The organism is Citrobacter sp. Cpo103, from assembly GCF_030332605.1.
Lineage (GTDB): Bacteria > Pseudomonadota > Gammaproteobacteria > Enterobacterales > Enterobacteriaceae > Citrobacter > Citrobacter portucalensis.
In genome coordinates this window covers 975,829-1,033,499 of record NZ_JAOWHO010000035.1, presented here as the reverse complement: position 1 = coordinate 1,033,499, position 57,671 = coordinate 975,829, and the positions used below count along the sequence as shown (strand labels likewise).

Genomic DNA, 57,671 nt, shown 5'->3' with positions numbered 1-57,671 from the left:
GTACTGGCGTATAGCCGCGCTCCGCCATCACCGCGCGAATTTCACCCAGTAGATGCTCGGTGGCCGGGCAGCCGGAGTACGTCGGCGTAAAGCCGATTACCCAGCCGTCGCCGCAGCGCTCAACGCTGCGTACCATGCCGAGATCGGTGATGGTCAGCACCGGCACTTCCGGATCGGAAATCGCACTTAACAGCCCCCAAACGGTGTGCACCTCTGGCGGTGCGATCGCGGTAAGACGTTGCATAGCCCCCCCCTGCTACCACTGCTGCCCAGGATACGCACGCTGCAAGTACTGCATCTCGGCCAACATCGGCCCGAGATGTTCGCTGTGTAGCCCCTGCTTACCGCCGTTGCGAAACGCCGCCTCTTGCGGAACGTGTAAACCAGAATCAATCAGCGCAGTGTGTACCGTCGTTTGCCATTCGGTTTGCAGTTCCCGCGGATCGACGGCAATGCCCTGCCTGGCCAGAGCGATCTCCAGTTCGTCGGCAAGGAACAATTCGCCGGTATAACGCCACAGATTGTCCACCGCCTTCTGCATCAGTTGCGCGGAGTAGTCAGTACCATTCCCCAGTCGCTCCAGCCAGCCGCGGCTGAAGCGCAGGTGATAACGCACTTCTTTCAGTCCTTTGGCAGCGATAGCCGCAATCTGCTTATCGCGGCTGTTAACCAAACGAGTGAACAGCGCCACGTGCCAGACGTCGATAAAGAACTGGCGAGCGATCGTGTCGGCAAAGTTGCCGTTAAGCTGTTCCACCAGCAACAGGTTGCGGAACTGACGCTCATCACGACCAAAAGCCAGCGTGTCTTCGTCGCCGCTACCCGCCAGTTCGGCTGCGTAGCTGAGGAAGTTGCGCGCCTGCCCCAGCAGGTCGAGGCCGATATTAGCCAGCGCCAGATCAATCTCCAGCTCCGGCGCATGGCCGCACCAGGCACCCAGACGCTGAGCCAGCACCAGGCCGTTATCGCCCAGACGCAGGGCATAGGTTGCAACGGGATTCAGGTTATTCATCGTTGCCTCACATATGTTCCATGCCGTCCGGCACGGTGTAGAACGTGGGATGGCGATAGACTTTGCTCTCCGCCGGGTCGAAAAATTCACCGCGTTCCTCCGGCTGTGACGCAACAATTTCGCTGGCTTTCACCACCCAGAGGGAGCAGCCTTCGCTGCGGCGAGTATAGGCATCGCGGGCATTTTCCAGCGCCATCTGGTCATCGGCGGCATGCAGACTGCCAACGTGACGGTGCGATAACCCCTGTTTGCTGCGGACAAAAACTTCGTATAACGGCCAGTATGTTTTGCTCATGACTCTCTCCTTACGCCGCGTCGCGGGCCTGTTGCTTTTCGGCGTGCGCCAGTGCGGCCTCGCGCACCCATGCCCCTTCTTCCCAGGCCTTACGCTTTGCGCCCAGACGTTCGTGGTTGCAGACACCACGACCGTTGATGACCTCATTAAATTCCTGCCAGTCGATCTCGCCGAATCGATATTTCCCCGTCGCTTCATCAAGCTGTAGGTCGGCGTCCGGCACGGTCATACCGAGGATTTCTACCTGCGGGACCGTGTTATCAACAAAGCGCTGACGCAGTTCGTCGTTGGAGTGCAGTTTGATTTTCCACGTCATGCTGCGGGCGCTGTTCGGTGAGTTGTCGTCGTTCGGGCCAAACATCATCAGCGCAGGCCACCAGAAACGGTTGATGGCGTCCTGCAGCATCTGACGCTGTTCCTCGCTACCGGTAGCCAGCGCCATACACGCTTCGAAGCCCTGACGCTGATGGAAGCTCTCTTCTTTGCAGATTTTGACCATCGCCCTGGCATACGGGCCGTAGGAGGTACGACACAGCGCCACCTGGTTAACAATCGCCGCGCCATCGACAAGCCAGCCGATCACACCGATATCCGCCCAGCTCAGAGTTGGGTAGTTGAAAATGGAGGAGTATTTCATCTGGCCGTCGAGCATCTTCTGGTACAGATCTTCACGCGCGCAGCCCAGTGTTTCCGCCGCGCTGTAGAGGTACAGTCCGTGTCCGGCCTCGTCCTGTACTTTTGCCAGCAGAATGGCCTTACGCCGCAGCGTGGGTGCGCGGGTTATCCAGTTGCCTTCCGGCAACATGCCGACAATTTCCGAGTGCGCATGCTGGCCAATCTGGCGGATCAGCGTCTTACGGTATGCGTCCGGCATCCAGTCCTGCGGCTCGATGGCCGTTTCCTGCGCGATGCGCTGGTCAAAGCGTTGTTCTTCTGTCACGTCATCACCTTATGATTCCGATAATTTCAACAAATCAATATTTTTGAATCACTTTGTTTTATAAAAGTTACATCTTGGTTAAATAAAACCACAAATTTTGTTTGCTGGTTTTGCGATACTTGTCGCAAATGGTTTTTATTTATCCATTAATAACAGATAGATAACCAATGAAGGTAAAGTGTTCGCGATCTCATTGTTAATAAATTATTAAAATCTCGCTTGCATTTTGTGATTCATAAAAGAACTATTTAAAGAGATATTACGGAACACATCTGGAGATTAACGATGCAGCAGTTAGCCAGTTATTTATCCGGTGCCTGGCAGACAGGCCGGGGCCGCACCCGCACCATCCACCACGCCCTTACCGGTGAAGCGCTTTGGGAAGTGACAAGCGTTGGACTGGATATGGCGCAGGCGCGCCGCTTTGCTATTGAGCACGGCGGCAAAGCGTTACAGGCAATGAGTTTTATTGAGCGCAGCGCGATGCTAAAAGCGGTGGCGAAGCATTTAATGGAACTGAAAGCCGATTTCTATGCCATATCCGCGCAAACCGGGGCAACGCGCGGTGACAGCTGGGTCGATATCGAAGGCGGCATTGGCACGCTTTTCACTTATGCCAGTCTCGGTGGCCGCGAGCTGCCGGACGATACGCTGTGGCCGGAAGACGAACTGATCCCGCTGTCCAAACAGGGCGGTTTTGCCGCACGCCACGTGCTGACCTCCAAATCCGGTGTTGCGGTGCATATCAACGCCTTTAACTTCCCCTGCTGGGGTATGCTGGAGAAGCTGGCGCCAACCTGGCTTGCCGGGATGCCAGCCATTATCAAACCTGCAACCGCCACCGCGCAGCTCACTCAGGCAATGGTGAAAGCGATTATCGACAGTGGCCTGGTACCGAACGGCGCAATTAGCCTTATCTGTGGCGGCGCGGGTGACCTGCTCGATCACCTCGACAGCCAGGATGTGGTGACTTTTACCGGTTCTGCTCATACCGGGCAGCAGTTGCGCGTGCACCCCAACCTGGTGGCTAAATCGGTTCCATTCACCATGGAAGCGGATTCACTCAACTGCTGTGTGCTTGGTGATGACGTCACCCCAGAACAGCCTGAGTTTGCATTGTTTGTACGTGAAGTCGTGCGCGAGATGACGACCAAAGCCGGGCAGAAATGTACCGCTATCCGCCGCATTATCGTGCCACAGGCGCAGGTGAAAGCAGTCAGCGAGGCGCTGATTACCCGTCTGCAAAAAGTGGTAGTGGGCGATCCGGCGCAGGAAGGCGTGAAGATGGGGTCGCTGGTGAATAACGATCAGCGTCAGGACGTGCAGGATAATGTGAATCGTCTGGTTGAAGCCGGGTGTGAGGTGCTGCTGGGCGGAAAAGCAGATCTGAGCACGGCTGGGGCTTTCTTCCCGCCAACGCTGCTGTTTTGTCCGCAGCCGGATGAAATTGCCGCGGTACATGCAATTGAAGCCTTTGGTCCGGTCGCCACGCTGATGCCGTATCAAAATACCGGGCATGCCATGACGCTGGCGCGCGCCGGTGAAGGCAGTCTGGCAGGAACGCTGGTGACGGCGAGCGGCGAACTGGCGCGAGAGTTTATCCTCGGTGCGGCCCGCGCCCACGGGCGTATTCAGGTGCTGAACGAAGAGTCCTCGGCGGAATCGACCGGTCACGGCTCTCCGCTGCCACAGCTGGTCCACGGCGGGCCTGGACGTGCAGGCGGCGGTGAAGAGCTGGGCGGTCTGCGTGCGGTGAAACACTACATGCAACGCACCGCCATTCAGGGCAGCCCAACCATGCTCGCGGCGGTAAGCCAACAGTGGGTGCGTGGCGCTCGGGTAGAGGAAGATCGTATTCACCCGTTTCGTAAATACTTCGAAGAGATCCAGCCGGGCGACAGCCTGCTGACGCCACGTCGTACACTGACCGAAGCGGATATCGTTAACTTTGCCTGCCTCAGCGGTGACCACTTCTACGCCCATATGGACAAGATTGCAGCAGCCGATTCCATTTTCGGCGAGCGCGTGGTGCACGGTTACTTCCTGATTTCCGCCGCCGCCGGTCTGTTTGTTGACGCGGGCGTCGGTCCGGTGATTGCCAACTATGGCATGGAAAACCTGCGCTTTATCGAACCGGTTAAGCCGGGCGACACTATCCAGGTGCGTTTAACCTGCAAACGCAAAACAGTGAAACGTCAGCGCAATGCCGAAGAAAAAGCGACCGGCGTGGTGGAGTGGTCGGTGGAGATCTTTAATCAGCACCAGCAGGCGGTGGCGCTGTATTCCATTCTGACGTTGGTTGCGCGTCAGCATGGGGATTTCCCGGCGTAAGATTCCGGTGTAGGTTCGCTCGATCAGGCTTGAAACAAAAAGCAAAAAGCCTGCTTAGTTTCCTGAGCAGGCTTCTTAAATATGGCTCCTCTGACTGGACTCGAACCAGTGACATACGGATTAACAGTCCGCCGTTCTACCGACTGAACTACAGAGGAATCGTTGTGGAGGCTTATCTTAGCGGCGAAAAAAATTTTGTCAAACCCCATTTCCTCGAATGCGAATCAATTGATGCTTCTCTCGACAGTTTGTTGCATTTACAGACATTTTAAATAGAAAAAACTTTGCAGCTTTTTTGATTCTCCCTCATCATTTGAAATGAGGTTTCAACTTTCTTCGTTAAGGTCCACTTTGAACGTCTCCGCTGCCTTACGCCAGGTCGCTTCCCGCACGCCCTGGTATGCCAAACGCAAGAGTTATAAGGTTCTCTTTTGGCGCGAAATCACTCCGCTGGCTGTCCCCATTTTTCTGGAAAACACCTGTGTGCTATTGATGGGTGTTCTCAGTACCTTCCTGGTCAGCTGGTTGGGAAAAGAAGCGATGGCCGGTGTCGGACTCGCCGACAGCTTTAATATGGTCATCATGGCATTTTTCGCCGCCATCGATCTGGGCACCACCGTGGTTGTAGCATTTAGCCTCGGGAAACGAGATCGTCGACGGGCCAGAGCCGCGGCCAGACAATCACTGGTGATCATGACAATTTTTGCTACCGTTCTGGCAGCTGTCATTCACTATTTTGGTCAACAGATTATTGACGTTGTCGCAGGTGAAGCAACGCCAGACGTTAAAGCTTTGGCACTCACCTATCTGGAGCTGACGGTGCTCAGCTACCCGGCGGCAGCCATTGCGCTGATCGGCAGTGGCGCACTACGTGGAGCCGGAAATACAAAAATACCGTTGTTGATTAACGGCGGCATGAACATCCTGAATATCATCATCAGTAGCATCCTGATTTACGGGATCTTTTCCTGGCAAGGTCTGGGATTTGTGGGAGCAGGCCTGGGACTGACCATTTCGCGCTACATCGGGGCGATTGCCATCATCTGGGTACTGATGATTGGTTTTAACCCCGCGCTGCGAATTCCCTTCAAAAGCTATTTTAAGCCACTCAATCTCGCCATTATCTGGGAGGTGATGGGGATCGGCATTCCGGCAAGTATCGAGTCAGTGCTGTTCAATGGCGGTAAACTTTTGACGCAGATGTTTGTTTCAGGCATGGGAACCAGCGTTATCGCCGGGAATTTTATTGCATTTTCTATCGCCGCGCTTATCAACTTACCGGGGAATGCTTTAGGTTCCGCGTCGACAATCATTACCGGCAGGCGTCTGGGAAATGGTCAGATTGCCCAGGCTGAAATCCAGCTGCGGCATGTATTCTGGCTGTCGACGATCGGCCTGACGGCAATTGCCTGGCTAACCGCTCCTTTCGCCGGAGTGATGGCCTCATTTTATACCCACGATCAGGATGTAAAAGAGGTCATAGTCATCCTGATTTGGCTCAACGCAGCATTTATGCCGATATGGGCTGCATCCTGGGTGTTACCAGCAGGCTTTAAAGGTGCGCGAGATGCACGTTTTGCTATGTGGGTATCGATGCTGGGCATGTGGGGCTGCCGCGTAGTCGCGGGTTACACCCTGGGTATCGTATTAGGATGGGGCGTTGTCGGCGTTTGGTTAGGTATGTTCTTCGACTGGGCCGTACGCGCCGCGTTATTTTACTGGCGTATGGTCACCGGACGCTGGCTGTGGAAATACCCGCGCCCCGAACGCGAAAAGTGCATAAAACAACCGGTTGCGTCTGAATAAGCGGCGAAATGGGGAATATTTCAGCAAACGATCGCATTTATCTATTCAGGCTTTGACAACGCTGAGCGGCATCGCTAATATTCGCCTCGTTCAAACGATTCCTCTGTAGTTCAGTCGGTAGAACGGCGGACTGTTAATCCGTATGTCACTGGTTCGAGTCCAGTCAGAGGAGCCAAATCCCTGTTTTCAGGCGTGCTTATAAGTCCCTATTCAATTAGGTTTCAATAAGTTAGCGTGAAAATCTTTCCCGATGCGTATCTGGTTTTCCCTGCGCATCCGGCGAAATTGGTGGTCTGATTTGGGGTCATTTCAGTTCGATAATGGAGTGACCACCATATGTCCCTGTCCGACGCGAAAATCCGCAGTATCAAGCCTTCTGATAAACCCTTTAAACTGACCGATTCTCAGGGTCTGTATCTGCTTGTCAATCCGGGCGGTTCACGCCTCTGGTATCTCAAATATCGCTTCAACCGAAAAGAATCCCGCATCGCACTGGGTGCCTATCCGCAGGTCTCGCTTTCCGACGCCCGCCAGCAGCGCGACGGTATCCGTAAGCTACTGGCGCAGAATATCAATCCCGCACAACAACGCATGACTGAAAAAGCCGCCGCGTCACCGGAAAAATGCTTTGAGGCCGTTGCGGTGGCATGGCACAAAACCAATAAAAAATGGTCGGCTGACTATGCAGAGCGCATCCTCGCCAGTATGAAAAATCATATCTTTCCGGCAATCGGTCATCTGCCCGTCACTCTGCTGAAAACGCAGCATTTCACGGCGTTACTGAAAGTTATCGAGGATAAAGGCTTTCTGGAAGTCGCATCCCGTACCCGGCAGCAACTCTGCAACATCATGCGTTACGCCGTTCAGCAGGGACTGACCGAAAACAACCCGGCGCTGCATCTGGAAGGCGTCACCGCGCCGCCGGTTAAAAATCACTATCCCGCCCTGCCGCTGGAGCGGTTGCCCGAATTGTTTGAACGCATTGGCGACTATCAGCAGGGACGGCAGCTTACGAGGCTGGCGGTGGTGCTGATACTCCATCTGTTTATTCGCTCCAGTGAACTGCGCTTCGCACGCTGGAGCGAGTTTGATTTCAGACACAAAATCTGGACCATCCCCGCCACACGCGAGGCAATCGACAAAGTTCGTTTTTCAGGTCGTGGCGCTAAGATGCGTACTCCGCATATTGTCCCGCTATCTCAACAGGCTATCGCTATTCTGAAGCAAATAAAAGAAATCTCCGGCCATCTGGAATTGGTCTTTCCCGGCGACCATAACCCGTATAAACCAATGAGTGAAAATACCATCAACCGGGCGCTTCGTCTGATGGGGTACGATACTAAAATCGACGTCTGTGGACATGGCTTCCGCGCGATGGCCTGTAGTGCGCTGGTTGAATCTGAACTCTGGTCGCGGGATGCCGTAGAGCGGCAAATGAGTCATCAGGAACGCAACAGCGTCCGGGCAGCGTATATCCACCGTGCTGAACATCTCGATGCACGCAAGGACATGATGCAGTGGTGGTCAGACTATCTGGACGTGAGCCGCGAAGGATACATTGCCCCGTATATTTATGCGCGGCGGCATAAGGCAGCCTGAGCCAGTAGCAGTATAATTTGTTAAAAATGAAAAAGCAGATCCTGATTGAATTCGGATCTGCTTTTTGCATTGAAAGGATTTATCTTCAATTTTTGGGTTATTAATCGGAAAGCGTACAAAATTATTCGACGTAGAATAATTTTGTACGAAAACCTATCAATATATTACGAATCAATAGGCAAATAACGAAAATTATTCACAGTGAATAATTTCAGGCGATAACAGCCAGACAATCTGCACCAGAACCTGATTTGCCAATACGCCACAACTGCACCAGTTCAATGCCATCGTTTACCTGCACCAGTCCGCCGTCACCTGCCTGTGTCAGAACTGCGCCAGATACTGCGGGATAAGCATCGAACTGCTCCAGTTAAGGCCCTTTCAGCCTTTTGGCCTTTTCCGGTCTGGCGCTGTTACCCTTAACCACCCTTTACCTTTATCTGACCTTTTTCCTTTTGCTGGCGCAATCATCAGCAAAAATACCGTAATGCTGCACCAGAATCCTGTTAATAGGTTATACCGTTCGTAAGTACCGCTATTAAGAGGAAACCGTACAAAAAATTTCTACGTAGAAATTTTTTTGGTGGATAACGATGAATAAAGGGTATTTTATAATGTGATGGCTATCAAAAATCGACCATCCAAACTTAATCAATTGATTTATAATTAATAATCATGAAGTTAATAGTCGATAATTATTGTTCCTGTCAGTATTGATAGGAAAGCGTACAAAAAATTTTGCCCCCAAAATTTTTTGTACGAAAACCGATGAATAACTCGATCTTTTCAAGGCAACAACTATCAGTCAGTATCCCTTCGCCCGTAAACCTGCGCCACATACCGTCCGCGCCCGTCGCCGTGACCCAAATCCATCGCCGTCATTGCCAGCGCTTCCTTCTCACAAAATCCCTGCGCCAGATAATAACTAATGGCATCCTGCGCCCACGCATAGCGCTGCGAATGCGGGGAATATGCGCCCGTTAAGCCGAGACGTGCCGCCTGGCTGTGCCAGTATTTCATCGCACTTTTCAGATCCGGCTTATCTATCAGCCTGCCGTGACGATCTTCTGCTACGGTCAGCGCATTATCCAGTGCTTTTCTGACTGCGACAGCATCAAGAATAATCGTCTCACGGGGCCGCCCGCCTTTGGTGCCAAACACCACGGTTAAGCGGGTGTTTCCACGATCCAACGCCTGCCGCCACGTTTTCAGCGACTGTACGCTCTGCACCGCCTCCTGCGAACGTAATCCCATCAGCCTTGAGAGTTCCAGCGCTGCCGCCATCCCCGGATCTTTTGCGCGGGCTGTCTCCAGTACGTCACGATAGTGCTCCGGCGTGATCGCCAGCTTCGTACCGTTACGGGATGCGCCGGACAATCCCAGAGAACGGTTGTTCAGCCGCTCACTCTGCGCCAGCCTGTCGCGCCCGGCCTGTTTCAGAATGCAGCGCACTGCCGCCATCTCGTTTTGCAGGGAACGCTTCGTGATGCCCTGCGCCAGTCGCTCGCGGACATAGCCTTCAATATGCCGTGCCTTAAGCTGCTCCACCCGGCGGATCTGCGCATTTTGCGCCAGCACCAGACGCTCACAAAACCGCTGCGCCAGCTTAATGCGGTCGTGAACGGTTTTATGGCTGCCGCCAGCCTGCTGTGCAAGACGCTTCATTTCCTGCTCCAGAATCCCCATATTTTCCCCTTTTCATGATTGCCGCAAACTCATCTCCAAAAAACCAACACTGGTACAGCTCTCCCCGGCGCACAGGCCGATAGCCCCTGTTTTTTTGTCGGGGCTGCGAACGATACCTGAGCGCCGGGGCGGCAGCCGTTGAGGTGTGGTGGGGCTTCGGTTGTGCTCTCTGAGCAGCCGCCCGCTTGCGCGGGTTATCCCCCGGATCGTCCAGATCCGCCTCGGTATCGGTTCATGTTCTCCTTATGGGTAAAATGGCCTGAAAAGGCGGTGTCAGAATCCAGCCATGAGCTGGCGCAGTTGAGTTATCTGGTGCAGGTCGAAAGGGCTGCGTGCGTCACTTTCCCGCTCTGCGCGGTTAAAGTGACGCACTGGCACTGGTGCAGTGTTTTAAACATCGCAGTCTGGTGCAGTTTTACGGCCACGCGGCAGCAAATGCCTGCCGGCAATGCAGGCCGCAGCCCGTAAGGTAAATGACGCTGAGGGTGTCAGCAGTACAGGTTAGCCGGGAGAATTCCGGCGCGGTACAGATTCAGACCAGCAGGCTGGCGCAGTAAAGGACATATCGTGTGAAAACTCAGGCCTCCGTCGCGATGTTCTGCGACCCGGTGTTTGCAAAGGCCTGCACCGGTAAACGGATCAACCGTCCTGATAACAGGCGCTTCTTTCAGGTTGTGAAGCGTGGCGCTGTCAACGACAGCATAGGGCAAGGGGGAGACTACGCCAGTGCCGCTGACGCGGAAAGGAGAAACTGTTTTTACCTGCAAAAGGATTTTTAATCACATGTCGTTAAAAAAATGAGGGCGCTGTATATGACAGCGCCCTCGTTCAGGTTACATAAAAAACATCAGCTCAGAATGGCTTCCAGTCGGGCCAGCACTTCATTCACGACAGCGTCGGGTATGCGCTCCAGTCGCTTACCATTTCGGGCTCCCATATCAATGGTTCTGGGCTGGTCGCAGCGGATCACGCCCGTTGTTTTTGTTCCCGCCCCGTCCAGTGAAACGGTAAAACCGGCTTCGCGAGCAAAGTTTCCGCCGCTGGTCACAGGGACAACAACGGGCAACCGGGTGAACGTGTTAAATGATGCCTTCGATACGATAAGCACCGGACGTTTTCCGCTTTGCTCGTGGCCGGCAATCGGATCCAGTGAAACAAGCCAAATTTCCCCTCTGTCCATCTACAGGATCTCCTTGCCCACCGCAGGCGCATCAATCCATTCCCGACCCTCTTCGCTTATTTCAGCGTGCGGATCGCACTGCGCCAGCAGTTCTTCGAGCGAATAACGGGGACGTTTTTGAGGTTCAATAATCAGGCAGCCATTATCAATGGTCATGCCCACTTCGCTGTCCGTCGACAGCTCCAGCGTTTTCAGCACGGCGGGAGGAACCGCCAGCATGATGGATCCGCCAACCTTTTTCAGACGAGTGATATACATAGAGCACCTCCGGATATTATATTTTAATATAACATCTGCGGCGGGAGATGCACAATTATTCATCAGGTTCATTGTGATTTCCTTTGCGTAATAAAGCGTGGAGAAAGCCTTAATCCATCGGAAGACAGATCCGGCAGTTTTCAAAGGCGACATTGCCGGTAAAACGGCAACCGTCCTGATACATCAGGCGCTTCTTTCAGGTCATGAAGCATTTCGTACAGGCGGGAGCTTAGTGCGTAACAAAGAAGGCCGATAATAGAAAACTGTTTTTGCAGTTTAAAGGATTATGACGGATCGAATAAACGAAATGCGGCGCAGCTTCCGTATCCGGGCTGCGCCGGAGGGATATCAGCGGTAGCGCGAAGGCCAGATTTGCTCAGGCGCGATGCCTAACGCTTCCGCTATCAATCTTTCGCCTTTGGGCCAGCGGCGGTTAAGGGCATTGGTCAGTGTGGAGGACGCCAACCCGGCGTTACGGGAAACCGCCGCCAGCGACGTTCCCCGCTTCTTCAGCGTCGCAATAATGTCGGCGGGATGCCAGTCCTGTTGCGTCATGCCATCACCTCGTCAATAAATTTCACACCTTCAGATGTGCGGAGCCAGCGCGGGGCTTTCATTTCCGCAGCGAAATAGTTGATCAGGTCATACAGCAGGCAGCTAAGGTGCTTCTCCATTTCAGAGTAAAAGCCTTGCCCTGCCAACATCTGCGTCAGGGCGAGGCAGTAGCGGCAAAGCTCCGTACATTCAGGCTCGAAACGGGAAGTGATCGCAGGGAGAGTGTCAACGGTCAGGCTTTCAACCAGATGGGGTGGAACAGGCTCTAACAGGGTGGGTTGCAGCAGCGTCAGACAAGTGTTGATTCTGCCGCAGAGCGCCATTTTCAGTGTGGGATCGTTGCTTTCAATCAGGGTTTCGGCGAAGTTTTCGCAGTGATTGGCCAGTACGGTAAAATCCGTAGCGGCGCTGAAAGGGACGGAAAGTAACTCACCGGGTGACTTAATGAAAGATGGAGTGAAATCTGGCATAAATGCCTCCGTGAAATTTTTTTGAGATGACCACATAAAGTGGTGCCGGGAGGCTCAAAACGGCTTCACGAAACCGCGGACTTATTCCCCCAAAGGGTGTTGTATTAGTCGCCCTCCCGACTTTGATCGGGCAGCATACCCCCTCCGTCCTTACGGACGGAGGGTATAAAAAAGCCAACACTGACGGGGTTGGTTTTGGCCGCGTGAAAGAGGTTTTGAGTCCTCGTTTGCTAGGATATCAACGATTAGGGACTCACGGCAAGAGGGCTTGAGGAATATTACTGACATTCATACAATAAAAATATCATTAAATTGTCATTTATATGAATTCTGACTCTTCCTGAAGCCAATATTACAAAAGGTATCACTCAGGAAAACTGTCCCCATAAACTGGATCGACTACAATTATTCGTTGCTAAGTTTAAAAGTAGAGAGAAAAGGTTGTATATATTGGGATTTGTTCGCATTACTTATTGCCCACAAGCTCTCTAATTATAGAGAACTGTCAAAAAAATTATATATCCATTACTAACCCTTCGTAAATAATGAGTAATATAAACATTCTAAATGCAATATCTTTGGCATAATTTACAAAATTAAAAAGGCACATTATATTAAAATAACATGCCTTACAATTTATTATTCAGATAATGTCCGAACACACTTCTTGCCATCAGGATCTATATCTATTAGAGTGTATTTATATTTACCGCCTAAGTTGCCTAGTACTTTGCTCAAGTTAGCAGTATCAGTTTTATGCCGTGTATCTTTTGATATACACATAATAATCTGTTTCTTCGTTAAAGACGCATATTTCAGTAAGGCAGACATACTCTCAACATTCATAGCATGTTGTCCAGGTTCATCCATGACCAAGAACCCAGGATGATTTTTAGATGATTCTAGTAATGTCAGATAAAAAGCCCATTGAGCACGGATAAAATCGCTTGCAGACGAACTAAGTCTAATAGGTTGAACATTCCCTCGAATAATAACAACTGGAAGCAGTCTTGATGGGGGTTTATTCTGTATAGTTATATGATTTATATCGTTGCTTGTATAAAAGAAATATTCCTTGCTTAATAACCGTTTAAATCCACCAATATAATTAGATATCTTTACATTATCTCGCTCGTCAGAAATTTTTAAGGAGCTTTTTTCATCTTTAATTTCTGACAATTCCACTAATATATCTTTAAGTTCCTTTTTTATTCTACTGAAATCATCTAAAAGTCTGTTGCACTCGTTTATTTTTTGGCCTGTAGTTATTTCATTAAATATAAGGGTCCTGATATTTTTATCTTGAGATGATGAGATATCTTTTCTTAGATTTTTAATCTCTTCTTTCTTAAGAAAAATTTCTTTTGACAAAAAAGAACTCACGTCATTAAAATTAGAGTCCAATTCCTTATATTTTCTTATATAAATATCATATAAGTTTCGTTGACTTTTAAGAAAGCTTATCGAATCTTTTAAACTAACCTTGGAGCTATCAATTTTCAGTCTTGATTCAACATCTAACTCATGATCACATACAGGGCATAGAATGAGATCTTCAGCATCAGGCATAAATCTATCCAATTTTATAGCACTATCTAACCTCTCAATCTCAATATCAATCTTTTTAATTTCCTCAAGGTAGCCATCTATTTTTCTCTGTTCCTTTATTTTTTCATTGTTTATAGCTCTCAACTGTCTATTCAATAATGTGATTTCTGACTGTAATTTTAACTGAGAGTTTTTAATATTATCTGGAGTATTAGAATTCTCTTCATTTTTTATTTTCTTAATAATATCAGAACGTTCACCAACTAGATTTGATATGTAATCTTTTAGATCAATCCAATCTCTTTTTTCTTCAGATATGACGCTCAATGATGATAATGAGACTCCTTTTAGATCATTCTTTATTAAATCAGGATAAACACCTCTCAAAGAAAACCCTTGTGAAGTTGCTCGCTCACTAATTTTTGTATATCTCATTCCCCATTCATCTTTTATATTTTTTTCACGCTGTAGTAAAATATCTTTTCTTATTTCATTATCTAAGCTTTCTAGTTGCAACAAGAACTCAACAAGTTTTTGTTTTGCATCTTTAATTCCAAAGTTTGGCATCTGTGCAAAAAAATCAGACCATCCCTTTGTTTGTTCAATAAGAGCACAAGGAAATACATTCTGTAGGTATAAACTTTTACCTTGGTCTAAAGCATCTTCATGAACCGTTGGTAATGTAATACCTAAAAATAAGGTTAACCAATTATAAAAGCCTTCGGGTCTATCATGATCCCCTCCAGAATGTAAGTAATATGAGGATGTACTACCATTTTCTATCACTATAATTTTATTACAACTTTCATTGTTAAAACTTTTTATATATCTCTTTAATGTTGCTTCACGAGTTTCATTTTTTATAATCAGTTCCGCATAGGAATTTGTAACCTGTAGAGTATTATTATCGTATTCAAACTCTTCAAACAAACTTTTATCAAGAACTAAACTCCTATTTCCCCCCAGTAACTGCTCCATCCCTAAACAATAATAAATACATGAGACTATCGTTGACTTTCCACTTGAATTTTGCCCCGTTATAATATTCAAACCACTGCTAAAACCATAACAGAAACCGAACCTTGTAGCATGATGCTTTACATCTATAAGAACCTTTATTTGCTTTATTTCCATGTTCTCACCAAATTAGTTTTTGATTATCTAATTTTTTCAAAGTTAACGAATACGCCAATCTTTGAGCAGATATATTTATTTCTGAAAACAAACCTTCATTTATCATCTCTTCGACGTAACTATTCCCATTTTCCGTCATATGAAATTCTAATCCCGTAGATTTCCTTTGGAATGAAAGAAGTCCATAAGAACATAACATGACTAACAAGGGTTTTAATAAAGGATTGATATTCCATGTGGATACATACTCATGATCTGTTAGGATTGTATTATTCATGACACAATCAAAGGAAAAATTAATATAATTAATTCTAACTGATTTACATCTACCTCTTACAGCATGGTATATGATGAACATTATAATTGCCGAATAGATCTCATTTGTATTAAAACTACTAGCCAAGACTCTTTTATTTTTTAGTTTTATTTCAATCATCATTTTCATCCATAAAATCTAAATCACAATTGGCAAGCCAAAAAGCAATGTCTCTGTTACAAAGCATATGAATATCATCATCAGATAACCCTAAAGGGCGCAGGGCTCCTGCTAATGTAGTGAAATAATCATCACTTATTTTATGATATCGATTATTGGCCTCAACTCTACTGGTAGCATAAAAAGTCATATCTTTATCACAAAAAGCTGAGTGAGCATATGAATATCCTTTTTCAAATTCAGGTGTAACCCTCATTTTTTCGCTATATAAATAATCACCTATCATAAGACCTCTGATTACTTTCCCTTTTACAACATCTAATTTGTTTTTATTATGCAAAACACCCAATTTTCTGTTGATATTATTAGCATACTCAATGTTTTTTGAGTCATTTTCCCATTCATCAATAGTAGAATCTAAAATTTCTTTTCTCATTATATTTACAGAATCTATTATTACATCACGACTATAATTATATTCACTATCATTATATGCTTTTAACGAAGACTCTAAACTTAAAAAACCATTAGCATTACTACACACTACTTTTGCCAACATTCCTTCATCAGGAATTGATGTTATAATACCGGTTAGGATTAAATACTGATGTGTCTTAAGAAAAACGCCAGCACCAGAAATGCCTTCCATTGCATTTGCTCCCCAATTTCCTGATGAATCACCTAATATATCCTTACTTACATTAAGTATAAAACACGAATCACCATGTTGTTCTACTTGCTCTTGAGAATATAGAATCGCAGGCATAGACATAGTTTTTGATTTAACTTTAGAAATTAAATCTGTTTCTGGTTTCAAAGTCCCTGAAAAAAACACAATAGTATTTAATTCATTAATACCACCAATTAGATAGAGTATTGCAATATCTTTTTCAGCACAAAATTTGCAGTCAGAAACTGAATAAATAGAACCGTTTTCATTTTTTATTTTAATTCTATGAAAACAATTATCCATATGAGAGACAGCTGTACTAATTACATGATATGCAGTGACTACCAATATATAATTCTCATTTTTAAAAATCACTGCACAACCTTTGAATTCATCATCAATGAAAACAAACGCCATAACATCTTTTATTTTATTAACTTGCGACATTATCATATGAACACCTCGGTAGATATTATTCTATGAATTTTTATACCCAACTCACTTTCATTAATAACATCAAAAGATGACGGATATTCATAGTTAAAATAGAAATAAACCTCTGTAAATCCTTTTGATCTGACACTAATTATTATTTTCGATAGAACTTCTGAGTCAGGATGGCTATACGGTCTACTGCCATCTGTTGATATGATGAATCTATTGCATGATATAAGATTAAGAAATTCAATAGTCGTATTATGCTTGCTGCCGTGATGAGATATTTTTATCAAATCAACATCTAGAACTTCGACTTTACGTGTAAGTAATATTTTTCTTAATGATTTTGATATAACACTAGGATGTGAATCCCCTAATAATATAATTCTCTTATCATTATATTCAGCTAGCAACGCTATTGAACTGGCATTTATGATATCCTTACATGGATTATTTTCAAATTCTTCCACCATGACATCAGACGTTACAGAAAAAGATTTTTTTCTTGCTGAGACTTGGTCATTAACAATATCGTGTTGGTATCGTCCATTATGGAACTCATTCCATTTTTCAGCTAAAATTTTAAGATGTTCATTATCAGGTGACAGAGCAAAAAAACTTGCCCCATCAACATTAAAATAATCACCAGAATTCATACTTTGTATATTTATTCTTAATTTTTTAACGCTTTCACTTAATAAACCTCCATGATGATAACCTACCTTGTCATCATTTTTATATCTTATTAATTCTGGAGTGTTAACAAAAAATCTTAAGTCAGGATGAAATGATTTTATTTCTGAATGGCTAAATATATGCAGAAAACCACCTATATGATCATAATCAATATGAGTAAGGACGAAAAAGTCAATATCTTTTATAGGAGGTAATAAAGGATTTCGATCTTTCCTTAAGGTGGCAGGGGTTCCACTATCAATGAGCATATGATGCTTTTTCCATGATAAAAGCAACGAATCACCTTTTCCAGCCTTAAGGACTAAAACTCGCATATCAATCTTCCTTGAAGAGATTTATATCAATAGCTACACATTGATTACACTAGAGTTTCCCATAAACATCCTAGCATCAAGTATTCATATTTACACTATGTACAAATAAACACTGTATTTATATACACTAAAATTAATAGCTATAGGAAATGGGCTTCTCTTTGATATGGAGGCTAAAGGCTTTGGGGAAAGCCCGAACTACATAAGTATATTTCAACGCAAAAAATTGCAGCTATGCTGTAGTAAGCATTCAATAGTAGGTGGTCATTCTGGTGGTCTTGACAACCCCAATTTTTAGGTTTAGCTTATCAATCAGCCAGTTAATGGCAAAGGCGATCCCAGTCAGAGGAGCCATATTTAAGAAGCCTGCTCAGGAAACTAAGCAGGCTTTTTGCTTTTCTGCGATCCCATTTGCCGGGTAAAGCGCTTCACTCCACATCCAGGCTTTTCCATACTGACGACGGGAGAATGTCCGTCTGCATATGCAAAATGTCTCTATGATCCAATTCGTTAACGTCATGGTTAAGTATCTTATCGTGCAACGACATCAAAATGAGACCCATACTTGCCCATGCCGATACTGCTGAAAGCAGCGCTAACCGCTTTATTAGTAATTCCACTGAGTACAATAGCCGGTGAGAAAGTCACGCTACGTTGCCCGGCGTAGTCAGAGTAATAAATTCTATATGTTTACCAATCGAGATGTTCTTTCGGTGAAGAATGGATTTCAGTTTATTTATGCGGATTCGGGACGGGCGGTGTCTTGTTCGATATTGTCGCGGGTACCGACGCAGGATCTGAGGCTGGAGACCTTGAGGTAACGCAGCTTTCTACCCGCCATTCAGCGACGTCAGGGAAGCCCGTTTACTCACGGGCTTTTGTAGTTAAATCTGATAATCAATCACCGCCTCATCTGGCTCCATCGCCTGGCGCTTAATTTCATCGACGGATAACCCTGCATTGCATAGCTCGATGAATCGCCAGACGTAGTTGCGCTGCAGCTGTCCGCGTTTAAGCCCTAGCCAAACGGTATTTGCATCAAACAAATGCCGGGTATCAAGACGGGTTAAGGTCCCCTCTTCCTGCTCGCCGCTGGATTGCTCTGCCACCAGCCCAATCCCCAACCCCAGCGACACGTAAGTTTTAATCACATCCGAGTCCTGGGCGCTGAGAACAATATCCGGTATCAGCCCTTTGCGAGCAAATGCTTCATCAATGCGGGAACGCCCTGTAATCCCCTGACGATAGGTAATTAACGGCCAGTGAGCGATAGACTCCAGCGTGAGCGGAGAAGCTTTCACTAATGGATGGTCGTGAGGAACAAGCAGGCTGTGATGCCAACGAAACCAGGGAAAAGCCACCAACAATGGATCGCTGCTCAGCCGCTCACTGGCAATTCCGATATCTGCCCCGCCATTTTGTAGCAGGACATCAATCTCCTGTGGCGTACCCTGAATAAGTTCCAGACGCACCTCAGGGAACAGCTCACGAAAGGCTTTTATCACCGCAGGCAAGCTATAGCGTGCCTGGGTATGCGTGGTGGCAATCGTCAGAACGCCGGACGTGTCATTGGTAAACAGATCCGCCAGTCGACGAACATTACTGGCCTCATTCAGAATACGCTCGGCAATAATCAGCAAGGCTTTACCCGGTTCGGTCATGCCCAACAGGCGTTTACCGCGACGGATAAAAATCTCGATGCCAAGTTCATCTTCAAGTTCACGAATGTGTCGGCTGACGCCCGACTGCGAGGTGTACAGTATATTCGCGACCTCTGTCAGGTTGTAATCCTGACGGGCCGCCTCGCGGATTATTTTAAGTTGCTGGAAATTCACATTTCGCTCCGGGCACATCAGACATTACGCTATTGTTAAAGTCTGATGCCCGGCATAACAAATAATAAAAACCTGCATCTTATTCCTTGTGGGAATAAGGTTTAGCTGACCAGCTGCAGCTCGCGATTTTCCAGCGCCGGACGGCTGACCAGCGACAACAGGATCTCCTTCACGGCCTGCGCCTGGGGCGATAAGCTCCCTCTGGCTGATACGTTCAACGATAATGGCAGATTCATCGATGGTGTTGTGATGCGTGCCATCCAGCCGTTAGCCGCATTGCATAATGAACGGGCGGCCGACTCAGGCAACACTGTGACACCCATACCACTGGCAATGGCGGCCGTTAGGGTGGAGATAGACTCAATTTCGCCAATCACTTTAGCCGTTAAGCGACGTAGCGAAAAAGCTTCATCCACGCGCAGGCGAACCGCGCTGTAATCCCGTGGCAAGAACAAATTCATCTGCGCCACTGCGGCTAAATCGACGCTTTGGCCAGGACACTCACGCGTGCCGACCAGGTAGAGATCCTCTTTAAGCAACGGTTGACTGCTGATGCCCGCCACAGGTGAACGCTCATAGAGCACTGCCATATCTAATTGCCCGCTGAGCAGCTTGTCATTCAGCACTGCCCCACTGTTTTCATGCAAATAGACCAGCACATCAGGCAGTTCGGCACGTAGCGTCTGTAATAACGGCATGGTAATGGATGACGCGACTGTCCCCGGCGCAAGGCCGATAGAGACCTGTCCACTCAAGGTCTGGCCCACGTTATTAACCGCAAGTTGCGCCTGTTCGCACTGACGTAAAATCGTCCGGGCGTGGGTATATAGCACTTTTCCTGCTTCCGTCGGCGTGACGCCACGCTTGGTACGAATCAGCAATTGCTGATCCAGCTCACCTTCCAGCGTAGCGACCTGCTGGCTCAGCGCGGGTTGCGCAATGTGCAACACTTCCGCTGCCTGGGTCAGGCTACCAATATCGACGATTTTCACGAAATATTTCAGTCGTCTGAAGTTCATTTTGCCTCCTGTCGGAATACCAGAACCCGTGCTGGCAGTCATTAAATTCAGGACTGCAAGATGCTTGCCACTTTCGTCTAAAACGGTGTTTTACGGTTAAAGCCGCGTAAAGTCAGGAGTAAAAGCGAAGGAAGATCATTCTGCACACCTAAGTATCTCATTCAGTCTGCCCTGGAAGAGGTAGACACGCACCAGAATGGGGCAAAAGCATAAAAAGACGGAAAGATCGCCGCTTTGCTGATTTTGTCAGCAAACGAACACACAAATGTGTTTACCCCTTTGACAAGCCTCACCACCCTCGCTAATATGCGCCTCGTTCAAACGATTCCTCTGTAGTTCAGTCGGTAGAACGGCGGACTGTTAATCCGTATGTCACTGGTTCGAGTCCAGTCAGAGGAGCCATATTTAAGAAGCCTGCTTAGGAAACTAAGCAGGCTTTTTGCTTTTATGCCATTGCTCATTGCGCATATCAAAACCTCAACTTAGTCTGGCCAACACTTCATTCATAATAGCCGCAGGTATTTGTTCCAGACACTTGCCGTTCCGGGCTTCCATATCAATAGACAGGAACACCAATGAGTTGAGATGTCCGCTCTTCGCTCACTGCAGACTTTAAACTCACCCAGTACCTCCGCTCTGTGCCAGCAGAGGACTTTTCTATCGCCGCTGATATATTAATCCATGGAGAGCAGGCCAAATTTATAATATAAATTGACGGGTACGCTGAATTTTACAGGAACATCTCCAATGAATATTGCCGCCTCAATTGCCCTTTTGGGCGCTTGCCCATTTGTGAGTCTGGCGGCAGTACCGGTGACCTTTTCCGAAACTGTCCTGGATGCCGCAGGGCCAAAAGGCCCTTTGAAAGGCACGTTACTCACCCCGAATTCAAAACCAACAGCCGTTGTTCTTATCATTCCTGGCTCCGGGCCAACCGATCGGGATGGAAACAACCCGCTTGGTGTGAATGCATCGCCTTACCGACTTCTTGCTGAAGGCCTTGCTGCCAAAGGCTTTGCGACGCTTCGTATCGACAAACGTGGAATGTTCGCTAGCGCAATGGCCGTAGAGGATGCCAATGCGGTGACGATTGCTGACTATGTTGACGACGTTCGATCCTGGGTAGACGTGCTTAGACGTCACATGCACACCCCCTGTATTTGGGTTTTAGGGCACAGTGAAGGGGGCGTAGTCGCACTTGCCTCGGCTCAAGAAGAGAATGTGTGCGGTGTGATTCTTATCGCAACGCCCGGGAGGCCGATGGGCGAGGTGTTGAGGGGGCAACTTAACGCTAATCCGGAAAATGAAATTCTATTAAAGCAGGCACTGCCGATAATTGATGCTCTGGAGCATCGGCGGCGAGTCGATATTACGAATATTCACCCAGCACTGCAAAGTATCTTTAATCCTGCTGTTCAGGGTTTTTTGATCAATGCGTTTTCATATAATCCAGGTCATCTCATTTCGAGTATTTCCAAACCCGTGTTAGTGCTACAAGGGCAACGCGATCTCCAGGTGGAAGAAACGGATGCAAGACTGCTTAAGGCCGCGAATCCTCAAGCGTCCCTGGTTATACTGCCCAATATGAACCATGTTATGAAAGAGGTGACTTCGGACGATCGCAAAGCGAATATCGCGTCATACACTGAACCCGCGCTCCCCTTAGCTCCCGGTTTAATCGACTCGATTGAGCATTTCCTGATCTGCAACTCACCTTTTCCCGAAAAGTAACAGCTGCTTCACGCTCACACTGGACCTTCAACTCAGTAAATATGCCCGCTCCGTGTCAGGAGTGGACGTTGGTATTTTTAATATCTCGTTTCCAGTTCCTTAGCAACTCTGCGAACTTTATCGTTACATCAACGTGTTATCCCTATCTGCTTCCGTGCCCTGAAAACTAAGATAAGAAATGAAAATAGTACATTTTAATAATGAATTAAATGCAGCGCAGGCAAATGATAGCGCAAGTAAACTGAACACATGCTAATCATCGACCTGAATCTCAGGACTAACCATGCGTTTGTTAAATGTCTTTATCTTTTTGTTTACTGCACTTGTTCTAGTGAAAACTATTCACGATAACCCCCCTTTTCTCTGCTCGATATTTTTGTTTCATCTCCTGAATTCAGCGTTAGCCATGGGCGCGTTTTTCTTTTGTTTATTTTCGATACTGGAACTGGCGTCATGGCCAGTGCTTAAATCTGTTGACTGGAAACGTGAAAAAAGATGAATGCTCCCAAACTTTCAAGCTATCTCAACCAGTTTCAGGTGCTTATCAAAGTGGCAGAAACGGGTAATCAATCAAGGGCAGCCAGAGAACTGGGGTTGACCCCTTCGGCTGTCAGCAAGAGTCTTACTCAACTTGAGGGCGTTGTTGGCAATGTGCTGATTTCTCGCGAATCGCGCCCAATTCAGTTAACGGCAAGTGGGCGGCGAATACTTCAGGTGGCACGCCGGGTGATTGCTGACATTGAAGGACTGGCTGCCAGCGTAGAAACTGAAACACTGCGTATCAACTGTTCAGTGGCATTTGGTTGCACCCACATTCCACATATTTCAAATTCCTTTCAGCAGCTACACCCGGGTGTGTGCATTAACGTCACACTTGACGACCGTCTGATTAATCTGGCGCGCGATGAGTTTGATATCGCCTTAAGGATCTCTTCGGAAGCGGCACGATATGAAGAAGATGATACATGCCTGATGGATATCAGCTGGTTCTATTGTGCCTCTCCGGAATATCTGAAATGTCATCCGCCGATTCACACTCCCGCCGATTTACGTTTCCATCAGTGCCTGGTCTACCCGCAAATGACCAGCGAGGGAAGATGGACATTTCATCATGGGGTCATGAGCGAAACGGTAAAAGTAATGCCCTATTTTTCGTGTAATTCCAGCCTGCTATTGCTGCAAAGAGCGTTAGCCCATGGTGGGGTTGCTTGTCTGCCGGATTATCTGGTGAGCCATTATCTGGATTCCGGGAAGTTAATACGCGTACTACCAGCTCACGATCCTGGCGTCACTCATCGTTTACAGGCCATTGTCTCGCCTTCAGCACAAGGGGACAAAACTATTATTAATTTTCTGGATTTTCTGAAGACTGCATTACGGGAAAAAATGTGATGGCGCGCTGATCATTGACGACACCATCTGTGACTCACATTCACAGTCATTGCTATATATCAGTGCGAATCACAATTCGGCGATGCTGTTATCGGGACAATATTGTTTTACCAACATCTTCGTTAAAAGATGAACTTACAGAAATAGATTCTGTAATGACTAGAACCCTACACACATATTTAAGGTTCGGCAGAAATCCAGAAAATATAAGTCTCTTTTAAGAGGTTAAAAATGATGGTAAACAGTGAAGATACAGTGATTAAGCATAGAATTCCTTTCACAACCTACGATCTTGGATGGGTAGTATTGTGTATCGGCATGGCGATAGGAGCAGGTATTATCTACATGCCGATTCAGGCTGGCGTAAAGGGAATATGGGTATTTGTTGCCTCTATTTCATTAAGCTATCCAGCAATCTACTGGCTTCAGAACCTGTACCTTAAAACCTTAACCCAGACACCAGCCTGTGACAGCTATGCAGAAATTATAACCCAATATCTTGGTAAAAACTGGGGAGGATTGTTAGGTGTTGCTTACTTTTTAATGTTGCTAATGGGGATTTTGAATTATGCCATGAGTCTGGTAAACGATAGCGCTGCGTATTTTCATAGCTATCACATCACCGATGGTTTTTTATCCAAAACAGCATGGTACCCTCTTATTTTATTAGGTGTTATGGTGTTGATTGCTAATCAGGGTGAAAGATGGCTGTTTCGTATCTCCGGGCCGATGATTTTCTTTAAACTTGCCGTAATTGTCTTTCTTGGTGCAGTAATGACTCCATACTGGAGTATCAATAATATCTCTGCATTTCCTCCTGTCATGAGCTTCCTGCGAGATGTTTTGCTAACGCTGCCATTTACGTTGTTTTCAATTTTGTTTGTTCAGATCCTCAACCCAATGAACATCGCATATCGCAAACTGGAGTCCGACCCAGTCATTGCTTCACTACGAGCAATCCGTGCTACGCGCATTGCCTACATTGTACTTGTCGTCAGTGTGCTGTTCTTCGCCTTTTCCTTTAGTTTCGCCATCACCAAAGAAGAGGCAGCGTCAGCTCTTGAACAAAATATCTCTGCCCTGGCGCTGGCATCACAAATCATGCCGGGAAATTTAGTGAGCATACTTTCAGTAACACTAAATATCTTTGCAATATTAACGGCATTTTTTAGTATTTATCTGGGGTTCAAAGAAGCTATTATGGGACTAGCGGTAAATATGATATCCCGCATCTCAGGCAGCGAAAGTATTAACCGTAGACTGCTTTCAATCATTATTGCCGTAGCGATTGTCATATTTCTCTGGGGTTGGGTAAGTTTTGATTTTTCAGTGATGCTGCTAATGCAAATTTCCGGCCCAGTATTTGGACTGGTAGCCTGTTTAATACCCTTCTATCTGGTAAAAAGAATCTCGGCACTGGACAACCTGCGATCCTGTAAAAATTATTATGTTGCCTTTTATGGCATTCTTCTTTGCATCTCACCATTTTTAAAATTTGTTGAATAAAATTGACCAGCTGTCAAGGTCATAAATTATGGATGTGTATATGAAAAATATGAACAGTCACTCCCTTAAATTATCAACCCGTCTAACGCAAATGGGGCGGAATACTCGTGAACAGCACGGTTTTGTGAACAGCCCGGTGTATCGTGGCTCAACCGTTGTATTTGAAACTGTGGAAGATCTCGAAAACAATCGGGCGGCCTTTGCTTACGGTACGCTTGGCACACCCACTATTAAAAATCTGGAAGATGCCTGGACGGAGCTTGCAGGAGCTGCTGGCACAGTGATGTCACCTTCTGGACTGGGCGCCGTGGCTCTGGCGCTAATGACGACACTCAAGGCAGGAGATCATCTCCTGATGCCGGACTCCGTTTACCGCCCAACGCGAAATTTTTGCGATCTCACCCTGCAAAAATTTGGCGTCACAACCACTTATTACGACCCGATGGTGGGAGAAGGTATCTGCGCACTGATCCGCCCTGAAACCAGCACGCTATTCCTGGAGTCTCCCGGCTCGCAAACCTTTGAGATTCAGGACGTCCCGCTGCTTACCCGCATTGCACGTAGCCGGAATATTAAAACTATCATCGATAACACCTGGGCAACGCCGCTGTTCTTCCAGGCACATCAACACGGCTGCGACATCTCTGTGGAAGCCGGGACCAAATACCTTAGTGGACACTCTGACTTGCTGATGGGGATGGTGAGCGCTAATGCCGAGACCTGGCCTGCGCTACGTGCCACCTATGACAGTATGGCCATGTTACCGGGTGCAGAAGACTGTTTCCTTGCCTTACGTGGTTTGAGAACGTTGCATATTCGCCTGAAAGAAGCGGAAACACGGGCACTGGCAATTGCTCACTGGCTTGCAGAACAACCTGAAGTCAATACTGTACTCCACCCCGCAATGCCGGATTGTCCGGGACATGAAATCTGGAAGCGAGACTTTACGGGATCGTCAGGGCTGTTCTCTGTGGTGCTTGATCCCGTATTCAGCAAACAGGCGGTAACACGCATGCTGAATGACATGCAGCTGTTCGGAATGGGGTATTCCTGGGGCGGTTTTGAAAGCCTGATTATTCCTTTCGACTGCCGGGAATATCGAACTGCGACAACCTGGAACAAGAAGGGAGAAACCCTCCGGCTCCAGATTGGTCTGGAAGATCCGGATGACCTGATCACCGATCTGCGTCAGGGGCTTGATCGGCTGCATTCATTGACGTAATCGGGTTTTACGGCTCGCAAACCTGCAAAATTTGCTCTTTCATCCATAAATGTCCAGGTGAGTTACTGAGCTGTGGGCTGTAATAAGCCTTCAGAATATACTGGGGTGTCGGGAATGGAGGAGTAAACACCACAAGATTTTTCATATCAAAAACAGATGAGATGCCCCGCTTGGGAAGCGTGATGACCAGATCAGTATTTGAAACAATGAGCGGGGCAATCATCAGACTTGGCAATTCAACAACAATTCGGCGGCGTACCTGCTGACTTTCCAGATAACGGTCGATAGCACCCCGGGATTCCAGCCATGGGCGTACCACCACGTGCCCGGCGCTAAGATAGCGCTCATGGGTAAGGGAATCATGAATTTCAGGATGACCGCGTCGCGCAGCAACCACGTAATCATCAGTAAAGCAGGTAATAGACTCAATACCACGCCGGGGATTTTTCTGCTCTTCTTCAAAACCAAGGGCATAATCAACTTTGCCCGAAAGCAGATCTTCATCGGCGTTAAAATCACGTGAGTAGATAAGCTTAATAGTAATGCCCGGCGCGAGGCTGTTAACTCTCGCGATCAGGCCAGGCAGGATCACCGCAGCCGTGTAGTCCGTAGCGGCAAAAGTAAACGTCTCCCGGCTTTTTTCCGGCTCAAAGTGTTCAGGCTCATGCAGGCAAGTAGAGAGACTGCTCAGAGCGGCGGAAACGTTGGCGGCAATGCTCTCTGCTTTTGACGTTGGCACCATGCGTCCGCCGGTGCGCACAAATAAAGGATCGTCAAGTGAGGCTCTTAAGCGATTCAGCGCATGACTTAGCGCCGATGGACTTAGTGCCATTTCGTTAGCTGCCTCCGTTACGCTCCCATGCCGATAAAGAGAATCGAAGATAAGCAATAAATTCAGATCGGTCTTACGCAACGTCGACACCATGGTTCTTTTATCCGGGGCAAATTTGAAAACAGCAGTTAATGAATATTATACATTTTATTGTTGCATAAAATGCAGCGAAAGCATGATTGAAAAAAGATAATATATTTACAACAAAATGATTCTGAAGAGGCAAAACTATGTCTACCCCTGTATTCCGTCAGGCCACTGTCGCCGATGTCGATCGTTGCTATGATATTGAAATCACATCCTACGAAGGGGATGAAGCCGCAACGCGCGAGAAAATAGCCACCCGAATTAACCGCTATCCGGAAGGTTTCCTGTGTATGGAGCTGAACGGCGACATTATTGGTTTCATCAATGCAGGCTGCGCATGGGAAGTCGTGATGTCTGATGAAGAATTTAAAGAACTGGTTGGACACGATCCGGATGCTCCTAATGCCGTGATTATGTCTGTCGTGGTTCACCCGGATTATCAGGGGAAAGGATACTCGTCGTTGCTGATGCGTGAATTCGTATCGCATATGAAAGCAATGAACAAAAAAACAATTCACCTGTTGTGTAAAGATCGCCACGTCGATCTGTATGCTCATTTTGGTTACCAGTATATAAAACCGTCAGAGTCAGACCACGGTGGTATGGCCTGGCACGAAATGATGATGACACTCTGATTTAACGATCAAGGCACGACTATTTTTCTTTTCATCTCCGGTTTGCGCTGACAGTTTGCTGTGGTTGTCAGCGCCTCCTCACCTGATTTTTTTATGCAAAATACTCAAACTGCTCCGCAGACGCTTAAGCGTACCCTGCATACACGCCACCTTTCGATGATCGCTATTGGCGGTTCTATTGGTACAGGCCTGTTTCTGGCCTCCGGTGCTGCTATCGCTCAGGCGGGTCCTGCTGGTGCGCTATTGTCGTATATTATCATCGGTCTTATGGTCTACTTCATCATGACCGGCCTTGGTGAACTTGCTGCATTTATGCCCGTTTCCGGTGCGTTCGCCGTCTATGGCGCACGCTTTGTTGATGAAGGTTTTGGCTTCGCACTAGGTTGGAATTACTGGTTCAGCTGGGCCGTCGCCACGGCAGTGGATTTAGTGGCCGCGCAACTGGTGATGGGGTACTGGTTCCCGGAGATCTCTGGATGGATCTGGAGCGCAGGATTTCTGGTGCTGATCTTCTTGCTAAACGCGCTGTCGGTCAGAGGGTTTGGCGAGGCGGAATACTGGTTCTCTCTCATTAAGGTCGCAACGGTAGTGATTTTCATTGTGCTGGGGTTACTGATGATTACTGGTATCCTGCGTGGGGCACCTGACGCCGGGCTGCTTAACTGGCAAACAGGTTCGGGGCCATTTGCAGGCAATATCTTTAGTATGATCGGCGTGGCGATGATTGTTGGCGTATCTTTCCAGGGTACAGAACTGATTGGTATTGCCGCCGGTGAGGCGCAAGAGCCAGAGAAAGCCATTCCGCGTGCCATGCGTCAGATTTTCTGGCGAATTTTGCTGTTCTACGTTTTTGCGATTCTGGTGATCAGCTTGATTGTGCCTTATACGGATCCGCACCTGCTGCAATCCGATGTAGATAATGTCAGCATGAGTCCGTTTACACTGGTATTCCAGAATGCAGGATTATTATCCGCCGCGGCGATCATGAATGCGGTTATCCTCACCTCCGTGGTCTCAGCTGGTAACTCTGGTCTATACGCTTCAACCCGTATGCTTTTTAACCTGGCGCATGAAGGAAAGGCTCCTGCATTTTTTACCCAACTGACGCGTAACGGCGTGCCGCTGCTTGCTTTACTGGCAACTGCCATGGTGTCGGCACTGTGTTTTTTATCGTCGATGTTTGATAACGCATCCGTCTATATGTGGTTACTGAACATGACGGGAATGACTGGCTTTATTGCCTGGTTAGGGATTGCCGTCAGCCACTACCGTTTTCGACGTGGATATGTACAGCAAGGCCATAACGTTGACGTCCTGCCCTATCGTTCAGCGTTTTTCCCTGTAGGAACGATCTTTGCCTTCTTACTCTGCCTGGCAGTAACACTCGGCCAGAACTATCAAGCATTTATGCATGACAAAATCGACTGGTACGGAGTGGCCTCCACCTATATCGGTATTCCGATATTTCTGGTGTTATGGACAGGCTATAAGATAACCACTCGCTGTCGTTGGATAAGGTATGACGAGATGTGTTTTGATAAGCAGGAGTAATGGTTATACCAGTTGTCGCCAGCGTTTAACACTTTTGAATGCGCAGTCAATGTACAGTCAATTGCCCGCAAGATAGCTCGGGAACCGTGGCGACCACTCACTGGCGATTGCCGTAAACTCACCAGTGTATTCTACATGGGAATTGAGCTGTCCTGTGTTTTAATCAATGTCCGCTTCTCGCTGTGAGTCCAACCGTCACATGCCAAAAGCAGACTCCCCCTTCCCCATCCGATATCCACCTCATAACATTTTTATAAATAACAAAGCATTAAGAAGTTCAACGTAATACAATTATATTTATAATTGTAATGATAACCATTCTCATATTACTATAATCGCGTGATAATTAACTTTTGATACATTCCACATGTCTGACCACGCCACTACCACTGCTTCCTTTACGCTCGAGTCGCTTTATGGCGCACATCACGGCTGGTTGAAAAGCTGGCTGACGCGCAAACTCCAGTCCGCCTTTGATGCAGATGACATTGCCCAGGACACTTTTCTACGGGTAATGGGCAGCGACTCGCTCTCGACGATCCGCGATCCGCGCTCCTTTCTGTGCACTCTCGCCAAACGGGTGATGGTCGACCTGTTTCGCCGAAACGCGCTGGAAAAAGCCTATCTGGAGATGTTGGCGCTTATGCCGGAGGCGCTCGCGCCTTCCCCCGAGGAACGCGAGAGCCAGCTCGAAACCCTGCAACTCATCGACAGCATGCTTGACGGGCTGAACGGAAAAACACGAGAAGCGTTTCTGCTTTCGCAACTGGATGGTCTGACATACAGCGAGATCGCGCTGAAGCTCGGTATCTCCGTCAGCTCGGTGAAAAAGTATATGGCAAAGGCTATCGAACATTGTCTGCTGTTTCGTCTGGAGCACGGCCTGTGAACGCTTCTATCACTGATTCTCGCCGCCAGGCATTGCGCTCGGCATCGCACTGGTATGCTGTATTGAGCGGCGAGCGTGTCAGCCCACAGCAAGAAGCGCGCTGGCAACAATGGTATGCAGAGGACAAAGATCATCAGTGGGCCTGGCAACAGGTTGAAAACCTGCGCAGCCAGCTCAGCCGCGTACCGGGCGATGTCGCCAGCCGGGCGCTGCACGATACGCGCCTTACCCGTCGTCATGTCATGAAAGGGCTACTGCTGCTACTTGGCGTAGGCGGCGGCTGGCAGCTCTGGCAATCTGAAGCCGGTGAAGGTCTGCGCGCGGATTACCGCACCGCCAAAGGCGCGGTCAGCCATCAGCGGCTGGAAGACGGCTCGCTGCTGACGCTCAACACACAAAGCGCAGCGGACGTTCGTTTTGATACGCGTCAACGCTCTGTCCATCTCTGGTACGGCGAAATTGCTATTACCACCGCAAAAGACGCGCAGCAGAGACCTTTCCGCGTTGTGACCCGCCAGGGCCAGCTCACCGCATTAGGCACAGAATTTACCGTCTACCAGCAGGACAACGTCACACGCGTTGTCGTTCAACAACACGCTGTTGAAGTCTTACTGGCAAATCATCCGCAGGAAAAACGCATCGTCAGCGCTGGCGAGAGCCTGCAGTTTAGCGCGTCTGAATTTGGTGCAATAGCCTCAGCGGATGATGAAAGCGCCACCTGGACGCAGGGCATTCTGAGCTTCAGCGATAAACCTTTGGGTGAAGTGATTGCCACGCTGAGCCGTTATCGCAACGGCGTGCTGCGCTGCGATCCGGCTGTGGCCGGGTTACGCCTGAGTGGCACTTTCCCGCTGAAAAATACTGATGCAATCCTGGATGTTATTGCCAAGACTCTTCCAGTGAAAATTCAGTCAGTTACGCGATACTGGGTAAATATTTCCGCATTGTAAGCAAAATAATTCTCATTTCTATTGTCCTTTTTCCCCTTCTCATTCGACTCATAGATGAACACAACAAAAATGATGATGGAGAAGGTATGACGCCTTTACGCGTTTTTCGCAAAACAACACCTTTGGTTAACGCCGTTCGCCTGAGCCTGCTGCCGCTGGCCGGGCTGTCGTTATCCGCCTTCGCAGCGCAGGTTGATATTGCACCGGGTTCGCTCGACAAAGCCCTTAATCAGTATGCCGCGCTCAGCGGAATTACCCTGTCGGTTGACGCCAGCCTGACGCGCGGCAAACAGAGTAACGGTCTTCACGGTGACTACGACGTCGAAACCGGCCTGCAACACCTGCTGAACGGTAGTGGCCTGCAGGTGAAACCGCTGGGTAATAACAGCTGGACGCTGGAGCCCGCACCAACACCGCAAGAAGATGCCCTGACCGTGGTGGGTGACTGGCTGGGGGATGCGCGCGAAAACGACGTATTCGAGCATGCCGGCGCACGTGACGTTATCCGCCGTGAGGATTTCGCCAAAACCGGCGCAACATCCATGCGCGAGGTACTGAACCGCATTCCTGGCGTTACCGCCCCAGAAAACAACGGCACCGGTAGCCACGATCTGGCGATGAACTTTGGTATTCGCGGCCTGAACCCGCGCCTGGCCAGTCGTTCAACGGTGCTGATGGACGGTATTCCCGTACCGTTTGCTCCTTACGGCCAGCCGCAGCTTTCACTGGCGCCTGTCTCACTCGGAAATATGGACGCCATCGACGTGGTTCGCGGCGGTGGCGCGGTGCGTTACGGGCCACAAAGCGTGGGCGGGGTGGTGAACTTTGTTACCCGCGCTATTCCGCAAGACTTCGGCATGGAAGCCGGCGTGGAAGGCCAGCTCAGCCCAACATCTTCACAAAATAACCCAAAAGAAACGCACAACCTGATGGTGGGCGGCACGGCGGATAACGGTTTTGGTACCGCCCTGCTTTACTCCGGCACACGTGGAAGCGACTGGCGCGAACACAGCGCGACCCGCATCGACGACCTGATGCTGAAAAGCAAATATGCGCCAAACGAAGTGCATACCTTCAACAGTCTGTTGCAATACTACGACGGTGAAGCTGACATGCCCGGCGGCCTGTCTCGCGCGGATTACGACGCCGACCGCTGGCAATCCACGCGCCCTTACGATCGCTTCTGGGGGCGCCGCAAACTGGCGAGCCTCGGCTACCAGTTCCAGCCGGACAGCCAGCATAAATTCAATATTCAGGGCTTCTACACTGAAACTCTGCGCAGCGGCTACCTGGAACAGGGAAAACGCCTCACCCTTTCACCGCGTAACTACTGGGTACGCGGCATTGAACCACGCTACAGTCAGAGCTTTATGGTGGGTCCTTCTGCGCACGAAGTGGGCGTGGGATACCGCTATGTGAGCGAGTCGACGCATGAAATGCGTTACTACACGACCACCAGCAGCGGACAACTGCCGTCCAGCGCCAGCCCTTACGATCGCGACACTCGTTCCGGCACCGAAGCGCACGCCTGGTATCTGGATGACAAAATCGACATTGGCAACTGGACTATCACACCGGGTATGCGTTTTGAACATATCGAGTCATACCAGAACAACGCCATCAAAGGCTCACATGAGGAAGTAAGCTACAACGCCCCACTTCCGGCGCTAAACGTACTTTATCACCTGACTGATAGCTGGAATCTTTATGCAAACACTGAAGGCTCATTCGGCACCGTACAGTACAGCCAAATTGGCAAGGCTGTGCAAAGCGGCAATGTGGAACCGGAAAAAGCGCGAACCTGGGAGCTCGGAACCCGATACGACGATGGCGCGCTGACGGCGGAAATGGGGCTGTTCCTGATTAACTTTAATAATCAGTACGATTCCAACCAAACCAACGACACCGTTACCGCACGCGGTAAAACGCGCCATACCGGACTGGAAACTCAGACTCGCTATGATCTTGGCACATTGACGCCAATGCTCGACAACGTTTCAGTCTACGCAAGCTATGCGTATGTGAACGCTGAGATTCGCGAGAAAGGCGATACCTATGGCAATCAGGTGCCCTTCTCACCAAAACACAAAGGCACGTTGGGCGTGGACTATAAGCCGGGCAACTGGACCTTCAACCTGAATAGCGATTTCCAGTCCAGCCAGTTTGCGGATAACGCCAACACCGTTAAAGAGAGCGCTGACGGTAGTACCGGTCGCATCCCTGGCTTTATGCTCTGGGGCGCACGCGTAGCCTATGACTTCGGCCCGCAGATGGCAGACCTGAACCTGGCGTTCGGTGTGAAAAATATCTTCGACCAAGAGTATTTCACCCGCTCTTACGACGACAACAACAAAGGCATCTACGCAGGCCAGCCGCGCACGCTGTATATGCAGGGTTCGTTGAAGTTCTAAACCCCGTTTACCCGGCCTGCATGCTGTTTTGTAGGTCGGGCAAACGAAACGCCACCCGACGCAGGCAATTTACATGTTCACACCATTACGCACACTATTCGCCGCTCTGCTGCTCACCGGCCATGCTTTTGCCGCCACGGTTCATGACGAACATGGCACCTTTACGCTTGATAAAACGCCACAACGGATAGTGGTGCTGGAACTGTCGTTCGCGGACGCACTGGCTGCTGTCGATGTCAGTCCGGTCGGCATTGCCGACGATAACGATGCCATGCGCATTCTTCCAGAGGTTCGTACCCATCTGAAACCCTGGCAGTCTGTCGGCACGCGTGCGCAGCCGAGTTTAGAAGCCATCAGCGCGCTGAAACCGGATCTGATCATTGCCGACAGCAGCCGCCATGCGGGTATTCACAGCGCCTTACAGCAAATCGCACCGGTGCTGTTGCTCAAGTCCCGCAATGAAACCTACGCTGAAAATCTTCAGTCTGCGGCCATCATCGGTGAAATCGTGGGTAAAAAGGCACAGATGCAGTCACGCCTGGCGCAACACCAACAACAGATGTCAGAGTGGGCCAGCCAACTGCCAAAAGACACGATGGTGGTGTTTGGTACGTCCCGGGAGCAGCAGTTCAACCTGCACACGCAGGAGACCTGGACCGGGGGCGTCCTGACCTCTCTGGGGCTGACGGTGCCTGCGGCTATGGCGAGTTCGTCTATGCCTTCCATCGGTCTGGAACAGCTGCTGGCGCTCAATCCGGCATGGCTGCTGGTCGCGCACTATCGTGAAGAGAGCATCGTGAAACGCTGGCAACAAGACCCGCTGTGGCAGATGTTAACTGCGGCGCAGAAGCAGCAGACGGCGTCGGTCGACAGTAACGCCTGGGCGCGGATGCGCGGCATTTTCGCAGCCGAACGCATTGCCAGCGACACGGTAAAAATCTTTCACCACCAGCCTTTATCCGATGTGAAATGACAGTTTTCAAACATCCAGCACTACAGTGGGGGCTTCCCCTTGTCGCGCTTATCGCTATCTTCTGGCTGAGTCTGTTTTGCTACTCGGCCATTCCTGTTTCTGGCGTTGATGCCATTCACGCCCTGCTGCCAGGCCATACGCCGACGCTTCCACAAGCGCTGGTGCAAAACCTTCGTTTGCCGAGAAGCCTGGTCGCCATTTTGATCGGCGCAAGCCTGGCTCTGGCGGGGACGCTGCTGCAGACCCTGACGCATAATGCAATGGCCTCCCCTTCACTACTCGGTATTAACAGTGGCGCAGCGCTGGCGATGGCGCTTACCAGCGCTATCAGCCCTGCGCCCGTTACGGGTTACTCCATCGCCTTTATCGCCGCCTGCGGTGGCGGCGTAAGCTGGCTGATGGTGATGACCGCAGGTGGTGGATTTCGCCACACCCAGGACAGAAACAAACTGATCCTCGCGGGCATTGCGTTCTCGGCTTTCTGTATGGCCCTTACCCGCATCACCCTGCTGCTGACGGAAGATCACGCCTACGGCATTTTTTACTGGCTTGCGGGAGGCGTATCCCACGCTCGTTGGCAGGAGTTCTGGCAGCTTTTCCCAATGGTAGTGGTTGCTGTACCGGTGGTATTGCTGCTGGCTAATCAACTGAACCTGCTTAACGTCAGTGACAGCACCGCCCGCACGCTGGGGGTGAATCTGCCGAAGCTCCGTTTGATCATCAATATTCTGGTGCTGCTTCTGGTCGGTACCTGCGTCAGCGTGGCAGGTCCGGTGGCGTTTATCGGTCTGCTGATGCCGCATCTGGCTCGCTTCTGGGTGGGATTCGATCAGCGCAAGGTCCTGCCGATGAGCATGCTTATGGGCGCCACACTGCTGCTGCTGGCTGATGTTCTGGCCCGAGCGCTGGCCTTCCCTGGCGAATTGCCCGCGGGGGCAGTAGTGGCGCTGATTGGTGCACCCTGTTTTGTCTGGCTGGTCAGGAGGCGTGGATGAAAATTGCGTTCGTCATTTTCATCGCCCTCGCGCTGGCAGGACTTTCGGCTTTGTCACTACAAATGGGGGTGATCGCCATTCCCTGGCGTGCTCTGCTGAGCGACTGGCAGACCGGGCGCGAATATCATTACGTATTAACGGCGTACCGCCTGCCGCGACTGCTACTGGCGCTGCTTGTCGGTGCAGCCCTCGCGGTGGCAGGCGTGCTGGTGCAAGGGATCGTGCGTAACCCTTTGGCATCACCGGATATCCTCGGCGTAAACCATGCCGCCAGTCTTGCCTCTGTAGGCGCACTGCTTCTTTTACCGTCACTACCGGTGATTGCTCTGCCGCTGCTGGCCTTTGCCGGTGGCATGGCGGGCCTGATCCTGCTGAGAATACTGGCGAACACCAGCCAGCCGATGAAGCTGGCGCTCACGGGTGTTGCGCTCTCTGCCTGCTGGGCCAGCCTGACGGATTATCTGATGCTCTCGCACCCGCAGGATGTGAACAGCGCCCTGCTGTGGCTGACCGGCAGCTTATGGGGCCGTGACTGGAGCTTTGTGAAAATAGCCGCCCCACTGCTGATTTTGTTTCTGCCGCTGAGTCTGCGTTTTTGCCGCGATCTCGACCTCCTGGCATTGGGCGATGCGCGCGCCGCCACGCTCGGTGTGTCGGTGCCGCGTATTCGACTCCAGACTTTGCTACTGGCCGTCGCCATGACATCGACCGGCGTGGCCGTCTGCGGCCCAATTAGCTTTATTGGTCTTGTGGTGCCGCACATGGTGCGCAGCATTACCGGTGGACGTCACCGCTGGCTGCTGCCCGTTTCAGCCATGACAGGTGCGTTACTGCTGGTGGTTGCCGACCTGCTGGCGCGAATTATTCATCCTCCGCTGGAGCTTCCGGCTGGCGTGCTGACCGCCATTATCGGTGCACCATGGTTTGTCTGGCTGCTTGTGAGAATGCGATAAATGACATTACGAACTGAAAATCTGACGGTCTGTTACGGTACAAACAAGGTGCTTGATGGCGTTTCACTCGCCCTACCAGCGGGGAAGACAACTGCCCTGCTCGGCCCTAACGGCTGCGGGAAGTCAACGTTGTTAAACTGTTTTTCACGACTGTTAACACCGCAGTCCGGTGGCGTATTTCTCGGCGATAGTGCCATCAATACGCTCTCATCACGCCAGCTAGCCCGCAGGCTGGCGCTGCTGCCCCAGCACCATTTAACTCCCGAGGGGATCACCGTCCAGGAGCTTGTTTCGTACGGTCGCAACCCGTGGTTGTCACTCTGGGGGCGTCTCTCCGTTGAAGACAATACGCGGGTCCATGATGCTATGAGCCAGACGCGGATCCAACATCTTGCCGAACGACGGTTAACTGATCTTTCTGGCGGTCAGCGACAGCGCGCATTTCTGGCGATGGTCCTGGCGCAGGATACGCTCGTTGTACTACTCGATGAGCCAACCACCTATCTCGATATCAATCACCAGGTGGAACTGATGCGGCTGATGGGGGAACTCCGGGCTCAGGGGAAAACGGTAGTCGCCGTGCTGCACGACCTTAATCAGGCCAGCCGGTATTGCGACCATCTGGTGGTAATGGCGAACGGACATGTTATGGCGCAAGGCACACCAGAAGAGGTGATGAACCCTGGATTGCTGAGAACCGTATTCAGCGTGGATACGGAGATACACCCCGAACCGGTATCTGGCAGGCCGATGTGTGTAGTGAGGTAGATGATACAGTCTGTAATCGTACCATGGCTTCAACAGGTCGCCGGTTATATCACTCGTGCTACGATGACTTCAGTCCGCCCAGGTAACATTTCAACGGTTCTGGGCTGGATCATGTTGCAGCGTTCTGTCATCAACCATCATGCGTTTAGAACCAGTCAAAACCATATGAATCATCGGTTCATAAACCGCAGACAACGGTGTTCAGGGATTACTCTCTGCACCATAGCAACCCGTGAAATGCAGTTTACCGAGTGATAACACGTCGCTGTATGCACAGCAACAAAGGCAGGATTAAGTAAAACGCGAAGAGGATGACGAAACGGGGAGACACGCTAATTCATCTTTCCGCTTAATATTAACGGGCGCTGGGTTGCTTCATACCGACGTCCGCGGTGTGCCCAGACTGTGTGAAAACCCTACCTAAAAACCGAAGTGCGTGAGGTTATGCAAAATCTGGGGTCGATCGACTGGTCAATCTGTGTCAAATTTTACGTAGGAGCGCATTTTTCGACTCTGTTCTACACCCTTTCTACGATCGCTAACGTTTTCACACAACCTATGCCAGGAGCGGACGTTTCAAAAAGGTGCAGTATGCCAATCCTAAACTGGCGATGAACCGTTTTAGGAGCGAGTTAGGTGATCGCCTGAGCGATCACTTATAATACGATTACAGTCAAACCGAATTATGGGTAGACGCATAAAGGTGATATTTAATTCTGAATCGCCAGTTCAGTAATGCGCACGGATTAATGCGTGGTAATGGAGATAACAAAGTAATCCTCCAGACACAACCGAAGCTATTGTGAAGGACTACTGAAAGCTTATTAACCCTCAACGCTTACTAAGTCAGGAGAGTAAGGGAATCGATAATTTCATGTTCTGTATTTTCAATCTCCAGATTGAGAATTTCAGAAACACGTTGAACTCTTAATCCTTTGTTGATGTTAAACAAATCCATTTTATCCAGCGCATACATGGTGAGTGCGGTTAAGACAGCAGACAAAAATGAGGCCACAATTATACTTAATGGCTCACCCATGCCCATGCCACTGAACCAGCTTTCGATAGCGATACCTGCAAACATAGTTACCGAGCCTGCAATGAGCTTTAGAATGGCATCGCCTTTTTGTGCAGGTGATTTTTTTTCGTCCCTCAGGATAGGAGCAATTTGCATCAATATCTTTACGCCTTCTTTAACTACCCGAGCGATTTTTTTAAATACTCCAACGAAGCAGTTAAGGATCCCTTCGAGCAGCATGCTGATGAAGTTTTTAAAAAAGGAGAGTAGTCCACCTTTTAAAAGGCTAGCTGCCTTTTCCATAATATGCTTTTTCATCCGACCAAAGCGTTCCTTAAGAGCGTCCTTGAAACTGTTTGCGGAAATCCCATCTTCAATGCCATTTCTGATACAATCATTTAACTCATAGTAGAGCGGTTTTATTGCAAACAAAATAACTTCTCCCAGCAGCTGGTGGCCCGCAGCGTTGCACGCATCGACAGCCAGTCTCTGTTGAACCTCTCTGTTGCTTTTGACATTGCCCCACACTGTTTCATTTGTTTTCTTATCTAAGGCAATTTGCGCTTCGTCCATTTTTTTAATTTGATTCGCTTTGACTTCTTTGTCTTTTTCCGTAAGAGCTATTTTATTCTTCTTATTTTTACTAAGTACGTAGCCTTGGTCAATTTGCTGCTGTAATTCGTCACGCGTCAAATCATGTTTAGCTTTATTGCCACCAGCATTATTTACCTGGCTGGTAATCACAATATTCTCTTCAATATTGATGATGTCTTTTATGTCATCAACAGTTAATGCTTTGTTGCTCTTGAGATTTTTACAAAGTTCAGCGCAAGGCACCACGTGATCTGCTTGAGCAGCTTGCCCCGGTAAGCCTTCACTATTGGCATGTTTCTTGTTTTTATAAATAACGCTATCAGGATCATAACCATCTTGGGCAGTATTCTCGTCACCAAAATACTTTTCTTTAATCGGATCTGAACCTTTTCGCATCGTGGTTACGTTGCCATCGCGAGTCATTTTTCCATCGTAGTAGACTGACCGTTTATCAAATGTCGCGATGTTCACCTGCTCATTGAGCTGTTCGGTATAACTATCAATCGTCGTATTGCTCTGCGGTTTGGCATACGAAAATACTTTGCATTCGTTATAGAGTCGTGACGCGGTAATTCCTTGCTTAGTACCAAGCTTAAATGACCGCATGGTGCCATCGATAAGGCCAAGGAAGACGGGTTCCAGAATTGAATTAGCGCCGCTTTGCGCGTCCATATTTGCAATTAAACCGGTAATTTCTGCGATATCTGAGTCATTAACTTCGTAATTATAGAGTTCGCCAGCATAGGCAGCAGCCATATCGTTATTTTCAATAAACCGGGCATCTTCGGTATTGATTAGGCTTAATCCAAACAAGTCAGGCATCGCCAGGTTACCTTCCCTTGCTGCTGATTGGTGCTGTCGAATGTTAGCTAATCGCATTTTATGTCGTTGAGCATTATCCATGTCACTATCCTATGTCCAGCAAGCAATTAGAAACTGTCAAAAACCATGGGCGGTTTGGAGGTTGTCTTCAGTAAATTCGTCAACTGTATTGATAATAATGTTGAAGATTTCTTCGTGTTCATTGCTGGTAAAGGCATGTTTTTTGATCAACGCTTTGGCTGAATTTATTGAGGGTGGGTTACTTCTCATTTCTGAAATTTTATTTTGTGTAATGGCAGGCAGTAGCGCTCTCGTACCTATCCCACAAATCAGCCAGTCCAGCTCCTCCATCAAATTGTCTGTGAGTTTACGACTAGTGGAAGCGCATGCTATGCCAAGTCCGAATGCAGCGACGATGAATTGGTCACGATTGGCAATTTGATCCAACAGCGCGGTGACCTGGCGTTTCAGTGCATGCATTTCGGCAGTATGGCGGGCCAGCTCCTCATTCCTGCCTTGATTAACATCACTCTGGCGACTGGCTTCAGTTGCGGCGTCACCCGCAACGCTTGCAGCCGCTCCAGCAGCACCTCCCACTACAGCAGCCCCTACAGCAAGAGCCTCTGCACCAAGCAGTGATCCTGCTAATGAAGCTGCCCCCAAGACCGAGCCGCCACCCGTGAATGGAGCTAAAGCAACAGCAGCAACACCTACGGCAACTCCACCGGCGCAATACCCTACAATCTTCACTAATTTCATTCATCGCCTCAGCTTATTATAATTATCTGATTAATAAACATACGATCATTTTTATTCGTTCTAAACTTAATATCTTCTAATGTTGTTCATAATTCAAGGTAGATGAGAAACAGAAATATACCCTTCAGCTGCTGACCTGCTCCGCGTTGATTAAGAAACCTCAATGTTAGTCATGTAGTTGTTGGAGCTGCGAACTGCCGCTTTTCGCTCACAGCGGACCTTCAGCTCAGTCAGAACGTCCGCTCAGTGCCAGGAACGGAAGTTGCCAAGAGCATTATCCATGCCTGGATGATGAGGAACAGAGAGGGCAGACTTATAAGACCAATACTAACCACCGTCATCGGTTTTTTATTTAAGGCCATCTGTCATTCATAACCTGAAAAGAGGGAAAGGGTCTGGTTGCTGTTTAAGCTGTTCGGCAATTCCCCTGAGCGTTAACAGAGCTTGAGTTAGCTGGTCAAACTCTGTTCCTCCGATACACAAACGGATCCCGGACTGATCCGACTGTTCACTCACTTCAGTAGACGCCGGTGCCGTCACTTTAATACCTGCCGCCAGCGCGGCTTTGTAGAACGACTGCGCTTCTTCTCGTGAAAACGGCATCCAGATATGAAAGCTGGGCTGTCCTGAACGGTAGACATGCGCCCCCAGAATGTCTGTCGCAAGTTCGTAGCGACGCTTCGTTTCTTGTTCAATGGCCAGTGTGACAGTTTCTGCCGTTCCATCGATCAACCATTGCTCCATGATGGCGCTGCTTAAGGGGGAGACCATCATCGCCGTGGCTCTTAGCATGGATTCCGCGCGTGAATATAACGCCTCCGGTACCAGCAGCCCACCAATCCGCAGTGCCGGATTTAGAATTTTAGATAAGCTGTTAACGTACAAAGTGATATCAGGGGCTAATCTGGCTATTTGCGGCAATCCGGCATCACGTCCCAGTCGGTACACGTCATCCTCAATGATCGTTATTCCTCTCTCCCGACAAACCCGGATCAGTTCCAGACGGCGGGCAAGGCTCATGATGCGCGTCGAAGGGCTTTGTAGCAGAGGCGTGACATACACCGCACCGCCTTTTTCTGCATGTTCATCCAGACTGCGTTCCAGAGCGGATACGTCCATGCCTTCGTCATCCATAGGGATCCCCACTAGCGTGAGCTTGAGTAACCGTGAAAGCTGGATCAGACCTGAATAGGTTTGGGCCTCCACGTACAGTCGGCCAAAGGGTTCGCAGACGGTCGAGAGTGCCACAGAAAGCGCGTGTTGAGCACCGTTGGTTAAAATGAGTTGTTGATAATCTGCCGGGATCCCCAACCCGTTAAACCACTGTGCAAGCAATCGCCGATGCTCGTCATGTCCTGCGGCCGGAGCGTAAGTATTAAACATATCCATGTCCGGTCGACGGGCGATGGTGGCTAACGTCGCGCTCAATGAGCGGGACGTTAATGCTGCTGGAGGCGTGTTCTGTGACAGGTCGATAAACGTTCTGTTCCGTGAATTGGCCAGGGCAACGAACATGCCGCTACCCTTAACGCTCCTGACGAGCCCGCGTTTCTCCAGGATACCGTACGCTTTCGTTACAGTACCCAGCCCTATGCCAAGCGTATCCGCTAAATTACGGTGTGCCGGTAAGCGCGCGCCGTGGCTCAGTAAGCCCGAAAGGATATCTTCTGACAACGCCTGTACCAACTGGTCAGTGGGAGATGTGCTGTTTTGTGCAAGTCTGGGCTGCCAGGGGGAGCGTTCACGCATAAAATCACCAAAAGTGTAATGTGACACTATTTATATTTACTCATAGTGTCACATAATTTATTCTGACGCCAGGTTTTGAAATGTTGAAATGAGCCAAAAGAATGAGTGAACAGCAAGTTGATGTAAGGACTGACATTCCCTTTCAGGATGAGGCTGGCAGTACGGCAAAAGAGTTTCGTCGCGGCCTGAAAGATGGCCTGCCAGTCCTGCTGGGTGTGGTCCCCTTTGCTCTGGTGCTGGGCGCTCAGGCAAGCCAAAAGGGACTCAATACTCTGGAAGTCCCGCTGATGACAGGACTGAATTTTGCGGGAGGATCGGAGTTTGCCGCGATACAGATCTGGACATCCCCGCCCTCTTTTTTACTGATTATGGCGGTGACACTGTTGGTTAATAGTCGCCATATTTTAATGGGCGCAACGCTGGTTCCGCTGCTTTCTCGTTTTCCGAAACGAAAAGTCTTACCAGCGCTTTTTTTAATGACGGATGAGAGTTGGGCGTTAAGTTATAATGACGCGCACAGCAAAAAATATAAAAGTACAGTGTATTTTAGCATGCCCTATTATCTGGGTGTTTCGTTGTCTTTTTATTCGATGTGGGTTTTCTGCACCACCCTCGGGGCGTTAATTGGCCCGGTACTCGGCGACGTTCATCAGTATGGTTTTGATATGGCCTTCCCGGCTGTCTTTCTTGTATTGGTCAGAGGTATGTGGAATGGCTGGCGAAAAGCCGTGCCATGGATAATCAGTTTGCTCGTCTCAGTTGCGGTGTGCCATTTTGTTTCCGGCCTTTGGTATGTCATTGCCGGTCCACTGGCAGGGCTAATGACGGCTGCCTTAATGGGAGGTGATGATGCTTAATTATCAGACCGTTATTGCTATTGTACTGATGGCATTGACCACCTATGCAACCCGTGTAACAGCCTACCTGATATTACGCAACAGGGTTCTCACCCCGAGGGCGATGGTGGTGCTGAAATCCTCACCAGGCTGCGTCATGCTGGCATTTATCGCTCCTTTTTTTGCATCCGGAGCACCTGCCGACCTGATCGCGTTAGGCATAACGTTATTTATCGCAATGCGATTTTCAATGCCTATAACGGTAATCAGCGGCGTTTTAGCTGCGTTTATATTACGTCATTATTTTGGGTGAAATTTCTGATTAATTAATTTTCAAAGATGTCAAAAACATTATTAGACTTCATTTTCCTCAGAGGGGATTAATCGTGTCGATACCAATCAAGAAAGAGCGCCTGACTGTTATTTTAACTACTATATTTATAACGATTTTATTTCTTCTGGATATTATATTTACGCTAACTCAAAAATAAATACTCTTTCCTTCCTGAATGATTAGGGTTTTATGGACGCTCTTATTTGCATTACAGCATATCTGGCATGGAGTGAGCGTTAGCTTCTCGCTCGCAGCGGACCTTCAGCTCAGTCAGCAATGTCCGCTCCGTGCTGTGAGTTCAACGGGTCGATGCAACGCTAATGAGAGCCAGACTTACGAACTACTTTATTCGACCAGCTACCCCTGACGATATCAACAAAATCATCGAATTCACCACTCAGGAAGCACAAGAATCTGAAGGTACAGTGATTGACCTTGTTGCTGTGGAGTGTGGCGTTTCGTCGGCGTTTTGTGAAAACCCACGTTCAAAATATTGGGCCATGGAAGATTCTTCAGAAACAGTGATCGCCAATACCTCTGTCGTAAAAGAATGGAGTGATGTTCATGGAAATGACTACCGGTGGATCCAAAGCTTTTATATCGCCCCGGAGTATCGTGGGATGGGATTAGCTGATGAGCTCATCAAACATCTTACAAAAGAAGCTAAATCAGAAAAGGCACTGGAGCTTCGCTTATAATTCCACGGAGATAACGGGCGTGCGATTCGTGCTTATGAGCGATGTGGTTTCACCGAATCTCCGTATACCATTATGAAAGTGGGTTTATAACTTCCCCAAATACAGCGCTCCTAATGCTCCGCCTGAAATCAGAACACTCCTGACAGGCCACGATTCCACCAGGTTCAGATTTCTCATTCATCTTATTTTTCATGTTGCCATCAGATGAGGGAGATAATCGTTTTCACTTCCCGTCTGTCGCGGTAATCTCATACGGTCGTTAATATTGCGACTGCAATGTGTGTAACCCAACTCAAATACTAATAACTAAAAAACAGTACAGACAGGATAACTATGGATTCCTCCCTCACCTCCACGGGTCCCCAACAGGACGCCTCTTCACTTAACCGCGCCCGACGCGCTGCGCTTGGTAGCTTCGCGGGTGCCGTGGTCGACTGGTATGATTTTCTGCTTTACGGCATCACTGCCGCACTGGTCTTTAACCGCGAGTTCTTCCCGCAAGTCAGCCCGGCGATGGGAACACTAGCCGCATTTGCTACCTTTGGCGTCGGATTTTTGTTCCGCCCGTTAGGCGGGGTGATCTTTGGCCACTTCGGCGATCGCCTGGGGCGTAAACGTATGCTGATGCTCACCGTCTGGATGATGGGGATCGCCACTGCACTGATAGGGATTATTCCTTCCTTTGACACCATTGGCTGGTGGGCTCCCGTTCTGCTGGTGACGCTGCGTGCTATTCAGGGGTTCGCCGTTGGCGGTGAATGGGGCGGCGCGGCGTTGCTCTCGGTCGAAAGTGCGCCGAAAAATAAAAAAGCCTTCTACAGCAGCGGTGTTCAGGTCGGTTATGGCGTCGGGCTACTGCTTTCTACCGGTCTGGTCTCGCTGATTAGCTCGCAAACCACCGATGAGCAGTTCCTGAGTTGGGGCTGGCGTATTCCATTCCTGTTCAGCATCGTGCTGGTATTGGGCGCGTTGTGGATGCGTAACCGAATGGATGAATCAGCCGAATTCGAACAGCAGCAGCAGGCACCGCAACCAGAGAAAAAGAGACTACCGGTAGTCGAGGCGTTAATCCGTCATCCAGGTGCCTTTTTGAAAATTATCGCTCTGCGCCTGTGTGAACTGCTGACGATGTATATCGTCACTGCGTTTGCCCTAAATTACTCCACGCAGAATCTGGGCTTACCCCGTGAACTGTTTCTGAATATCGGCTTGTTGGTGGGTGGGCTGAGCTGTCTGACCATCCCCTGCTTCGCCTGGCTCGCCGACCGTTTTGGTCGCCGGCGCGTTTACATTACCGGCGCACTGGTCGGGACGCTCAGCGCATTCCCGTTCTTTATGGCGTTAGAAGCGCAATCCATTTTCTGGATCGTGTTCTTCGCGATTATGTTGGCCAACATTGCACACGATATGGTGGTCTGCGTGCAGCAACCTATGTTTACCGGTTTGTTTGGCGCAAGCTATCGCTACAGCGGCGCAGGAGTTGGTTATCAGGTAGCAAGCGTGGTTGGCGGCGGTTTTACCCCCTTCATTGCTGCTGCACTGGTAACATTCTCCGGCGGAGACTGGCACAGTGTGGCCATTTATCTGATGGCGGGTTGTCTTATTTCCGCCACTACAGCATTGCTGATGCGGGATAAGCAGCACGGTTAAGCCCGGGTGCGGAGGCCGTCCGGTCTTCGCACAATCTTCCTCAACGTCTGACTTTTGTTTCACATTCCTGTGACATACTATCGGGAGAGCAGTACATCTGTGGAACAAGGAGACAGACATGAACAATAAGGGCTCCAGCCTGACCCCGGCTCAGGCACTGGATAAACTGGACGCGCTGTACGAGCAGTCGGTTAAAGCACTGCGTAGCGCCATTGGTAAGTATATTGAAACAGGGACGCTCCCTGACGTAATCGCCCGCCATAACGGTCTTTTTGTTTACCCATCACTGTGTGTCACCTGGGATGGCAGCGCCACCAATCCCCCGAAAACCCGCGCCTATGGTCGTTTTACCCATGCGGGCTGCTACACCACTACGATTACCCGTCCGTCGCTTTTTCGTCCGTATCTTGAAGAACAACTCACGCTGCTGTATCAGGATTATGATGCGCATATCTCCGTCGAGCCGTCGCAACATGAAATTCCCTATCCGTATGTCATTGACGGTTCTGAACTGACGCTCGACCGCTCGATGAGCGCCGGCCTAACGCGTCATTTCCCCACAACCGAGCTGTCACAGATTGGCGATGAAACAGCAGACGGTACCTATCATCCGGCGGAATTCTCCCCGTTGTCACACTTCGACGCCCGACGAGTAGATTTTTCGCTGGCGCGACTACGCCACTACACGGGAACACCGGTTGAACATTTTCAGCCGTTTGTGCTGTTCACCAACTACACCCGCTATGTCGATGAGTTTGTGCGTTGGGGGTGCAACCAGATCCTCGACCCTGATAGCCCATATATCGCGCTTTCTTGCGCGGGCGGGATCTGGATCACCGCTGAAACTGAAGCGCCTGAAGAAGCGATCTCCGATCTCGCCTGGAAGAAACATCAGATGCCCGCCTGGCATTTAATCACCGCCGACGGTCAGGGGATCACGCTGGTTAATATCGGCGTTGGCCCGTCTAACGCCAAAACCATTTGCGATCATCTGGCTGTACTGCGTCCTGACGTCTGGCTGATGATTGGTCACTGTGGCGGGCTGCGTGAAAGCCAGGCGATCGGCGACTATGTTCTGGCCCACGCTTATCTGCGTGACGACCACGTGTTGGATGCCGTACTGCCGCCAGATATTCCAATTCCGAGCATAGCGGAAGTGCAGCGCGCACTGTATGACGCCACCAAAGAAGTCAGCGGTATGCCCGGCGAAGAGGTTAAACAGCGCCTGCGTACTGGTACCGTCGTCACCACTGACGATCGCAACTGGGAGCTACGCTATTCCGCTTCTGCGCTACGCTTTAACCTCAGCCGCGCGGTGGCTATCGATATGGAAAGCGCCACCATCGCCGCCCAGGGATACCGTTTCCGCGTTCCTTACGGCACGCTGCTGTGCGTTTCCGACAAGCCACTGCACGGTGAGATCAAACTGCCTGGTCAGGCCAACCGTTTTTATGAAGGTGCCATTTCTGAGCATCTGCAAATAGGTATCCGGGCTATCGATCGTCTGCGTGCTGAAGGCGACCGACTGCACTCCCGTAAATTACGTACATTCAACGAACCGCCGTTCCGTTAAGACCTGAAGGTAACTATGCACAACTCAACTCCTCTTTCCGCCCTGCGCAACCTGCTGATAGCGCAGGGGCTGGATGGCATGATTGTTCCGCGCGCCGATGCTCATCAAAGTGAAGATTGTACGCCGCATGACAATAAACTGGCCTGGCTGACCGGTTTTAGCGGCTCTGCCGGCCTCGCGTTGGTCCTTCGGGATCGCGCGTTAATGTTTGTCGATGGACGCTATCAGGTCCAGGTACGCAATGAAGTCTCGCTGGATGATTTTGAAATTCATCATTTACACGATGAGCCGCTGGCCGACTATTTGCAGTCTCACGTTGCAGCGGGTACACGTATCGGCTTTGAACCAATGCTGATGGTCAACAGCCAGTTTGAAGCCTTGTCGGCAACACATTGCAAGCTGGTGCCTCTTGAGCAAGATCCTTTTGACCAGGTATGGCTAGACCGACCGGCAGCCCCCTGCGGCATCATTCGTGAAATGCCCATTGAAATCAGCGGGGAAAGCAGCACGCAAAAGCGTGCCCGCGTCGTGGAACAACTCGCTCAACACCAGGCTGACGTGCTGGCAATTACCCTGCCGGATAACATTGCATGGTTATTGAATGTACGCGGTTCGGATCTGGCCATGGTGCCAGTGCCGTTTTCGTTTGCCCTGCTCCATCGCAGCGGTGAGCTGGAATGGTTTGTGGATAGCAATAAAACGCAACAGCTTCCCGCATCACTGCTGGATACGCTTACTCTTGCCCCGCAAGAGAATTTTCTGACTCGCTGCCAGCAGTTAGCTAATGGGAAGCGTTTCCTGGTCGATAAAGACTACGCCCCGGTCGCGTTGCGTTTTGCCATTGAAGAACACGGTGGCAACGTTCTTTGGGCGCCCGATCCCATCACTCTGATGAAATCCCACAAAAATGACGTTGAACTGGCAGGCTATCGGGAATGCCATGAACAAGATGGCGCAGCCTGGGTAAACTTCCTTGCCTGGCTGGCCCATGAAGTACCTTTGCGCGAAGCGGCAGGCAATCCGGTCACCGAGCTGGAAGCGCAGGCCAAGCAACTGGAATTTCGCCAGCAGCAGCCGGGATTTATCGAGCAAAGTTTCAGCACGATTTCGGCCTCTGCCAGCAATGCCGCAATGTGCCATTACCACTCCAGTGAAAAGACCAATACGCCAATTACCTCGCAGGCCATGTATCTGAATGATTCCGGTGGCCAGTACCACAATGGTACGACGGATACGACGCGTACCCTCGCATTTGGCCCACAGGATCCGCAACGTCGCCTACATTACACCGCCGTGTTGAAAGGCTTTTTGTCGCTTATTTCGCTGCAGTTTCCCAGCGGGACTCAGGGCCATCAACTGGATGCCTTTAGCCGCCGGGCGTTGTGGGAGCTGGGACTGGATTTTGATCATGGCACGGGACACGGCGTGGGTCACCAGTTGCTTATTCATGAGCAACCCCATCGCATCGCCAAAAAAGTAAACCCGTGGCCACTGATCGCAGGCAATATCATCACCATCGAGCCGGGTTATTATCTGGCCGGACAGTATGGGATCCGTATTGAGAATCAGGTGGAGATTATCAACAGTCGTCCTGGTTTTTGTCGTTTCTCAACGCTGACGCTGGTACCGATTGATTTGAATCTGGTTGAACTGCATCTGCTGAGTGATGCTGAGAAACAGTGGATTGATGATTACCACCAGCAGGTCAGAGAGACGTTATCCCCGCGCGTGAACGCAGAGGCACGTCCATGGCTGTTCGCTGCCACCGCACCGATTCGCGTTCAGGCTAATTAATGCAATAAAAAAGGCAGCCCGCAGGCTGCCTTAGTTCTCCCCAACTTCTTACTGCTTAGCTGTTACGGATGTACTCATCCATTTCAGTTTTCAGGTTATCGGACTTAGTCCCGAAGATAGCCTGAACACCGGAACCAGCTACCACAACGCCTGCCGCACCCAGTTTCTTCAGGCCAGCCTGATCCACTTTGGCAACGTCAGCCACGCTGACACGCAGACGGGTGATGCACGCATCAAGGTTAGTGATGTTTTCTTTACCGCCGAATGCCGCAACCAGAGCCGGAGCCATTTCGCCGGACGCACCTGCTTTGCTGTCTTCGGTAGCATCTTCACGACCCGGCGTTTTCAGGTCCAGCGCTTTGATCAGCACACGGAAGATGGTGTAGTAAACAATCGCATAACCGATACCGACAATCGGGAACAGCCACAGTTTGCTGCTGTTACCGGACAGAACGATAAAGTCGATCAGACCGTGGGAGAACGACGTACCGTCGCGCATACCCAGCAGGATACAGATCGGGAATGCCAGACCAGCCAGAATCGCGTGGATGATGTACAGGATCGGCGCCACGAACATGAAGGAGAACTCGATCGGCTCGGTAATACCGGTCAGGAACGAGGTCAGCGCCGCGGAGATCATGATACCGCCCACTTTCGCGCGGTTTTCTGGTTTAGCAGAGTGCCAGATAGCGATAGCGGCAGCCGGCAGACCGTACATTTTGAACAGGAAGCCACCGGACAGTTTGCCCGCAGTCGGGTCACCCGCCATGTAGCGAGGAATATCACCGTGGAACACCTGACCCGCAGCGTTAGTGTACTCACCGATCTGCATCTGGAATGGAACGTTCCAGATATGGTGCAGACCAAACGGTACCAGGCAGCGTTCAATGAAGCCATAGATACCGAACGCCACGACCGGGTTCTGGTATGCAGCCCACTGGGAGAACGTCTGAATAGCAGTACCGATCGGTGGCCAAATGAAGGACAGAACCACACCTGTGAAGATGGCAGCCAGACCAGAAATGATAGGAACGAAGCGCTTACCCGCAAAGAAGCCAAGATACTCAGGCAATTTGATACGGTAGAAACGGTTGAACATATACGCTGCAATCGCACCGGAGATAATCCCCCCGAGAACACCCGTATCAGCAAGGTGTTTAGCGGCGATCTCTTCAGCAGGTAAATGCAGAACCAGCGGCGCAACAACAGCCATGGTCTTAACCATGATGCCGTAAGCAACAACGGATGCCAGTGCAGATACACCGTCATTATTAGTGAAGCCTAACGCAACACCGATAGCAAAAATCAGCGGCATGTTCGCAAAAACAGAACCGCCTGCTTCTGCCATTACGTGCGATACAACGGCTGGCAGCCAGCTGAAGTTAGCGGAACCGACGCCCAGCAGGATACCTGCAATCGGGAGTACGGATACCGGCAGCATCAGCGATTTACCGACCTTTTGCAGGTTAGCAAATGCATTCTTAAACATAATTAGGAGTGCTCCTGAGTATTTGTGCTTATACACTTCATCCTTCAAACCGCCTCAGGGTGGGCTGCGCTCGTTCATCCCAGTCACTTACTCTGGTAAGCTCCTGCAATTCACTCACTTGCCGCCTTGATGCAGCTTGATTGACTTTGTGTATTCTACGTTCTCACGCATTGGCGAGGGGGGAGAACCTCGCCGTGTACAGGGCATCTAAGTACCCTTTATTTATTACACAGAGTAAAATAATTCAGTTTGTTTTTGTTTGACGGCTATCACAGTTCAGTCGTGAATGGCCGCAAAATCCGCACATTCCGATAAAATGAGTTTCTGAATGTGTCAAACTGATTATTCACCGCCCATTTTGTGGCGGTGAACTTTACTCGCATTAGTGATTAATTACGAGCTTTAAAAAAAGTCAGTTAACGAACAGATTGCAGGCGAGAAGCGTCGATGTGAAACAGGCGGGCAAAGTTATCAGTGGTTGCCTGCGCCAGTTCTTCAACGGCAACACCTTTCACTACGGCCATGTACTCTGCAACGTCACGAGTCATGGCGGGCTGGTTCTCTTTTCCACGATGCGGTACAGGCGCAAGGTAGGGAGAATCCGTCTCGACCAATAACCGGTCCAGAGGAACATAGCGGGCGGCATCACGGAGCTGCTCTGCATTTCGGAACGTGACGATGCCGGAAAACGAGATATAGAATCCAAGGTCCAGCAATTTACCCGCCGTTTCTCTGTCCTCTGTAAAACAGTGTAGTACGCCGCCACAATCCGTCACTTTTTCTTCGCGCAGAATAGACAGCGTATCGGCTCGCGCATCGCGGGTATGCACGATAACCGGCTTCTGTAACTCACGGCCGATCTGAATATGGTGGATAAAAGATTCCTGCTGGCGCACCTTTGTTTCCGGCGTGTAAAAATAGTCCAGCCCGGTTTCTCCCATCGCCACAACCCCCTCTTCGGCGGCAAAACGACGCAGGTCCTCAACATCATAGGTTTCATCCTGATTTAACGGATGCACGCCGCAGGAAAAAACCACATTGTCACGCTCACCGACCAGTTCGCGCATACTGCGGTATCCTGGCAGAGTGGTCGCAACGGCAAGACAGAATTTCACATCGCGTGCGGCCGCTTTCGCCAGCACGTCGTCCACGTCCTTATGCAGAGATTGATAATCCAGGCCATCAAGATGGCAGTGTGAGTCGACTAAAAACATAATGTCTCTCTCAAAGATGGGGAACAGGCAGTACGGAGCCTGGTTGCAGGTAATGCTCAATACGAAGAATAAGATCGGTTAACACCAGCTCACGGTTTACGCCCGTCACGTTCAGCAGTTGCTGACGACAATGACAAACGTCACCGAGTATCGCCTGTATCTGGGCAACGGATAACCGTTCTGCGATAGAAGATATCAGGTCCAGTGCATCAGGATTCGTTAAATGGGAAACGCCATACGGACGTTTCAACGCATCGGTCAACAACGTTGCCAGCCAGTGTAAACGGGCGGCAGCCTGATCGTGGTTTAACGCCGCGAGCAGTATATACCAGTCGCCTGTGTTTAATGTGTTCACCAGTGCCGCACAAAAATCTGTGCGGTGCGCCCAGCTTTCAGCCTGTAACAACGTAAGTGCCGCGCCTGGCGAACCTGCACTCAGGCGTAACGCGCTCAGCAGCTCTTCTGACGACGCAGTCACTTCACGAACAAGCCAGGAAATCGCATACGACTCCGGCGGTGGTGCAAGATGATGTAACCGACAACGGCTGCGTAATGTCGCCAGCAAGCGAGCTGGCTCTGTGCTGGCGAGGAAAAACCAGGTTTGTGCCGGGGGTTCTTCCAGCGTTTTCAGCAAGGCGTTGGCGGCGGCATCAGTTAACTGGGCAGCATCCGGGATCCACACGACCTTCGCGCCGCCGAGACGCGAATGCTCGTACAGCTTTTCACTGACTTCGCGTACCGCATCAACCCCCAGCGTGCTTTTGCCTTTTTCCGGCAGCAGCGAATAGTAGTCAGGGTGCGTCCCCGCCTGCATTAGCTGACAGCCGCGGCACTGTCCACAGCTTTTATGCCCTTCCGGCTGCTGGCACATTAAATAGCGGCTGAGGGCGTAAATCAGCGCGTCGTCGCCCATTCCGGGTAACGCCTGAATCAGTAACGCATGGTGACCACGACCCGTCTGGTAGCTGGCTACCAGTTTTTCAAAATCCGGTCGTAACCATGGGTACCATTTCATGCGCCCTGCTCCTTCACCCATTGGGTGATGGTATGACGGATATCAGCCATCACAGCCTCCAACGGCTGCGTAGCGTCTATAGTACGAATGCTGACGTCTTTGGCTGCCAGCTCAAGATAACGCGCGCGAGTGCGATTAAAGAAGTCGAAAGATTCCTGCTCAATACGATCCAGCTCACCGCGGGCACGGGCACGCTTCAACCCGACTTCTGGCGTCACATCCAGATAGATCGTCAGGTCCGGACGAAAATCACCAAGCACCGCATCACGCAGGGTTGCCAGCATGTTTTGATCGATACCGCGTCCGCCGCCCTGATACGCCTGGGTCGACAGATCGTGACGATCGCCAATTACCCACGCGCCTTTCGCCAGTGCAGGTTTAATAACGGTTTCGACCAACTGCACACGCGCCGCGTAAAACATCAGAACTTCGGCTTTATCGGTAATGACCTCGTCACCGACCGATTTAATATCCAGCACCAGACTTCTTAGTTTCTCAGCCAGCTGCGTTCCACCAGGTTCGCGGGTGAAAACCATGTCACGAATACCGAGTTGCTCAAGTGTCTCCACCACCACGTTACGCGCGGTGGTTTTTCCGGCGCCTTCCAGGCCTTCAATGACGATATAGTTACTGCCCATTTTTTTCCTTAAGCACTTTCAGGTAATCCTGCACGGACCGGTTATGGCTGGCAAGATTGGTGTTAAACGTGTGGCCGCCTTTACCGTCAGCCACAAAATAGAGATACGGCGTTTTTGCCGGATGCGCCGCGGCCTGCAATGAAGCCTCTCCCGGCATGGCAATCGGGCCTGGCGGCAGTCCAGTAATGGTATAGGTGTTATAGGCGGTCGGGGTGTCTAAATCCACACGCGACAATTTGCCATTATACCGTGTACCCATCCCGTAAATCACTGTCGGATCGGTTTGTAAACGCATACCCATACGTAAGCGGTTAATAAAGACCGAAGCCACCTGGTCGCGCTCGCTGGCGACCGCAGTTTCTTTTTCAATAATAGAAGCCATGGTTACCAGCTGATTTTTGTCCTGATAAGGCAGGCCATCAGCGCGCCCCTCCCAGACAGTATCCACCGCTTTAACCATTTTCTGATGCGCGCGTTTTAGCAACGCTACGTCAGTAGTATTGGCGGTATACATCCAGGTATCTGGCCAGAACCAGCCTTCTACCCATTGCGGGTTTTCCAGCTTAAGTGCCTCGGCCACGGTCTCATAGCTATCGTCGCTTAACGTATGTTTGATATACGGGGCATCACGCAGCTGTTTGAGATAATCGCTCAGGCGCATCCCTTCAACCAGACGTAACGGGAACTGCGCCTCTTTGCCGCTTTCCAGTAGTTGCAGCATGTCCCGCACCGTCATGTCAGGCGTGAAGCGATATGTTCCGGCCTTAAAATGCGACAGCTCGGGCTCCACACGCAGCAGCCACTGGAACACGCGCGGACGATTGATAACTTTGTCTGCATACAGCTGTTCGCCGAGAGCCAGACGGCCCGTCCCCGCTTTCAGCGTAAAAATCGTTTCTTCTTTAATCAATAATTTGCTGTCCGCCAGATGGCGAACTTTCCACATTCCCACTCCAGCGGCAATGCCCAGCACAACCAGCAATAACAGGACAACAAGTAACAGTTTTTTCATGACTAATTCGGGTGCTCACAAAGTGGGGCTAAATAATCGAATAACAAACGTGAAGACAACAACGTGTCGCCACAGGCACGCACGGGAATAATGGGCATTAACGCGTTACAGACGACGATTTCATCAGCCTGCATTACCTCCTCCAACCCGGCATACACTTCGACAATACTGAATGGCGATTGTGCCAGCATCCGGATACAGAATTGTCGCATAATACCGTTCACTCCGGCCTGATCCAGCCGGGGCGTGTAAACAGCATCGCCTTTACGCCAGAACAAATTAGCCGCACAGCATTCCGTAACCCATCCCTCGCTGTCAAGAACCAGCGCTTCATCGGCGTCCGTCTGTTCAAGATGAGAGCGAATCAACACCTGCTCCAGTCGATTCAGGTGTTTAAGCCCGGCAAGCAGTGGATTACGTCCCAGCCGCACTGGGCTTAGCGCCAGCGTAATACCTTCTTGCCGCCAACGATCGTAATGATCGGGCCAGGCTGAAACGGAGAGGATGCGTGTGGCACTATGACAATTTTTGCCACTGTAACCCCGGCCTCCACTGCCACGGCTGATAATCACTTTCAACACACCGCGTACGTGCCCTTTCGCCAGCATTTTCATTTCATTTTGCAGCTCGGACCAATCTTCAAAAGAGATCAGCAGTTTTTGGCAAGCGTCTTGTAAACGCTCAAGATGCGCTGCAAAGAGAGGGATTTCACCGTCGATAATACAGGCAGTGGTAAAACAGCCATCACCAAATTGGGCCGCTCGATCGCTTGCGGCCAGCATATCTTGCTCGCAGCCATTAATTAAGAACATGGTGGCTCCTTATTTCTAGTCCGCTAGTTTGGCAGGATGAGTAACACAGGACAAGGGCGGAAAACCGAATAAAAAAAGGCCCGACAAGCGGACCTTTTCAATTTGCTATCGATGCTAGCGCATCACCTGACGGACTTAAATCTTTTTAAAGATCAAAGATCCGTTGGTACCACCGAAGCCAAAGGAGTTACACAGCGCATACTCCAGACCACTAACCTGACGCGCTTCGTGAGGTACGAAGTCCAGGTCACAACCTTCATCCGGATTATCCAGGTTGATGGTTGGCGGAATAGCCTGATCGCGCAGCGCCAGGATAGAGAAAATAGACTCTACCGCGCCCGCCGCACCCAACAGGTGTCCGGTCATGGATTTGGTGGAGCTTACCATCACACGGCTTGCCGCATCGCCAAAGACAGATTTCACTGCCTGGGTTTCAGCTTTATCGCCTGCAGGCGTAGACGTACCATGTGCGTTGACATAGCCGATCTGACCCGCTTCAATAGCCGCATCGCGCAGTGCGTTGACCATTGCCAGCGCAGCGCCTGCACCGTTTTCCGGTGGCGACGTCATGTGGTAAGCATCGCTGCTCATACCGAAGCCAACGACTTCAGCATAGATTTTTGCACCGCGCGCTTTCGCATGCTCGTACTCTTCCAGTACCACCATGCCAGCGCCGTCGCCCAGCACAAAGCCGTCACGCTCTTTGTCCCACGGGCGGCTTGCCGCTTGCGGGTTATCATTACGCGTAGACAGTGCACGTGCCGCGCCAAAGCCACCCACACCCAACGGCGTACTGGCTTTTTCAGCACCACCCGCAACCATCGCGTCTGCATCGCCGTATGCAATGATACGTGCGGCATGACCGATGTTATGCACGCCTGAAGTACAGGCGGTCGCGATGGAGATGCTTGGCCCTTGCAGGCCGTACATGATGGTCAGGTGACCAGCCACCATGTTAACAATCGTCGACGGAACGAAGAACGGGCTGATCTTACGCGGTCCACCGTTTACCAGTGAGGTATGGTTTTCTTCGATAAGACCGAGACCGCCAATACCAGAGCCGATAGCGGCGCCAATACGATGAGCGTTCTCTTCCGTAATTTCGAGGCCAGAATCCTGCATGGCCTGAACGCCAGCGACAATTCCATATTGAATGAAGGCATCCATCTTGCGCTGTTCTTTGCGCGAGATAATGTCTTCACAGTTAAAATCCTTTACTAAGCCAGCAAATTTCGTTGCATAGGCGCTAGTATCGAAATGGTCGATCAGGCTGATGCCACTCTGACCGGCAAGGAGAGCTTTCCAGGTAGACTCTACGGTATTGCCGACAGGAGACAACATGCCCAGTCCGGTCACAACTACACGACGCTTAGACACGGTTGTCCTCCAGGGAGGGAAAATAATTCAAGTGGGATAAAAAGATAAAACTCAGGCGGTCGAATGACCGCCTGGAGATGTTCACTTACGCCTGGTGGCCGTTGATGTAATCAATGGCAGCCTGAACGGTAGTGATTTTCTCAGCTTCTTCGTCCGGAATCTCAGTATCAAACTCTTCTTCCAGAGCCATTACCAGCTCAACGGTGTCAAGAGAATCTGCGCCCAGGTCTTCAACGAAGGAAGCATTGTTGGTTACTTCTTCCTGCTTAACGCCCAGCTGTTCGCCGATAATTTTCTTAACGCGTTCTTCGATAGTGCTCATACTCTTAAATTTCCTATCAAAACTCGCTTTCGCGATGGTTTTCGTAGTGTATAAAATGTTGAAAAATTTGCAACTAAATCCCGGCAGGTCTTACCACGATTTTACGTTATTTTGAGGCCAAGACCTACAATAACGCAAATATTTTTCATCGTGGTTAAACCATGTACATCCCGCCGTTGACGTGCAAAGTCTCACCTGTGATGTAACTTGCTTCGTCAGAAGCTAAAAATGCAACCGCACTGGCGATTTCCTGAGCGCCGCCGAGGCGACCCGCAGGAACCTGCGCCAGAATACCCGCACGCTGATCATCAGACAGCGCACGCGTCATGTCCGTTTCAATAAAGCCCGGAGCAACAACGTTTACAGTAATGCCACGAGACGCAACTTCGCGCGCCAGTGATTTACTGAAGCCGATCAGACCCGCTTTCGCCGCAGCGTAGTTAGCCTGACCCGCATTTCCCATGGTACCAACCACAGAACCGATAGTGATAATACGCCCATGACGCTTTTTCATCATAGCTCGCATTACCGCTTTTGACAGACGGAAAACAGATGACAGGTTGGTTTCGATGATATCGTTCCACTCGTCATCTTTCATGCGCATTAACAGGTTATCACGAGTAATCCCGGCATTATTGACCAGGATATCGACTTCACCAAATTCTGCGCGAATATTTTCCAGAACAGATTCGATAGATGCCGGATCGGTCACATTCAACATCAGACCTTTACCATTTGCACCTAAGTAATCGCTAATGGCCTGCGCGCCGCTTTCGCTGGTAGCAGTACCGATAACTTTCGCGCCACGGGCAACGAGTGTCTCAGCAATTGCGCGGCCAATGCCACGA

The 57,671-nt window shown here is 49.8% G+C and carries 51 protein-coding genes, 3 tRNA genes and 1 pseudogene (2 of these 55 only partly in view); 25 read left to right on the top strand and 30 right to left on the bottom strand.

Annotation, left to right across the window (positions count from 1 at the left end; translation table 11 throughout):
• The 4 genes in view from paaD to paaA are tightly spaced (at most 12 nt apart) and all read right to left on the bottom strand, a layout consistent with a single transcriptional unit that may run on beyond the window.
• On the bottom strand, positions 1 to 244 hold the 5' end (the start) of the coding sequence (gene paaD / locus OGX89_RS21440; protein WP_063941442.1) for a 1,2-phenylacetyl-CoA epoxidase subunit PaaD. It extends 254 nt beyond the left edge of the window; only the first 244 of its 498 coding nucleotides appear in the window; it begins with the start codon at positions 242 to 244; its stop codon lies beyond the left edge, outside the window.
• A 12-nt stretch (positions 245 to 256) separates the two neighbouring features.
• Positions 257 to 1,012 (bottom strand): 1,2-phenylacetyl-CoA epoxidase subunit PaaC, encoded by a 756-nt coding sequence (paaC, locus tag OGX89_RS21435; RefSeq protein ID WP_126956027.1) that lies wholly within the window; start codon positions 1,010 to 1,012, stop codon positions 257 to 259.
• A 7-nt stretch (positions 1,013 to 1,019) separates the two neighbouring features.
• Entirely contained in the window at positions 1,020 to 1,307 is a 288-nt protein-coding gene (gene paaB, locus OGX89_RS21430) for a 1,2-phenylacetyl-CoA epoxidase subunit PaaB (protein WP_003832229.1), read from the bottom strand.
• Between the two features lie 10 nt (positions 1,308 to 1,317).
• Positions 1,318 to 2,247 carry a 1,2-phenylacetyl-CoA epoxidase subunit PaaA gene (paaA, locus tag OGX89_RS21425; RefSeq protein WP_126956025.1) on the bottom strand — a complete coding sequence of 310 codons (930 nt, stop codon included), beginning with the start codon at positions 2,245 to 2,247 and terminating at the stop codon, positions 1,318 to 1,320.
• A gap of 285 nt (positions 2,248 to 2,532) precedes the next feature.
• On the opposite strand from paaA, the gene paaZ reads away from it, so the two are divergent.
• Positions 2,533 to 4,578 (top strand): phenylacetic acid degradation bifunctional protein PaaZ, encoded by a 2,046-nt coding sequence (gene paaZ / locus OGX89_RS21420; RefSeq protein ID WP_126956023.1) that lies wholly within the window; start codon positions 2,533 to 2,535, stop codon positions 4,576 to 4,578.
• Between the two features lie 82 nt (positions 4,579 to 4,660).
• On the opposite strand, the gene OGX89_RS21415 is transcribed toward paaZ, so the two are convergent.
• Positions 4,661 to 4,736, bottom strand: a tRNA-Asn gene (locus OGX89_RS21415).
• 160 nt (positions 4,737 to 4,896) lie between these two features.
• On the opposite strand from OGX89_RS21415, the gene OGX89_RS21410 reads away from it, so the two are divergent.
• The 3 genes from OGX89_RS21410 (at position 4,897) to OGX89_RS21400 (ending at position 7,983) form a co-directional block, all read left to right on the top strand.
• The gene (locus tag OGX89_RS21410; protein WP_003846749.1) at positions 4,897 to 6,384 is read left to right on the top strand and encodes an EmmdR/YeeO family multidrug/toxin efflux MATE transporter; all 1,488 of its coding nucleotides are present in this window, start codon (positions 4,897 to 4,899) and stop codon (positions 6,382 to 6,384) included.
• A 99-nt stretch (positions 6,385 to 6,483) separates the two neighbouring features.
• Positions 6,484 to 6,559 (top strand) — tRNA-Asn (locus OGX89_RS21405).
• Between the two features lie 161 nt (positions 6,560 to 6,720).
• The gene (locus OGX89_RS21400; protein WP_126956021.1) at positions 6,721 to 7,983 is read left to right on the top strand and encodes a tyrosine-type recombinase/integrase; all 1,263 of its coding nucleotides are present in this window, start codon (positions 6,721 to 6,723) and stop codon (positions 7,981 to 7,983) included.
• Between the two features lie 801 nt (positions 7,984 to 8,784).
• Here OGX89_RS21400 and OGX89_RS21395 read toward each other — a convergent pair.
• Complete coding sequence (locus OGX89_RS21395) at positions 8,785 to 9,669, bottom strand: integrase domain-containing protein (protein WP_126956019.1); 885 nt, start codon at positions 9,667 to 9,669, stop codon at positions 8,785 to 8,787.
• A 569-nt stretch (positions 9,670 to 10,238) separates the two neighbouring features.
• Between OGX89_RS21395 and OGX89_RS21390 the strand changes: the two genes are divergently transcribed.
• Positions 10,239 to 10,448 carry a hypothetical protein gene (locus OGX89_RS21390; RefSeq protein ID WP_126956017.1) on the top strand — a complete coding sequence of 70 codons (210 nt, stop codon included), beginning with the start codon at positions 10,239 to 10,241 and terminating at the stop codon, positions 10,446 to 10,448.
• A gap of 68 nt (positions 10,449 to 10,516) precedes the next feature.
• On the opposite strand, the gene OGX89_RS21385 is transcribed toward OGX89_RS21390, so the two are convergent.
• From OGX89_RS21385 to nac, 9 genes are all read right to left on the bottom strand, one after another.
• Positions 10,517 to 10,849 (bottom strand): type II toxin-antitoxin system PemK/MazF family toxin, encoded by a 333-nt coding sequence (locus tag OGX89_RS21385; protein ID WP_061372072.1) that lies wholly within the window; start codon positions 10,847 to 10,849, stop codon positions 10,517 to 10,519.
• Positions 10,850 to 11,107 carry an AbrB/MazE/SpoVT family DNA-binding domain-containing protein gene (locus OGX89_RS21380; RefSeq protein WP_126956015.1) on the bottom strand — a complete coding sequence of 86 codons (258 nt, stop codon included), beginning with the start codon at positions 11,105 to 11,107 and terminating at the stop codon, positions 10,850 to 10,852.
• Between the two features lie 348 nt (positions 11,108 to 11,455).
• Entirely contained in the window at positions 11,456 to 11,662 is a 207-nt protein-coding gene (locus OGX89_RS21375) for a helix-turn-helix domain-containing protein (protein ID WP_126956013.1), read from the bottom strand.
• Positions 11,659 to 12,132 carry a hypothetical protein gene (locus tag OGX89_RS21370; RefSeq protein ID WP_126956011.1) on the bottom strand — a complete coding sequence of 158 codons (474 nt, stop codon included), beginning with the start codon at positions 12,130 to 12,132 and terminating at the stop codon, positions 11,659 to 11,661. Before OGX89_RS21370 ends, OGX89_RS21375 begins: the two co-directional genes overlap by 4 nt.
• Before the next feature lie 639 nt (positions 12,133 to 12,771).
• Positions 12,772 to 14,814: a coiled-coil domain-containing protein gene (locus OGX89_RS21365; RefSeq protein WP_126956009.1), complete on the bottom strand. Its 2,043-nt coding sequence runs from the start codon at positions 14,812 to 14,814 to the stop codon at positions 12,772 to 12,774.
• A gap of 428 nt (positions 14,815 to 15,242) precedes the next feature.
• A complete protein-coding gene (locus OGX89_RS21360; RefSeq protein WP_126956007.1) occupies positions 15,243 to 16,367 on the bottom strand; it encodes a hypothetical protein in 1,125 nt (374 codons plus the stop codon).
• Between the two features lie 2 nt (positions 16,368 to 16,369).
• Positions 16,370 to 17,368: a ComEC/Rec2 family competence protein gene (locus OGX89_RS21355; protein ID WP_126956005.1), complete on the bottom strand. Its 999-nt coding sequence runs from the start codon at positions 17,366 to 17,368 to the stop codon at positions 16,370 to 16,372.
• Positions 17,369 to 18,252: 884 nt separating this feature from the next.
• Entirely contained in the window at positions 18,253 to 19,203 is a 951-nt protein-coding gene (gene cbl / locus OGX89_RS21350; protein WP_126956003.1) for an HTH-type transcriptional regulator Cbl, read from the bottom strand.
• Positions 19,204 to 19,304: 101 nt separating this feature from the next.
• Positions 19,305 to 20,222, bottom strand: a complete 918-nt coding sequence (nac, locus tag OGX89_RS21345; protein WP_008784390.1) for a nitrogen assimilation transcriptional regulator NAC — start codon at positions 20,220 to 20,222, stop codon at positions 19,305 to 19,307.
• A gap of 326 nt (positions 20,223 to 20,548) precedes the next feature.
• Between nac and OGX89_RS21340 the strand changes: the two genes are divergently transcribed.
• A tRNA-Asn gene (locus OGX89_RS21340) sits at positions 20,549 to 20,624 on the top strand.
• A gap of 75 nt (positions 20,625 to 20,699) precedes the next feature.
• Here the strand turns inward: OGX89_RS21340 and OGX89_RS21335 are convergent.
• Positions 20,700 to 20,786, bottom strand: a pseudogene (locus OGX89_RS21335) (type II toxin-antitoxin system PemK/MazF family toxin); the annotation flags it as partial.
• Between the two features lie 183 nt (positions 20,787 to 20,969).
• Here OGX89_RS21335 and OGX89_RS21330 point away from each other — a divergent pair.
• The 4 genes from OGX89_RS21330 to metC all read left to right on the top strand — a co-directional run bounded on the left by OGX89_RS21330 (position 20,970) and on the right by metC (position 26,073).
• Positions 20,970 to 21,953, top strand: a complete 984-nt coding sequence (locus OGX89_RS21330; protein WP_126956001.1) for an alpha/beta hydrolase — start codon at positions 20,970 to 20,972, stop codon at positions 21,951 to 21,953.
• Positions 21,954 to 22,448: 495 nt separating this feature from the next.
• Positions 22,449 to 23,345, top strand: a complete 897-nt coding sequence (locus OGX89_RS21325) for a LysR family transcriptional regulator (RefSeq protein WP_126955999.1) — start codon at positions 22,449 to 22,451, stop codon at positions 23,343 to 23,345.
• A gap of 318 nt (positions 23,346 to 23,663) precedes the next feature.
• A complete protein-coding gene (locus OGX89_RS21320; RefSeq protein WP_232397922.1) occupies positions 23,664 to 24,851 on the top strand; it encodes an amino acid permease in 1,188 nt (395 codons plus the stop codon).
• Positions 24,852 to 24,891: 40 nt separating this feature from the next.
• Positions 24,892 to 26,073: a cystathionine beta-lyase gene (metC, locus tag OGX89_RS21315; RefSeq protein WP_126955995.1), complete on the top strand. Its 1,182-nt coding sequence runs from the start codon at positions 24,892 to 24,894 to the stop codon at positions 26,071 to 26,073.
• A 7-nt stretch (positions 26,074 to 26,080) separates the two neighbouring features.
• Here the strand turns inward: metC and OGX89_RS21310 are convergent, their stop codons facing one another.
• Entirely contained in the window at positions 26,081 to 26,998 is a 918-nt protein-coding gene (locus OGX89_RS21310; RefSeq protein ID WP_126955993.1) for a LysR family transcriptional regulator, read from the bottom strand.
• Positions 26,999 to 27,135: 137 nt separating this feature from the next.
• Between OGX89_RS21310 and OGX89_RS21305 the strand changes: the two genes are divergently transcribed.
• The 9 genes from OGX89_RS21305 (at position 27,136) to fecE (ending at position 37,117) form a co-directional block, all read left to right on the top strand.
• Positions 27,136 to 27,627, top strand: coding sequence for a GNAT family N-acetyltransferase (locus OGX89_RS21305; RefSeq protein ID WP_126955991.1), 492 nt, complete (start codon positions 27,136 to 27,138; stop codon positions 27,625 to 27,627).
• A gap of 93 nt (positions 27,628 to 27,720) precedes the next feature.
• Positions 27,721 to 29,178: an amino acid permease gene (locus OGX89_RS21300; protein ID WP_126955989.1), complete on the top strand. Its 1,458-nt coding sequence runs from the start codon at positions 27,721 to 27,723 to the stop codon at positions 29,176 to 29,178.
• A 367-nt stretch (positions 29,179 to 29,545) separates the two neighbouring features.
• Positions 29,546 to 30,067, top strand: a complete 522-nt coding sequence (gene fecI, locus OGX89_RS21295; RefSeq protein ID WP_008784388.1) for a ferric citrate uptake sigma factor FecI — start codon at positions 29,546 to 29,548, stop codon at positions 30,065 to 30,067.
• The gene (gene fecR, locus OGX89_RS21290) at positions 30,064 to 31,017 is read left to right on the top strand and encodes a ferric citrate uptake sigma factor regulator FecR (RefSeq protein ID WP_126955987.1); all 954 of its coding nucleotides are present in this window, start codon (positions 30,064 to 30,066) and stop codon (positions 31,015 to 31,017) included. The genes fecI and fecR overlap by 4 nt, the downstream gene beginning before the upstream one ends.
• Before the next feature lie 86 nt (positions 31,018 to 31,103).
• Complete coding sequence (gene fecA / locus OGX89_RS21285) at positions 31,104 to 33,428, top strand: TonB-dependent Fe(3+) dicitrate receptor FecA (RefSeq protein WP_126955985.1); 2,325 nt, start codon at positions 31,104 to 31,106, stop codon at positions 33,426 to 33,428.
• Between the two features lie 73 nt (positions 33,429 to 33,501).
• Entirely contained in the window at positions 33,502 to 34,401 is a 900-nt protein-coding gene (locus tag OGX89_RS21280; RefSeq protein ID WP_126955983.1) for a Fe(3+) dicitrate ABC transporter substrate-binding protein FecB, read from the top strand.
• Positions 34,398 to 35,396 carry an iron-dicitrate ABC transporter permease FecC gene (gene fecC / locus OGX89_RS21275; protein ID WP_126318469.1) on the top strand — a complete coding sequence of 333 codons (999 nt, stop codon included), beginning with the start codon at positions 34,398 to 34,400 and terminating at the stop codon, positions 35,394 to 35,396. The genes OGX89_RS21280 and fecC overlap by 4 nt, the downstream gene beginning before the upstream one ends.
• The gene (gene fecD / locus OGX89_RS21270; RefSeq protein ID WP_126955981.1) at positions 35,393 to 36,349 is read left to right on the top strand and encodes a Fe(3+) dicitrate ABC transporter permease subunit FecD; all 957 of its coding nucleotides are present in this window, start codon (positions 35,393 to 35,395) and stop codon (positions 36,347 to 36,349) included. Before fecC ends, fecD begins: the two co-directional genes overlap by 4 nt.
• Positions 36,350 to 37,117 (top strand): Fe(3+) dicitrate ABC transporter ATP-binding protein FecE, encoded by a 768-nt coding sequence (fecE, locus tag OGX89_RS21265; protein ID WP_126955980.1) that lies wholly within the window; start codon positions 36,350 to 36,352, stop codon positions 37,115 to 37,117. It abuts the gene before it with no gap.
• Between the two features lie 90 nt (positions 37,118 to 37,207).
• On the opposite strand, the gene OGX89_RS21260 is transcribed toward fecE, so the two are convergent.
• From OGX89_RS21260 to OGX89_RS21245, 4 genes are all read right to left on the bottom strand, one after another.
• On the bottom strand, positions 37,208 to 37,282 hold the full coding sequence (locus OGX89_RS21260) for an AraC family transcriptional regulator (RefSeq protein WP_231133698.1): 75 nt from the start codon (positions 37,280 to 37,282) through the stop codon (positions 37,208 to 37,210).
• Positions 37,283 to 37,958: 676 nt separating this feature from the next.
• Positions 37,959 to 39,632: a hypothetical protein gene (locus OGX89_RS21255; protein WP_260601075.1), complete on the bottom strand. Its 1,674-nt coding sequence runs from the start codon at positions 39,630 to 39,632 to the stop codon at positions 37,959 to 37,961.
• A gap of 36 nt (positions 39,633 to 39,668) precedes the next feature.
• Complete coding sequence (locus tag OGX89_RS21250) at positions 39,669 to 40,310, bottom strand: hypothetical protein (protein ID WP_003832208.1); 642 nt, start codon at positions 40,308 to 40,310, stop codon at positions 39,669 to 39,671.
• Positions 40,311 to 40,679: 369 nt separating this feature from the next.
• On the bottom strand, positions 40,680 to 42,059 hold the full coding sequence (locus OGX89_RS21245; RefSeq protein ID WP_126955979.1) for an aminotransferase-like domain-containing protein: 1,380 nt from the start codon (positions 42,057 to 42,059) through the stop codon (positions 40,680 to 40,682).
• Positions 42,060 to 42,160: 101 nt separating this feature from the next.
• Here OGX89_RS21245 and OGX89_RS21240 point away from each other — a divergent pair, with 101 nt between their 5' ends.
• From OGX89_RS21240 to OGX89_RS21215, 6 genes are all read left to right on the top strand, one after another.
• Entirely contained in the window at positions 42,161 to 42,916 is a 756-nt protein-coding gene (locus OGX89_RS21240; RefSeq protein ID WP_200920553.1) for an AzlC family ABC transporter permease, read from the top strand.
• Positions 42,906 to 43,208, top strand: coding sequence for an AzlD family protein (locus OGX89_RS21235; RefSeq protein WP_231133692.1), 303 nt, complete (start codon positions 42,906 to 42,908; stop codon positions 43,206 to 43,208). The genes OGX89_RS21240 and OGX89_RS21235 overlap by 11 nt, the downstream gene beginning before the upstream one ends.
• 341 nt (positions 43,209 to 43,549) lie before the next feature.
• Positions 43,550 to 43,927: a GNAT family N-acetyltransferase gene (locus tag OGX89_RS21230; protein WP_232397843.1), complete on the top strand. Its 378-nt coding sequence runs from the start codon at positions 43,550 to 43,552 to the stop codon at positions 43,925 to 43,927.
• Between the two features lie 333 nt (positions 43,928 to 44,260).
• Positions 44,261 to 45,577 carry a shikimate transporter gene (gene shiA / locus OGX89_RS21225; protein ID WP_003832199.1) on the top strand — a complete coding sequence of 439 codons (1,317 nt, stop codon included), beginning with the start codon at positions 44,261 to 44,263 and terminating at the stop codon, positions 45,575 to 45,577.
• A 118-nt stretch (positions 45,578 to 45,695) separates the two neighbouring features.
• Positions 45,696 to 47,150 (top strand): AMP nucleosidase, encoded by a 1,455-nt coding sequence (locus tag OGX89_RS21220; RefSeq protein WP_126955978.1) that lies wholly within the window; start codon positions 45,696 to 45,698, stop codon positions 47,148 to 47,150.
• 15 nt (positions 47,151 to 47,165) lie between these two features.
• Positions 47,166 to 48,944 (top strand): aminopeptidase P family protein, encoded by a 1,779-nt coding sequence (locus OGX89_RS21215; protein ID WP_126955977.1) that lies wholly within the window; start codon positions 47,166 to 47,168, stop codon positions 48,942 to 48,944.
• 55 nt (positions 48,945 to 48,999) lie between these two features.
• Here OGX89_RS21215 and ptsG read toward each other — a convergent pair whose 3' ends face one another.
• From ptsG to fabG, 9 genes are all read right to left on the bottom strand, one after another.
• Positions 49,000 to 50,433 (bottom strand): PTS glucose transporter subunit IIBC, encoded by a 1,434-nt coding sequence (gene ptsG, locus OGX89_RS21210; protein WP_003036277.1) that lies wholly within the window; start codon positions 50,431 to 50,433, stop codon positions 49,000 to 49,002.
• 416 nt (positions 50,434 to 50,849) lie between these two features.
• Positions 50,850 to 51,647 (bottom strand): metal-dependent hydrolase, encoded by a 798-nt coding sequence (locus OGX89_RS21205; protein ID WP_020996495.1) that lies wholly within the window; start codon positions 51,645 to 51,647, stop codon positions 50,850 to 50,852.
• A 10-nt stretch (positions 51,648 to 51,657) separates the two neighbouring features.
• Complete coding sequence (gene holB, locus OGX89_RS21200; protein WP_126955976.1) at positions 51,658 to 52,662, bottom strand: DNA polymerase III subunit delta'; 1,005 nt, start codon at positions 52,660 to 52,662, stop codon at positions 51,658 to 51,660.
• Entirely contained in the window at positions 52,659 to 53,300 is a 642-nt protein-coding gene (gene tmk / locus OGX89_RS21195) for a dTMP kinase (protein WP_003832189.1), read from the bottom strand. The genes holB and tmk overlap by 4 nt, the downstream gene beginning before the upstream one ends.
• A complete protein-coding gene (yceG, locus tag OGX89_RS21190; protein WP_126955975.1) occupies positions 53,290 to 54,312 on the bottom strand; it encodes a cell division protein YceG in 1,023 nt (340 codons plus the stop codon). The genes tmk and yceG overlap by 11 nt, the downstream gene beginning before the upstream one ends.
• A 2-nt stretch (positions 54,313 to 54,314) precedes the next feature.
• The gene (pabC, locus tag OGX89_RS21185) at positions 54,315 to 55,124 is read right to left on the bottom strand and encodes an aminodeoxychorismate lyase (protein ID WP_126955974.1); all 810 of its coding nucleotides are present in this window, start codon (positions 55,122 to 55,124) and stop codon (positions 54,315 to 54,317) included.
• Between the two features lie 135 nt (positions 55,125 to 55,259).
• On the bottom strand, positions 55,260 to 56,501 hold the full coding sequence (fabF, locus tag OGX89_RS21180; RefSeq protein WP_003036260.1) for a beta-ketoacyl-ACP synthase II: 1,242 nt from the start codon (positions 56,499 to 56,501) through the stop codon (positions 55,260 to 55,262).
• A gap of 85 nt (positions 56,502 to 56,586) precedes the next feature.
• Positions 56,587 to 56,823, bottom strand: coding sequence for an acyl carrier protein (gene acpP, locus OGX89_RS21175; protein ID WP_000103754.1), 237 nt, complete (start codon positions 56,821 to 56,823; stop codon positions 56,587 to 56,589).
• Positions 56,824 to 56,977: 154 nt separating this feature from the next.
• Positions 56,978 to 57,671: the 3' portion of a 3-oxoacyl-ACP reductase FabG gene (fabG, locus tag OGX89_RS21170; RefSeq protein ID WP_003036255.1), read on the bottom strand. It continues 41 nt past the right edge of the window; 694 of the gene's 735 nt are visible here — the last part of the coding sequence; the start codon falls outside the window, past its right edge; the stop codon is at positions 56,978 to 56,980.

What these genes read in the sequence shown, in the direction of transcription:
- OGX89_RS21330 (WP_126956001.1), top strand. Translation starts at nt 20,970, where the DNA reads ATGAATATTGCCGCCTCAATTGCCCTTTTGGGCGCTTGCCCATTTGTG.
- OGX89_RS21245 (WP_126955979.1), bottom strand. Translation starts at nt 42,059, where the DNA reads ATGCGTGAACGCTCCCCCTGGCAGCCCAGACTTGCACAAAACAGCACA.
- OGX89_RS21240 (WP_200920553.1), top strand. Translation starts at nt 42,161, where the DNA reads ATGAGTGAACAGCAAGTTGATGTAAGGACTGACATTCCCTTTCAGGAT.
- yceG (WP_126955975.1), bottom strand. Translation starts at nt 54,312, where the DNA reads ATGAAAAAACTGTTACTTGTTGTCCTGTTATTGCTGGTTGTGCTGGGC.
- fecA (WP_126955985.1), top strand. Translation starts at nt 31,104, where the DNA reads ATGACGCCTTTACGCGTTTTTCGCAAAACAACACCTTTGGTTAACGCC.
- OGX89_RS21395 (WP_126956019.1), bottom strand. Translation starts at nt 9,669, where the DNA reads ATGGGGATTCTGGAGCAGGAAATGAAGCGTCTTGCACAGCAGGCTGGC.
- OGX89_RS21255 (WP_260601075.1), bottom strand. Translation starts at nt 39,632, where the DNA reads ATGGATAATGCTCAACGACATAAAATGCGATTAGCTAACATTCGACAG.
- OGX89_RS21230 (WP_232397843.1), top strand. Translation starts at nt 43,550, where the DNA reads ATGAGAGCCAGACTTACGAACTACTTTATTCGACCAGCTACCCCTGAC.
- metC (WP_126955995.1), top strand. Translation starts at nt 24,892, where the DNA reads ATGAAAAATATGAACAGTCACTCCCTTAAATTATCAACCCGTCTAACG.
- fecD (WP_126955981.1), top strand. Translation starts at nt 35,393, where the DNA reads ATGAAAATTGCGTTCGTCATTTTCATCGCCCTCGCGCTGGCAGGACTT.
- OGX89_RS21300 (WP_126955989.1), top strand. Translation starts at nt 27,721, where the DNA reads ATGCAAAATACTCAAACTGCTCCGCAGACGCTTAAGCGTACCCTGCAT.
- OGX89_RS21380 (WP_126956015.1), bottom strand. Translation starts at nt 11,107, where the DNA reads ATGTATATCACTCGTCTGAAAAAGGTTGGCGGATCCATCATGCTGGCG.
- paaB (WP_003832229.1), bottom strand. Translation starts at nt 1,307, where the DNA reads ATGAGCAAAACATACTGGCCGTTATACGAAGTTTTTGTCCGCAGCAAA.
- shiA (WP_003832199.1), top strand. Translation starts at nt 44,261, where the DNA reads ATGGATTCCTCCCTCACCTCCACGGGTCCCCAACAGGACGCCTCTTCA.
- OGX89_RS21375 (WP_126956013.1), bottom strand. Translation starts at nt 11,662, where the DNA reads ATGACGCAACAGGACTGGCATCCCGCCGACATTATTGCGACGCTGAAG.
- pabC (WP_126955974.1), bottom strand. Translation starts at nt 55,124, where the DNA reads ATGTTCTTAATTAATGGCTGCGAGCAAGATATGCTGGCCGCAAGCGAT.
- OGX89_RS21280 (WP_126955983.1), top strand. Translation starts at nt 33,502, where the DNA reads ATGTTCACACCATTACGCACACTATTCGCCGCTCTGCTGCTCACCGGC.
- OGX89_RS21320 (WP_232397922.1), top strand. Translation starts at nt 23,664, where the DNA reads ATGGCGATAGGAGCAGGTATTATCTACATGCCGATTCAGGCTGGCGTA.
- OGX89_RS21360 (WP_126956007.1), bottom strand. Translation starts at nt 16,367, where the DNA reads ATGTCGCAAGTTAATAAAATAAAAGATGTTATGGCGTTTGTTTTCATT.
- OGX89_RS21325 (WP_126955999.1), top strand. Translation starts at nt 22,449, where the DNA reads ATGAATGCTCCCAAACTTTCAAGCTATCTCAACCAGTTTCAGGTGCTT.
- OGX89_RS21250 (WP_003832208.1), bottom strand. Translation starts at nt 40,310, where the DNA reads ATGAAATTAGTGAAGATTGTAGGGTATTGCGCCGGTGGAGTTGCCGTA.
- OGX89_RS21205 (WP_020996495.1), bottom strand. Translation starts at nt 51,647, where the DNA reads ATGTTTTTAGTCGACTCACACTGCCATCTTGATGGCCTGGATTATCAA.
- OGX89_RS21215 (WP_126955977.1), top strand. Translation starts at nt 47,166, where the DNA reads ATGCACAACTCAACTCCTCTTTCCGCCCTGCGCAACCTGCTGATAGCG.
- acpP (WP_000103754.1), bottom strand. Translation starts at nt 56,823, where the DNA reads ATGAGCACTATCGAAGAACGCGTTAAGAAAATTATCGGCGAACAGCTG.
- OGX89_RS21410 (WP_003846749.1), top strand. Translation starts at nt 4,897, where the DNA reads ATGAGGTTTCAACTTTCTTCGTTAAGGTCCACTTTGAACGTCTCCGCT.
- OGX89_RS21370 (WP_126956011.1), bottom strand. Translation starts at nt 12,132, where the DNA reads ATGCCAGATTTCACTCCATCTTTCATTAAGTCACCCGGTGAGTTACTT.
- fecE (WP_126955980.1), top strand. Translation starts at nt 36,350, where the DNA reads ATGACATTACGAACTGAAAATCTGACGGTCTGTTACGGTACAAACAAG.
- OGX89_RS21220 (WP_126955978.1), top strand. Translation starts at nt 45,696, where the DNA reads ATGAACAATAAGGGCTCCAGCCTGACCCCGGCTCAGGCACTGGATAAA.
- OGX89_RS21355 (WP_126956005.1), bottom strand. Translation starts at nt 17,368, where the DNA reads ATGCGAGTTTTAGTCCTTAAGGCTGGAAAAGGTGATTCGTTGCTTTTA.
- ptsG (WP_003036277.1), bottom strand. Translation starts at nt 50,433, where the DNA reads ATGTTTAAGAATGCATTTGCTAACCTGCAAAAGGTCGGTAAATCGCTG.
- OGX89_RS21400 (WP_126956021.1), top strand. Translation starts at nt 6,721, where the DNA reads ATGTCCCTGTCCGACGCGAAAATCCGCAGTATCAAGCCTTCTGATAAA.
- nac (WP_008784390.1), bottom strand. Translation starts at nt 20,222, where the DNA reads ATGAACTTCAGACGACTGAAATATTTCGTGAAAATCGTCGATATTGGT.
- fecC (WP_126318469.1), top strand. Translation starts at nt 34,398, where the DNA reads ATGACAGTTTTCAAACATCCAGCACTACAGTGGGGGCTTCCCCTTGTC.
- OGX89_RS21310 (WP_126955993.1), bottom strand. Translation starts at nt 26,998, where the DNA reads ATGGTGTCGACGTTGCGTAAGACCGATCTGAATTTATTGCTTATCTTC.
- OGX89_RS21365 (WP_126956009.1), bottom strand. Translation starts at nt 14,814, where the DNA reads ATGGAAATAAAGCAAATAAAGGTTCTTATAGATGTAAAGCATCATGCT.
- paaZ (WP_126956023.1), top strand. Translation starts at nt 2,533, where the DNA reads ATGCAGCAGTTAGCCAGTTATTTATCCGGTGCCTGGCAGACAGGCCGG.
- OGX89_RS21385 (WP_061372072.1), bottom strand. Translation starts at nt 10,849, where the DNA reads ATGGACAGAGGGGAAATTTGGCTTGTTTCACTGGATCCGATTGCCGGC.
- OGX89_RS21235 (WP_231133692.1), top strand. Translation starts at nt 42,906, where the DNA reads ATGATGCTTAATTATCAGACCGTTATTGCTATTGTACTGATGGCATTG.
- holB (WP_126955976.1), bottom strand. Translation starts at nt 52,662, where the DNA reads ATGAAATGGTACCCATGGTTACGACCGGATTTTGAAAAACTGGTAGCC.
- OGX89_RS21305 (WP_126955991.1), top strand. Translation starts at nt 27,136, where the DNA reads ATGTCTACCCCTGTATTCCGTCAGGCCACTGTCGCCGATGTCGATCGT.
- paaC (WP_126956027.1), bottom strand. Translation starts at nt 1,012, where the DNA reads ATGAATAACCTGAATCCCGTTGCAACCTATGCCCTGCGTCTGGGCGAT.
- fecI (WP_008784388.1), top strand. Translation starts at nt 29,546, where the DNA reads ATGTCTGACCACGCCACTACCACTGCTTCCTTTACGCTCGAGTCGCTT.
- tmk (WP_003832189.1), bottom strand. Translation starts at nt 53,300, where the DNA reads ATGGGCAGTAACTATATCGTCATTGAAGGCCTGGAAGGCGCCGGAAAA.